This window comes from Pseudoalteromonas sp. SR44-8, from assembly GCF_014163635.1.
Classification (GTDB): domain Bacteria; phylum Pseudomonadota; class Gammaproteobacteria; order Enterobacterales; family Alteromonadaceae; genus Pseudoalteromonas; species Pseudoalteromonas rhizosphaerae.
In genome coordinates this window covers 57,672-107,041 of sequence record NZ_JACJDS010000016.1, presented here as the reverse complement: position 1 = coordinate 107,041, position 49,370 = coordinate 57,672, and the positions used below count along the sequence as shown (strand labels likewise).

Annotated in this window: 43 protein-coding genes (1 of these 43 only partly in view); 18 read left to right on the top strand and 25 right to left on the bottom strand. The window is 39.1% G+C overall.

The features are described from left to right. Positions 1 to 898 precede the first annotated feature (898 nt). The 5 genes from H5183_RS10070 to H5183_RS10050 all read left to right on the top strand — a co-directional run bounded on the left by H5183_RS10070 (position 899) and on the right by H5183_RS10050 (position 5,435). Positions 899 to 1,780: a LysR family transcriptional regulator gene (locus tag H5183_RS10070; RefSeq protein ID WP_182731610.1), complete on the top strand. Its 882-nt coding sequence runs from the start codon at positions 899 to 901 to the stop codon at positions 1,778 to 1,780. Positions 1,781 to 1,981: 201 nt separating this feature from the next. Further along, the gene (locus tag H5183_RS10065; protein WP_182731609.1) at positions 1,982 to 3,439 is read left to right on the top strand and encodes an aerolysin family beta-barrel pore-forming toxin; all 1,458 of its coding nucleotides are present in this window, start codon (positions 1,982 to 1,984) and stop codon (positions 3,437 to 3,439) included. A 319-nt stretch (positions 3,440 to 3,758) separates the two neighbouring features. After that, positions 3,759 to 4,496 (top strand): hypothetical protein, encoded by a 738-nt coding sequence (locus tag H5183_RS10060; RefSeq protein ID WP_182731608.1) that lies wholly within the window; start codon positions 3,759 to 3,761, stop codon positions 4,494 to 4,496. Positions 4,497 to 4,680: 184 nt separating this feature from the next. After that, positions 4,681 to 5,193 (top strand): hypothetical protein, encoded by a 513-nt coding sequence (locus H5183_RS10055; RefSeq protein ID WP_145235753.1) that lies wholly within the window; start codon positions 4,681 to 4,683, stop codon positions 5,191 to 5,193. A 53-nt stretch (positions 5,194 to 5,246) separates the two neighbouring features. Beyond that, positions 5,247 to 5,435 (top strand): DUF1289 domain-containing protein, encoded by a 189-nt coding sequence (locus H5183_RS10050; RefSeq protein ID WP_182731607.1) that lies wholly within the window; start codon positions 5,247 to 5,249, stop codon positions 5,433 to 5,435. A gap of 4 nt (positions 5,436 to 5,439) precedes the next feature. On the opposite strand, the gene H5183_RS10045 is transcribed toward H5183_RS10050, so the two are convergent. Together H5183_RS10045 and H5183_RS10040 are read right to left on the bottom strand one after the other, a co-directional pair. Then, positions 5,440 to 6,099, bottom strand: coding sequence for an NADPH-dependent FMN reductase (locus H5183_RS10045; protein ID WP_182731606.1), 660 nt, complete (start codon positions 6,097 to 6,099; stop codon positions 5,440 to 5,442). Positions 6,100 to 6,250: 151 nt separating this feature from the next. Then, positions 6,251 to 7,522 carry an O-acetylhomoserine aminocarboxypropyltransferase/cysteine synthase family protein gene (locus H5183_RS10040; RefSeq protein ID WP_182731605.1) on the bottom strand — a complete coding sequence of 424 codons (1,272 nt, stop codon included), beginning with the start codon at positions 7,520 to 7,522 and terminating at the stop codon, positions 6,251 to 6,253. Between the two features lie 506 nt (positions 7,523 to 8,028). Between H5183_RS10040 and H5183_RS10035 the strand changes: the two genes are divergently transcribed. Then, the gene (locus H5183_RS10035; protein ID WP_182731604.1) at positions 8,029 to 10,446 is read left to right on the top strand and encodes a PAS domain S-box protein; all 2,418 of its coding nucleotides are present in this window, start codon (positions 8,029 to 8,031) and stop codon (positions 10,444 to 10,446) included. Positions 10,447 to 10,596: 150 nt separating this feature from the next. Here the strand turns inward: H5183_RS10035 and H5183_RS10030 are convergent, their stop codons facing one another. Continuing rightward, on the bottom strand, positions 10,597 to 12,756 hold the full coding sequence (locus tag H5183_RS10030; protein WP_182731603.1) for a S46 family peptidase: 2,160 nt from the start codon (positions 12,754 to 12,756) through the stop codon (positions 10,597 to 10,599). 217 nt (positions 12,757 to 12,973) lie between these two features. On the opposite strand from H5183_RS10030, the gene H5183_RS10025 reads away from it, so the two are divergent. Then, complete coding sequence (locus tag H5183_RS10025) at positions 12,974 to 13,774, top strand: glycosyltransferase family 25 protein (protein WP_182731602.1); 801 nt, start codon at positions 12,974 to 12,976, stop codon at positions 13,772 to 13,774. 21 nt (positions 13,775 to 13,795) lie between these two features. Here the strand turns inward: H5183_RS10025 and H5183_RS10020 are convergent, their stop codons facing one another. Then, a complete protein-coding gene (locus H5183_RS10020) occupies positions 13,796 to 15,580 on the bottom strand; it encodes a M61 family metallopeptidase (protein ID WP_182731601.1) in 1,785 nt (594 codons plus the stop codon). 217 nt (positions 15,581 to 15,797) lie between these two features. Here H5183_RS10020 and H5183_RS10015 point away from each other — a divergent pair, with 217 nt between their 5' ends. The 6 genes from H5183_RS10015 to H5183_RS09990 all read left to right on the top strand — a co-directional run bounded on the left by H5183_RS10015 (position 15,798) and on the right by H5183_RS09990 (position 22,851). Next, a complete protein-coding gene (locus H5183_RS10015; protein WP_337119163.1) occupies positions 15,798 to 17,333 on the top strand; it encodes a diguanylate cyclase in 1,536 nt (511 codons plus the stop codon). 41 nt (positions 17,334 to 17,374) lie between these two features. After that, positions 17,375 to 18,718: a nucleotide 5'-monophosphate nucleosidase PpnN gene (gene ppnN, locus H5183_RS10010; RefSeq protein ID WP_182731600.1), complete on the top strand. Its 1,344-nt coding sequence runs from the start codon at positions 17,375 to 17,377 to the stop codon at positions 18,716 to 18,718. A 14-nt stretch (positions 18,719 to 18,732) separates the two neighbouring features. Next, entirely contained in the window at positions 18,733 to 19,506 is a 774-nt protein-coding gene (gene xni, locus H5183_RS10005; RefSeq protein ID WP_182731599.1) for a flap endonuclease Xni, read from the top strand. A gap of 69 nt (positions 19,507 to 19,575) precedes the next feature. Then, positions 19,576 to 19,959 carry a DUF3192 domain-containing protein gene (locus H5183_RS10000; protein WP_145235813.1) on the top strand — a complete coding sequence of 128 codons (384 nt, stop codon included), beginning with the start codon at positions 19,576 to 19,578 and terminating at the stop codon, positions 19,957 to 19,959. Between the two features lie 10 nt (positions 19,960 to 19,969). After that, the gene (locus tag H5183_RS09995; RefSeq protein WP_145235816.1) at positions 19,970 to 21,658 is read left to right on the top strand and encodes a hypothetical protein; all 1,689 of its coding nucleotides are present in this window, start codon (positions 19,970 to 19,972) and stop codon (positions 21,656 to 21,658) included. Between the two features lie 185 nt (positions 21,659 to 21,843). Next, positions 21,844 to 22,851 (top strand): isocitrate dehydrogenase, encoded by a 1,008-nt coding sequence (locus H5183_RS09990; RefSeq protein WP_182718661.1) that lies wholly within the window; start codon positions 21,844 to 21,846, stop codon positions 22,849 to 22,851. Positions 22,852 to 22,915: 64 nt separating this feature from the next. On the opposite strand, the gene H5183_RS09985 is transcribed toward H5183_RS09990, so the two are convergent. Further along, positions 22,916 to 25,924 (bottom strand): immune inhibitor A domain-containing protein, encoded by a 3,009-nt coding sequence (locus tag H5183_RS09985; RefSeq protein ID WP_310736580.1) that lies wholly within the window; start codon positions 25,922 to 25,924, stop codon positions 22,916 to 22,918. A 565-nt stretch (positions 25,925 to 26,489) separates the two neighbouring features. On the opposite strand from H5183_RS09985, the gene H5183_RS09980 reads away from it, so the two are divergent. Then, the gene (locus H5183_RS09980) at positions 26,490 to 28,214 is read left to right on the top strand and encodes an acetolactate synthase 3 large subunit (protein WP_145235824.1); all 1,725 of its coding nucleotides are present in this window, start codon (positions 26,490 to 26,492) and stop codon (positions 28,212 to 28,214) included. After that, positions 28,214 to 28,711 carry an acetolactate synthase small subunit gene (ilvN, locus tag H5183_RS09975; protein WP_149980181.1) on the top strand — a complete coding sequence of 166 codons (498 nt, stop codon included), beginning with the start codon at positions 28,214 to 28,216 and terminating at the stop codon, positions 28,709 to 28,711. Before H5183_RS09980 ends, ilvN begins: the two co-directional genes overlap by 1 nt. Positions 28,712 to 28,780: 69 nt before the next feature. Here the strand turns inward: ilvN and H5183_RS09970 are convergent, their stop codons facing one another. The 15 genes from H5183_RS09970 to H5183_RS09900 form a co-directional block, all read right to left on the bottom strand. Further along, on the bottom strand, positions 28,781 to 29,056 hold the full coding sequence (locus H5183_RS09970) for an HU family DNA-binding protein (RefSeq protein WP_145235830.1): 276 nt from the start codon (positions 29,054 to 29,056) through the stop codon (positions 28,781 to 28,783). 208 nt (positions 29,057 to 29,264) lie between these two features. Then, positions 29,265 to 29,798 carry a DUF3833 domain-containing protein gene (locus H5183_RS09965; protein WP_145235836.1) on the bottom strand — a complete coding sequence of 178 codons (534 nt, stop codon included), beginning with the start codon at positions 29,796 to 29,798 and terminating at the stop codon, positions 29,265 to 29,267. A gap of 1 nt (position 29,799) precedes the next feature. Further along, positions 29,800 to 30,291 (bottom strand): chalcone isomerase family protein, encoded by a 492-nt coding sequence (locus tag H5183_RS09960; protein WP_145235840.1) that lies wholly within the window; start codon positions 30,289 to 30,291, stop codon positions 29,800 to 29,802. Positions 30,292 to 30,335: 44 nt separating this feature from the next. Continuing rightward, positions 30,336 to 30,848 (bottom strand): DUF2878 domain-containing protein, encoded by a 513-nt coding sequence (locus tag H5183_RS09955; protein WP_182731597.1) that lies wholly within the window; start codon positions 30,846 to 30,848, stop codon positions 30,336 to 30,338. After that, on the bottom strand, positions 30,826 to 32,088 hold the full coding sequence (locus tag H5183_RS09950; protein WP_182731596.1) for a cyclopropane-fatty-acyl-phospholipid synthase family protein: 1,263 nt from the start codon (positions 32,086 to 32,088) through the stop codon (positions 30,826 to 30,828). Before H5183_RS09950 ends, H5183_RS09955 begins: the two co-directional genes overlap by 23 nt. 26 nt (positions 32,089 to 32,114) lie before the next feature. Then, positions 32,115 to 32,849 (bottom strand): DUF1365 domain-containing protein, encoded by a 735-nt coding sequence (locus H5183_RS09945; RefSeq protein ID WP_149980176.1) that lies wholly within the window; start codon positions 32,847 to 32,849, stop codon positions 32,115 to 32,117. After that, entirely contained in the window at positions 32,842 to 34,098 is a 1,257-nt protein-coding gene (locus H5183_RS09940; protein WP_182718655.1) for an NAD(P)/FAD-dependent oxidoreductase, read from the bottom strand. The genes H5183_RS09945 and H5183_RS09940 overlap by 8 nt, the downstream gene beginning before the upstream one ends. After that, on the bottom strand, positions 34,095 to 34,805 hold the full coding sequence (locus H5183_RS09935) for an SDR family NAD(P)-dependent oxidoreductase (protein WP_182731595.1): 711 nt from the start codon (positions 34,803 to 34,805) through the stop codon (positions 34,095 to 34,097). The genes H5183_RS09940 and H5183_RS09935 overlap by 4 nt, the downstream gene beginning before the upstream one ends. After that, entirely contained in the window at positions 34,805 to 35,233 is a 429-nt protein-coding gene (locus H5183_RS09930; RefSeq protein ID WP_145235859.1) for a nuclear transport factor 2 family protein, read from the bottom strand. Before H5183_RS09930 ends, H5183_RS09935 begins: the two co-directional genes overlap by 1 nt. A 1-nt stretch (position 35,234) precedes the next feature. Further along, positions 35,235 to 36,629, bottom strand: coding sequence for a deoxyribodipyrimidine photo-lyase (gene phrB / locus H5183_RS09925; protein WP_182731594.1), 1,395 nt, complete (start codon positions 36,627 to 36,629; stop codon positions 35,235 to 35,237). Beyond that, positions 36,629 to 37,582: a DUF523 and DUF1722 domain-containing protein gene (locus H5183_RS09920; protein WP_182731593.1), complete on the bottom strand. Its 954-nt coding sequence runs from the start codon at positions 37,580 to 37,582 to the stop codon at positions 36,629 to 36,631. Before H5183_RS09920 ends, phrB begins: the two co-directional genes overlap by 1 nt. A gap of 8 nt (positions 37,583 to 37,590) precedes the next feature. Then, on the bottom strand, positions 37,591 to 38,253 hold the full coding sequence (locus H5183_RS09915; protein ID WP_182731592.1) for a ChrR family anti-sigma-E factor: 663 nt from the start codon (positions 38,251 to 38,253) through the stop codon (positions 37,591 to 37,593). After that, positions 38,246 to 38,869, bottom strand: coding sequence for a sigma-70 family RNA polymerase sigma factor (locus H5183_RS09910; protein ID WP_145236307.1), 624 nt, complete (start codon positions 38,867 to 38,869; stop codon positions 38,246 to 38,248). Before H5183_RS09910 ends, H5183_RS09915 begins: the two co-directional genes overlap by 8 nt. 66 nt (positions 38,870 to 38,935) lie before the next feature. Further along, entirely contained in the window at positions 38,936 to 39,514 is a 579-nt protein-coding gene (locus H5183_RS09905; RefSeq protein WP_145235874.1) for an LON peptidase substrate-binding domain-containing protein, read from the bottom strand. 213 nt (positions 39,515 to 39,727) lie between these two features. After that, complete coding sequence (locus tag H5183_RS09900) at positions 39,728 to 40,024, bottom strand: hypothetical protein (protein WP_145235879.1); 297 nt, start codon at positions 40,022 to 40,024, stop codon at positions 39,728 to 39,730. A gap of 255 nt (positions 40,025 to 40,279) precedes the next feature. Here H5183_RS09900 and trhA point away from each other — a divergent pair, with 255 nt between their 5' ends. Next, a complete protein-coding gene (gene trhA / locus H5183_RS09895) occupies positions 40,280 to 40,918 on the top strand; it encodes a PAQR family membrane homeostasis protein TrhA (RefSeq protein WP_145235882.1) in 639 nt (212 codons plus the stop codon). Positions 40,919 to 40,927: 9 nt separating this feature from the next. Here the strand turns inward: trhA and H5183_RS09890 are convergent, their stop codons facing one another. Together H5183_RS09890 and H5183_RS09885 are read right to left on the bottom strand one after the other, a co-directional pair. Then, a complete protein-coding gene (locus H5183_RS09890) occupies positions 40,928 to 41,233 on the bottom strand; it encodes an MGMT family protein (protein WP_145235885.1) in 306 nt (101 codons plus the stop codon). Then, positions 41,234 to 42,127 carry a LysR family transcriptional regulator gene (locus H5183_RS09885; protein ID WP_145235888.1) on the bottom strand — a complete coding sequence of 298 codons (894 nt, stop codon included), beginning with the start codon at positions 42,125 to 42,127 and terminating at the stop codon, positions 41,234 to 41,236. A 122-nt stretch (positions 42,128 to 42,249) separates the two neighbouring features. On the opposite strand from H5183_RS09885, the gene H5183_RS09880 reads away from it, so the two are divergent. Beyond that, a complete protein-coding gene (locus H5183_RS09880) occupies positions 42,250 to 43,332 on the top strand; it encodes an efflux RND transporter periplasmic adaptor subunit (RefSeq protein ID WP_145235892.1) in 1,083 nt (360 codons plus the stop codon). A gap of 1 nt (position 43,333) precedes the next feature. Then, the gene (locus tag H5183_RS09875) at positions 43,334 to 46,396 is read left to right on the top strand and encodes an efflux RND transporter permease subunit (RefSeq protein ID WP_145235895.1); all 3,063 of its coding nucleotides are present in this window, start codon (positions 43,334 to 43,336) and stop codon (positions 46,394 to 46,396) included. Positions 46,397 to 46,456: 60 nt separating this feature from the next. On the opposite strand, the gene rluF is transcribed toward H5183_RS09875, so the two are convergent. The 3 genes from rluF to H5183_RS09860 all read right to left on the bottom strand — a co-directional run. Next, entirely contained in the window at positions 46,457 to 47,380 is a 924-nt protein-coding gene (gene rluF / locus H5183_RS09870; RefSeq protein ID WP_182731591.1) for a 23S rRNA pseudouridine(2604) synthase RluF, read from the bottom strand. 304 nt (positions 47,381 to 47,684) lie between these two features. Next, positions 47,685 to 48,770, bottom strand: coding sequence for a DUF418 domain-containing protein (locus H5183_RS09865; RefSeq protein WP_257326559.1), 1,086 nt, complete (start codon positions 48,768 to 48,770; stop codon positions 47,685 to 47,687). Positions 48,771 to 48,786: 16 nt separating this feature from the next. Continuing rightward, on the bottom strand, positions 48,787 to 49,370 hold the 3' portion of the coding sequence (locus tag H5183_RS09860) for an EAL and HDOD domain-containing protein (protein WP_182731590.1). The gene runs 628 nt beyond the window's last position; only the last 584 of its 1,212 coding nucleotides appear in the window; its start codon lies off the right edge, out of view; it ends in the stop codon at positions 48,787 to 48,789.

Here is a 49,370-nt window from a genome sequence, read left to right as displayed (position 1 = left end):
TGAGGAAAAATGCAGCTAGGGCGCACCCCAAACGCGATCGAAAAACAGGAGTATTTCAGTATGGGGTAGAGCCAAATTTTTAAGGCTGTACTTAATATTTTTCTTAAGTACCTACCTATGACATTCAAGTAAGTAACAAATGGTTAATTGCCCCTAGATAGAACCCTTCGGGCAGCGCATGTTTGGCATTTATACTGCGTTATTTCCTATTTATGGGGAACAACCACACTACATAGGCTCTGCCTTGCCTGAATATCAAACATACTGCTGCAAAATAAAACACGAAAGGTCAACACGTCCTAATGTTATGGTCATCGCATAGTTTGGTATTTTTGTCTCGCAAAGTACTAAAAACACACCCATTTTAAGCTTTAAAACAAGACATTATAAAATTAACACGCTGTATTACTTTACCTCAGTGTTTGTTGAAAATTCAAATAATCACTTGACTCTGCGACCGCAGGTAGCTTTATTCTCCAATGCTTAGGTTACTTAGCTCAATTTAATTAAAACACTTCTTTAACGAATCTATAGCTTTATATAACTATATAAGGGGATAACTGTTGCTTTAGCATTTATTTTTCGACTTTTTCTTAGCCATACTTATATGACTTTCTTGTTGTAGCAATGTCAAAATCGGTTCATTTATTGCGCTAAAGCAATTAGTAAGTAATTTGATACAATACAAATTATAAGATGGATGCCATTTTATTTTTGTTAGCTAAAACAGCGTTAATGTTAATGGCATTCCAACATGTTTAATTTCGGCTTAAATATAGTTGTTGCTATAAAAAGTACTATTGCGTATGTTAAATAAATGATCTAATTTGTAAAAATTAACACTGGTAATATAACAATCAGTTTATCACTGCTATTCAATTTTTACAGGAGATTTATCTTGCTTGATATCGTCGCACTTTTTATTAAGACTAATCAATATAAAACATTTCATGAAGCATCTGTGAAGTTAAATATTCCTTTACCAACCTTACAAAGAAGAATAAAGAAATTAGAAGAAGATTTATCTTTAGCATTATTTTATCGTGAAAAAGGCTGTTTGCGATTAACAGAACCAGGAAAGAACTTTTATAGTCAATGCCTTATTCATGTTGAAGGTTTACAAAGCATTCTAAGTAACTTTAAAAGTACTAGTGAACATAAAGTAAGTACAATAAAGCTTGTAGCGCCACAAAATTTTATAAAAAGTGTGTATTTTTCAGGTGTGATAAATCAATTCATTGCATTATATCCAAATATTAAAATTCATATGATGCTATCTGACGAACGTTTGGACTTAAAAAAAACTGAATTTGACCTCGCAATCAGAATAGGACACTTAGAAAGTTCGCAAAATATAGGTAAAGTAATCAATCAAATGAGTTTTGTTTTAGCCTGCTCTGCAAGTTTAATCGAAAATTATGGCGGCCCTACTAACCTAAACGATTTAGCTAAATTACCCCACATATCCTGCTCACCTTTCGAAAACTGGTCTTTTAGATCGAATAATAACGAAAAGATTATTTTTAAACCTCAACCCAACTTTATCTCTAACGACATAGAAATGTGTGCCTTAGCAGCTATTGAAGGAAGAGGTGTTTATTATGGCCCTAAATATTGTTTGTTACCTCATATTAAAGACAGTAGCTTAGTTGAGGTATTAGCACACTTAAAGCCAATAAAACGCGATATTAACTTAATTTGGCCTGATAAATTAATCCCAAAAAGCACACGTTATTTAATTGATTTCTTAGAGCACTCACTGAACGGATTAAAGATATAACACTATTATTTTTTGTTATTTGAACGCTAAAAAATTAATTTATGGCTGCTAAAGCAACTAATATTTTTGAAAAATCAACTTTCATTTATGCCCCTATTAATAAGTTTGTAGATATTTAAAATCAAAATTGGTCCAACGCTATATACGTTTAAATTAATAAATGGACCTAGACTATATCTAACTTTTAAAGGACATAACTATATGAAAAAAACATTACCACTCTTACTATTTGGGTTAAGCAGTGCTGCAAGTGCCAACACCACAGTAATTTACCCAGACCAACTAGAATATGAAAATTTAGGGATGGGTGTTTGCTCCACAAACAATCGCTTAATAACTCACTCTGAAGCACAGATTTACAGAAGCGACATTGTTAATAAAATGGGCAAATGGCAAATAACAGGATTGGCTGATGGTTGGGTAATTATGGGCTCTGGATATGCAGGGGAGATAAAACGAGGTTCTGCCTCTAATTCGTGGTGTTACCCTAAAAATCCAGTCAATGAAATTCCATCACTAAGCGCCCTTAAAATTGCACCTGGTAGCCAAAGCCAAATAGAATGGGATTTAGTTAACCAAAAAGAATCGTTTATTAAACCTCTTTCATACCTTGCACATTATATGGGCTTTGCATGGGTAGGCGGTAATCGATCTAATTACGTTGGTGAAGATATGGAGGTAACTAAATCAGGTTCAGGCTGGACAATTCAAGGTTACAACGGCGGGAGTTGTTCTGGATATCGGTGCGGCGAAAAAACGGCAATCACTGTATCTAACTTCGAATATGTCATGGATACCGAATCATATAGAATAACTGGCGACATTGTATCGGCTGATAAAGAGCTTGTTAAAACGCTCACAGTACCTGCTATTAACGACACCTCCGTAGATCAAATGTCAGTAGTTACCATAGAATATGATGCATCAACTAATTGGTCAAAAACAAATGACTATAGTATTTCTGAATCGGTTACCTTAGCAAACACATGGAAGTCTCCTTCTGTTACAGGAGGTTCAGACACCTCGCTTTCGGTCACTATTTCTGCAGGTCAAGCATGGGGAACAAGTAATGGCGGCTCAGAAAGCCAGCGTGTTGCTGTTCAAGCTAGAACAAATATTCCTGCCAATACTAGCGTAAACGCTAAAGTTGATTTATTTAAATCCTCGATATCTTACCCTTATGAGTTTGATGCTGATATTACCTACAACGTATCAATAAATGGCTTTATGCGCTGGGGCGGCAATGCTTTGTTAAGTCACCCTGAAAACAGACCGACCGAAAATGCAAATTTTGTTATTGGCCGCTGGGCTGGACAAGAAAAAAGCATCCCTTACCAATGGGAGCATAGATACATACCAGGTGAAAATAAAAAATGGGATTGGCCATGGATGATAGAACAAACCAGCTTATCAACAATGCAATATCATTTAAGTCATATTTTGAGGCCTAAAAAAACCACGTTAACGGGTCACTTTTATGCACAAAGCCAATTTGCTGGTAATGTATATTTTGGCGATGAAACTCCGCTGCCAAGTAACCTACGCGTTAAGCCCAGTACTTCTCATGTAGATTACTCCAGTGCTGACAAGCTCAAACAAGAACTAGAAGACGCTGGTTTTAAAAATGTCGTTGTTAACATTGAAATGATTGATTTATAAATAAACTAAAATGCTGGGCTCTTAGTAAAGTAAGATCCCAGCTATGTATTACTTAATTCAAAAAGTAAACCAAGCCCTAAGCACTGAGCATTTAAGTGATAGTAAGAGGTTAATACCTAGTCAAACCAGGCATTTTTTTGCTCTCGTCATGAAAAGTGAATCACCATAAAATCATACAATAACAGTGGGTTGGGTTTACAAAAACATTTATTATTGTCTTATTATTTTTAGCGACTAAAAATAATTCCCCCTCTTTAAACCTTTTTAGTCGCTCTATGCGACTAAACTTAAAACAGCAAAAAAATGAAAGGGAATAATAATGATTAACGCATTCACACGAGTGACTCTGATTGGCGCTGCACTGCTATCAGCTCAAGCTTTGGCTTGGAATAACGAGATGACGCTACAAGACACAAAAAAGCTTACCCTTGATGCTCAATCACTATCAGCATTAAATGTTGAAGCCGGTTCGGGTTTTTTACATATCGTAGGCAGTAATACCGACACTGTGACGGTAAAGGCTGAAATTTATCAATATGAAGCGCATGACAACTACTGCCTTACTTTAGATAATAGTGGCAACACAGCAAAATTAACTGCGAATAATTGTGATAACCACAGTGAAGATCATACGCGCATAGATCTAACGGTGTCGCTACCAGCAACATTCTTACTTGATATTACCGATGGATCAGGCGAGATCTCGATTGAAAATGCAGCTGCTACTAGCATTCATGATGGTTCTGGCGCAATTATAATCAATAATATTTCGGGTCAATTAACCATTGAAGATGGCTCAGGCGCAATCACTGCGAGCAATATTACTGACAGTGTAAACATCCATGACGGCTCTGGCAGTATTGAACTGGCAAACACTCAAGGTGATGTAATCATTCATGATGGGTCGGGTAATATCGATGTGCAAAACATTGTCGGCAAAGTAACAGTAACCGATGGATCTGGTGGTATTTATGTTAACAAAGCAGGCGATTTTACTTTACTTGCTGATGGTTCAGGTAGCGTTACAATAAAAAATGTGCCTATTCAAAATCTATAAGTGGCTGCGTTTGCTTAAAGAAATACTTAGTTTTGGGGCAAAAAAATTTAAAAAATTGCGCTAAAACGTTTGATATAAGTCATGCAATAATTTTATTTTCACGTCTTTAATGGCATTTTTTCAAGCCCTTAGGTATCCTTTAAGCAACTACGAAGGATTAGCTATCATAAAAGGATAGTCCACTATGAAAAAGTATTTATCGGTATTATTAACAGGCCTTATTTTATCGGGTTGTAGCAGCTTAACAACAGAGCAAAAAGCAAGTATTGATAACCTCACGCCTTGTGAAAAAATCAATGGTTTATTAGCCGCCTACGACTCACGTTTTGAAGTGTTAAAGCGCACCCGCGTGAATACAAAGTACGCAGAAACTTGGACAGCTAAATACAATCTCGTTGGTGAAGCATGCCAAATCAGTGCTTTGGATGCCGATACAGTGACTTATCGTTGCCAAGATAATTACCAAGAACAAACGCAAGCGGTGGCCATTCATCAAAAGGCTGTTGATTTCACCCGAGCTTGTTTAGCGCAAAATAACTGGCACGAACAACAAAAAGAATCTGCTGATTCATTACGCACTACCTTTGTACTTGATGAAAAAAACCCAGCTATTTCAATTCATACCGGAAAAACATTATCTCGCTCGACGCCTTGGTCTACCTCATTTGAAGTAGGTAAATCGGTAGCAAATAAATAGCATTAAAACCATAAAACAGGTCAGCAAATGTTGGCCTGCTTGGCTAAGGATTTATGAATTCAACACCCCAAAAAAGTTCATCGCTATTAAAAACCGACTGCATTGGGAAATGCCACCGCCTCAAAGGCTATTGCAGCGGCTGCGGCCGAACTAGCGACGAAATATTTGATTGGATCATTTTATCAGACCAAGAGAAACAAGTTATTTTAGATACTCCTAGAGAGGATGCTAATACCCCATAGCTTATTAAGGTGCATTGCGTTGCGACGGGTCGCGTTTAAAGTCTTTAATTAATTGCTTAGGGTCAACCTGCTCGCGTTGCTTACTTGCTGCCTCAGCCCACCACAGTAACTGATTAAACGACCGCGAAAAATATTCGCGCCATGATGCTTGCTCTGCCTCATTGTTTGTTTCACCACTTTCAATAAATACATCCTGTGCTTTTGGCACATGGATCATAGCCGACACCGGCAAACACCCAAGTTCACTTAAAAAACTGCGCATCCCAACAGCGGCACGAACGCCACCCCACTGCCCCGCAGAATACGTAACAATAACGCTGGGTTTGTAAGCAAATAAAGAGCTACCAAAATGGTTTAATAGATTAGCCAATGCTGGACTCATTGAATGATTGTACTCAGGGCTGACCATAATAAAACCATCACAGGCTTTAATTTTTTCCGCTAGGTCATCGAGTTTTTTAGGCACCTCGGCTTGTGAATAAGCAAAGTGCGGTTTGAATATAGGGTCCAGCTCATAGTCTAGCGGATCTATCAGTTCAATATCGTGATCATTGTACTGCTCAAGCAAACAGCGTTGGCATGCCTTGGCAACTCTTTCACCGAGACGTGCCGGCTTAGGTGGCGAACTTTTTCGAACTGAACCTAAAAAAATTAATAGTTTCATGTACTGGCACTCCATTTTATTTAAATCAATATACGAATATAAACGTAAATTTGTGCGGTAGGTTATAAATAAAACCTACCTTACAAGCAAAACATAAAATGCATGTTTAAACATTAATGTGGATCACGCTTTACCCCTGTAGCTAACATTACTAAGCTTTATCGAGCGCTTGGCTTACATCAGCAATGATATCGTCGATGTTTTCAATACCCACTGATAAACGAATTAAATCGCGGCTAACCCCTGCGTTCGCCAATTCTTCATCATTTAATTGTCGATGCGTGGTTGATGCTGGGTGGCAAGCCAATGACTTTGCATCACCGATATTTACTAAACGTAAAATCATATTCAGCGCATCAATAAAGCGAGTGCCAGCTTCAAGACCACCCGCTATCCCAAAGCTTAAAATACCAGACGCTTTGCCACTAGTGGTTGTTTTACTCATTGCGTTATAGGGACTTGACGCTAACCCCGCGTAATTAACCCAAAGCACCTTAGGGTGATTATCTAGGTATTCAGCAAGCTGTTGCGCGTTTTCACAGTGGCGCTGCATTCTTAGCCCTAAAGTTTCAAGACCAATTAAAATGTCAGAGGCGTTTTTAGGCGCAAGTGCCGCACCGGTATTTCTAAGTGGAACAACGCGGCAGCGACCAATAAACGCCGCTTCAGCAAAAGCATCGGTATAAACCACATTATGATACGACGGATCAGGCTCATTCATCATCGCAAAACGAGTGGCATTGGCTTTCCAGTCAAACTTACCCGAATCAACAATCATGCCGCCTATAGCAGTACCATGACCGTTAATATATTTAGTAAGCGAATGCACCACAATATCGGCACCCAACTCAAATGGCCGGCATAAATAGGGCGTTGCCACTGTGTTATCTACAATCAGCGGCACGCCTTTGCTATGGGCTATTTTAGCTAATCGAGCGATATCAACAATATTCCCTGCAGGGTTACCAATCGACTCACAAAAAACCGCGCGGGTATTCTCATCAATCGCGTTTTCAAAACCGGCAAAGTCATCCGCTTTAATCATCCGCGCTTCAATACCTTGGCGAGGTAGACTATGGGCAAATAAGTTATAAGTACCACCATACACTTGGCTGGTACTGACAATATTAGTGCCCACTTCACACAAACATTGAATTGCGTAAGTGATGGCCGCCATACCAGAGGCCACAGCAAGCGCACCAATGCCCCCTTCCATGGCCGCAATACGCTGTTCAAGCACCGCATTGGTCGGATTCATAATGCGGGTATAAATATTCCCAGGTACTTTTAAATCGAATAAATCAGCACCATGTTGAGTACTATCAAACGTATACGATGAGGTATTATAAATCGGCACCGCCGCCGATTTAGTTGTAGGTTCAGATTCATAACCGTGATGCAGCGCTAAAGACTCAAGTTTCATAATTATTTCCTTCAATAGGGTTACCCTTAAGCTAGCATTTATCGCTCACAAAGTGCACATGAAATATATTAAAGGATGTTGAAGTAATTAGATTTAAGTTAAATTCTGCTAAGAGCGAATTATGTTAGTTCGTTCCATCTTAAACGAACACCTGTTTTTCTTAAGAAAGTGGACATAGCTGTTTATTATGGTTTAGTCTGCTAAGGCTGTGAAGCGTGCGTAGACTGATTGAACGTATCTTAACTCCAGAGCGTCCTCTGGACTCATTAACTATAAAAAATAAAAAGAACAATAATCTGTTGTATTTTTCACTTATCATTACAGCCAACTATAATTATCTTCTCGTAGTTTGTAGCTATTTGAAAAAATATTGATTCTCGTCAAACGGTACTATAAGGAAATAGCCACTCAATACTCTCTATTTAAAACTTCTGTTTTTACAAAAAATGGACTATAGCTATTGTTATATATAGGAAAAGAAAAAACACAATTAACAGTGAGTTCTTATGAGTAATCCCACAAACGATCTCGAAGCGGAGATTGACCAGCTTAAAGTTCAGCTTGCAAACGCTAGAGCTGAAAATATAAAGTATAAGAAGTTGTTTGAAGTATCTGGGGACGCACTATCAATAATCGACCTGAAATCTGGTAAATTCACAGAATGTAACCAAGCTGCAATCAATATGCACGGCGTGGAAAGTAAAGACAACTTTATTAATTTAAAGCCTTCTGATATCTCACCTGAGTATCAACCATGTGGCAGACGTTCAGAGGAAATAGCCGCAGAACACATTGAAAATACTCTGACTAAAGGGCCACAGCTGTTTCAGTGGGTTCACTCTCGATTAGACGGCTCATCTTTTCCATGCCTTGTATCTCTGACTGTATTAAATGTGGATGGTGATGCTTTTATTTTAGCCATAGGTAGAGACATTAGTGAATTAGTTGAGACGCAAAACAAATTGCATAGTGCTTCAACAGACATAGAACGAATTAGCTACGCTTTCAATGAGGAAAAAGAAAAATTTGAACAGTTTTTTAGCTTAGCGCCGGTAGGCATTGCAATTAATAGGTTAGATAATGGTTTATTTGAGTATGTTAACAAGGAACTGAGTCGTTTTAGTGGTTATGACAAAGACGAACTAAATCAAATGGACTATTGGAAGTTGACACCAAAAAAGTACGAAGAACAAGAAAAAGAACAACTAAAATCCCTCTCAGAAACAGGCCGTTACGGACCTTACTATAAAGAATATATTCATAAAAAGGGTTATGAATACCCCGTACAATTGTCGGGCGTTATAATTAAGAGTGCAAATGGCGATGAGCTGATTTGCTCTGTCATCCAAGATACTTCCCATCAGAAACAGATAGAAACCGAATTACAAATAGCAAAAAACCAAGCTGAAACCAGTTCTCTGAGAATGAAATTGGCAAATGACTCAGCTCAAATTGGTGTGTGGGAGTGGGATGTCATTTCGGGAGAATTAATCTGGGATGAATGGATGTACAAGCTGTATGGCATTACAGAGAATTGTTTTTCTGGTGCTTATGAAGCTTGGACTCATAGTCTTCACCCTGATGATATGGAAGAGTCTAACAAACAATTAGAGGATGCCGTATCAGGTTTAGGTGCTTTTAATCCAGAGTTTAGAGTAGTACATCCAAACGGGCAGGTAAGAACAATCAAAGCTAGCGCAGAAGTTATTAGAGATAATGATGGCAACGCTCTAAAAGTCATCGGTGTAAATTACGACATTACAGATAAAATAAATGCGATAAATGAGCTAGAAGTAGCTAAGCAAAAAGCTGAGCAGGCAACCCAAACGAAAAGTGAATTTTTGTCAAATATGAGCCATGAGATACGTACGCCCATGAATGCAATTTTAGGCGGACTGCAGATGGTCAATACTGAGTATCTCGATGCCAAGTCCAAAGTAATGCTTAAAAATGCAGTATCGTCTTCTAAATCGCTGTTAACCATTATCAACGATATTTTGGATTACTCAAAGATAGAGAGCAATAAACTAAGCCTAGAGCAAGAGCCTTTCTCGATTAGCGATATAATTAAATCTGTGAAATTTGAAGTGGACAGCATAGTCAGTAATAAGGGTATTAAACTTGTCAGTAATATTGATGAAAATTTTAATGATCACTGGTTAGGAGACATTGTCCGTGTTAAGCAAATATTACTCAATCTTGTGTCGAATGCTGTTAAGTTTACTGAAAAGGGTAGCGTAAACATTCACTTGAGCGAAACTCTTTACCAAGAAAAGCAGGCTATTAGTCTTGAAGTGGCTGATACAGGAGTTGGAATGAGTGAGGAAGCTCAAGCTCGTATATTTGATCGTTTTTCACAGGCAGACAACTCAACAACACGTAAATTTGGTGGAACTGGGCTGGGTATGTCGATTACCCTCAGTCTTATTCTTATGATGAGAGGCACTATCGATGTAAAAAGCAATGTGGGTAGAGGCACCACTATAAGAGTCATATTACCATTAACTATAACCAATAAGAGTGTCAGCTCTTTCGTACAAAAATCTATGACTCCGCCGCCGTTGAGGGGAAAGAAAATACTAATTGCTGAGGATAACGAAATCAATCAAATTGTCATTCAGTCAATGCTCGAAGGCACTAATGCATCATTAACTATTGTAGATAACGGTAAACAGGCAGTAGAAGCAGCTAAAGAAAAGGACTTTGATTTGATACTTATGGATATACAAATGCCTGAAATGGATGGTGTTGAAGCAATGAAAAATATCATTAATTTCAATAAGCATATACCGATAATTGCACTAACCGCAAATGTAATGATTGATGACGTTGCTGATTATTTAAGCCAAGGATTTGATGCACATATAGCAAAACCAATTGATATTGCTACCCTATACGGTGTTCTGAGCTCATTTATAAAGTAAGTACTTGCTTTGTTTGTGCTTTATTGCCAGTTCGGCTTCGGCAAATCAACTTCCGCTCATAGCAAAAAGTAGACATAAGTCATTACAAATTATACTTATTAAAAAAGGCGCTTACCGTTATGGTAAGCGCCCTACTATTTTACTCATTACTTATTTTACGATTTTCATTTCGTCTAATAGGTTTTGTGCGTTATCTACTTTATCCATCACCCACAGCATGTAACGTGAATCAACATGGATTGAGCGATTAAGTGCTGGATTATAATCCCAATCGCCGATAATACTTTCGTACACGCCGTCAAATAATAAGCCTACCAGTTCGGCTTTGCCGTTTAGCGTAGGTGAACCTGAATTACCACCGGTAGTATCAACATTTGATAAAAAGTTAACCGGTACGGTATTCATGCCACCGGTGTAGTCACCAAATATTTTAGTCTTGATTTGCTGTTGCAGTTTTTCAGGCGCGTTAAATGGATCAACATTGGTGTTTTTTGCTAGTAGCCCTTCAAGTGTTGTAAACGGTGTTGCGAGCAAACCGTCTTGCGGTGAATAGCCTCCAACAGTGCCATACGTTACACGTAATGTGCTATTCGCATCTGCATACACAGGTTTATTTTGTGCTTCATTAAACGCTATGATGGCACTCATTAGCTGTGGACGCGCCGCTTGTAGTTTACCTGCAAGTGCTTTGTCTTTGTCTTCTTCAGCTTTCATTACGGCAAAGATAGCCTTCGCATATTGAATGAATGGGTCTTGGTTTTGTTCAAGCTCAGCAAATGATTGCTGAGATAATGCAATGCGCACCTCTTCATCATTAAGTGTTGAATTAGCATACATTTTCGATAGCAATGCACTGTGTTTAGCTGCATCAAAGCCGTTTTCTAGTTTAAAGGCTTTATCAACTTCTGCAAAATGCTCTTGTTTTGGCAAGGCAGCGTACAGCTCTAAAAAGTGCAGTAAAATTGCTTTATCAACGTTTGCATCAAAACGGCGACTCATGCGCTTTAAACCGGCTTCAAGTCTTGGTAAATCGCGTTCTTGATAGCCAGATTCACGTTCGTTATCAGGTTTTTGTTGCTCATACGCTAAGCGATATAAGCTACGTGCGGTACTGATCATTTGTGAGCGGTGTACATAGCCAAGCATACGATCACGCTCATTGTGCTGTTGCGATTGAGCTACTAACGCCGACAGTTCATTTAACACTTTACCGTATTGTTTTTTACGCTTACGGTCGCTGTTTATCCACGCGGTGAGATCTTGTTCAAATTGCTTTTTACGCTCATACATCGTGCCTTTATTAAAGCTTTCGATCATTGAACCGTAGTTTTTAATATAGTTGTTGTAGCCCGCTATAGTACTTTCGTAGGCGATGCGGGCTTTGCTGCCATCTTCTGAGTTTTCTTCAATCAAAGCGACATATTTTGAATTATGCTCGCGTGATTTTGGATAGCTGGTATTAAATACATAATCAACTTCAGCAGCAATGCGGTAACGGTTAGTGCGCCCAGGATAGCCTGCTACCATAACAAAGTCGCCATCTTGGACGCCTTTAGCACTGACACTTAGATATGAATCAGGCACATAAGGTACATTGTCTTCGCTAAATTCAGCCGGTTTGCCGTCTTTACCTACATATGCTCGATAAAATGAAAAGTCGCCGGTATGGCGCGGCCACATCCAGTTATCGATATCGCCACCGTACTTACCTACGCCCATGGCAGGCGCGTATGCTAAGCGTACATCTTTAATTTCTAGTGATTTGATTAAGTAAAACTCTAGACCACCGTGGAATGAATACACATTACAGCGATAATTATCGTCAGCTTCACATGCTGACACTAACGCTTTTTCGTTTTTCTCTAGCGCGTCGTAGCGCGCTTTTGCGCTGAGTTTTTCAGTGCCTTTTATTACTTTTTTAGTCACGTCGGTAACTGTTTCAGTTACATACACTCTAGAGCCGGGTGCCGCTGGTAAGTCTTCAGCCGGTGTTGTTGCTAAAAAACCGTTTTCTAAAATATTGTTCTCTGGTGTTGAGTTGTACTGCACTGAGCCATAAGCACAGTGATGATTGGTAACCACCAGCCCTTTTGGCGATACAAATGACGCGGTACAGCCACCAAGGCTTATCACAGCATTCATTGGGAACTCGGTTAATTTAGAAATCGATTTTGCGTCAATTTCTAGTCCTTTGGCTTTTAGAATTGATTCTAGATCAGGAAGTTGGTGTGGTTGCCACATGCCTTCATCAGCAAATGTTGTGCCCGATACTGCAATAGCAAGTGATGCTATGAGTGGTTTTAAACGCATTTTTTTATCCTTTTTATTGTTTCTATAACAGGTTACGCGTGCAGCCTTAGCAAGGTCAATATTTCTGCGACAAAATAGCTGCACTATTGTGTAACAAAATACTGAAAACAAATACTTCTTCGAGCTCTATTGGCAATAAAAACAACACAACAATGCAATCATTTGGTCATTTTCAATAGCTAGGATTTAAATATTATTAATAATGCACGGCCTAATTATGACTGCTATTTTTTTGATCAACCTCGCTCGTTCAACGGAGCGATTAGCAAACAGCCAGCGACAATTAGCTGCACATGGGCTAAGTTTTGAGCGTATAGATGCAATTGATGGCGCCATGCTTTCACAAGCGCAAAAAGAAATTAATTACAGTCCTAGCCTCAACAAACAAAAATACCATTACCCGCTCAGTGCTGGGCAGATTGGCTGTTACTTGAGCCATCGCAAAGCATGGCAAACCATTGTCGATAGAAAACTTGATTACGCAATTGTGCTCGAAGATGACTTTATCTTAGATACGAGTATTAATAGTGCAATTAAAAATATTGAACAATTACCGCTCACTTGGCAACTGATAAAACTCTCAGCTTATCAAAACCGTACTCGCAAAATCGCGTATCAGATACCGTTGCAGTTTGAGCAAAAATTAGTGATCCATAAAAAGCTGATGACAGGATGTTGTGCTTCTGCAATCAGTTATCAAGGTGCGAAACAATTATTAGCAGCTACTAAGACATTTGCCCGCCCTGTTGATTGTGACCTACAACATATATGGGAAACTCAAGTAACAGGCTATTCATTACTGCCGTATCCAGTCTCTCAAGATTGTGAGCAAGTAAGTGATATAAAGTCGCGTAGCAATGCCAGCGTAAAAAAATCATTTTTAGCCCGTAAAGGTCAGCAACTCAGTAGCGCGGTAAATAATCACTTTGCAACGGCGGCATTTATCAAAAAGACTAAGCGTGCTTTACCCGATGATCCTAAGTACAAAAAAGGAGCCGCAGCTCCTTTTTACTCATAACCTAGAATCATTAAATAGTATTTATTTTTTAGCGAGGTTTGGGTGCTCTACACCCATCCATGCTTTAAATAATGCCATTTGCTGTGCAGTTGCCTGTTTGTCAGCAACCAGCTTTTTATCTTTATCAAAGCTTTGTGCTAGCGTTATCGTGGTGCTTTGCAGTGCATCACGGCGGATAAAATCAATGGTTACTTTATCCCCGGCTTTAAATGTTTCTAAGCTTGATTTTAAATCTTTACCAACATGCTTTTTGTTAATTGCCACAATTTTGTCATCGCTGGTCAAACCCGCTTGCCATGCAGCGCCATCGCGACGCACATGAGTTAAAGTTAATAACTCACCAGTATTTTTTGCCATCGCATCAACACTGGCAACGGCTTTTGCATCTTTTGGACGCTCTAACATTAAGCCTACTTTTTTAAACAGTGCGTCAAAATCAATATCTGCTGGTGCATCAACATTATTTGCCCACCACTGGCTGTAATCGCGGCCCGTTAAATGTTTTAAAATAGTTTTCACGTCAGTTGCAGTAAAGCCATGCGGCATTTTATATTGATTGTAAAGTGCACGATGAACATCACGGTAGCTTTGCTTACCTTGGCTGTTCTCAAGTAAATCAATATCAAGGGCCATCGAAATCAATGAGCCTTCGGAGTAAATATTAGTACTGTAGTTACGTGCATGGTCACCACCTTGATTTATCCATTTATCAAAACTGGTTTCGCTGGCACTTTGTACTTCGCGCCCTGGCGATAATAAATGACGGTTGACGGTTTTCGTTAACACGTTTAAAAATTCATCAGTCGTGGCAATCCCTGACCGCACCATTAAATGATCTTCAAAATAACTGGTTGAGCCTTCAGCTATCCATAATAGTTTATCGTAATTAATATGCGTGTAATCGTAAGGAACTAAACCTTCAGGTCTATATGCTTTTACATTCCAAGTATGGATAAATTCATGTGCCGCGGTGCTAATAAAAGCCAGGTAATCCTCACGTGAACCAAAACGATCTCGCGGACGTTGGATAATCGTTGAGTTTAAATGCTCGGTGGCGCCACCTGCTCCTGAGGTTGCATGTATCATAAATACATAACGTTGATACGGGTAAGCATCCCAAATAATATTACCAGTAGCGACTAATTTTTTCAGATCGATAAGCATTTGCTCAACATCATAGTTGCCCTCTCCCCAAATCACTAATTCATAATCGCGGCCATCAACTGCAAAGGTGTGGTGTTGATTAATACCCGTTTCGATCGGCGAATCAACTAATACATCGTAATCTGCGGCTTTAAAACTATGCTTTGAGCCCGCACTATCCATACCTGATATTGAGCGCCATGCTTTCGGCACATCTAGCTTGACCGTTACTGGCTCTTGGCGAAATGATTCACTAAACATAAAAAAGCCTGATGCATCTATAAATGCGTGACTATCATCGATATGACGTGCGCGTTTACCTAACTCATTGGCATACACTTGATAATCAATTTTAACTTCCGTTGGTTTATCTAAATGTACTCGCCATGTACTAGCATCAATTTTTTCCCATCTTAATGCTTTGCCATTCTCACCTGTTGCTTCGAAAAAACGCACACCGTTTGCAAGGTTCAAAATTTCGTAACGGCCTGTTCGCCAAGCTGGCAACTTTACATCTAAATGTGCTTGTGCCGTTTGTGGGAATTCTACGCTAACGTTGCCTAAATGATGTTCAGGTTGAGTAACAGCGAGCGAATAATTAACATCGGCCCATGCCGAGTGAGATAATGCGGCTAATACCGATAATGCTAAAAACTTTTTCATTGCGGCTCTTAATTCATATATCAACTAATTTTATTGTGCCTGAGCGTAACAATGATGATAGAGAATGTGAATTAAAAGCGATAAATACACGTGCAGATAGGTTCAATGAATAAAAATCATCAACAAATGCTAAGTTTTTGACTTACTGACTACATTTGTGCGATTTTTGTTGTAAACTTACAGCAATGAAAGATTTAATCAATGGCGGTAACTATTAGTGTCACAACAGCTCGAAGTTTTAAACAAAAAACTTAAACAAGCCATTGATACTCGCATGGTCGTTGAACATGCACGTAAGCATCAGGTAGACACATTGACACACTTTGCAGCTAAGTTATCGTTAAGCTGTAAAGGGATGGATATTGAACTTGATAATCGCTTAGCTAAGTTTCGTAGTGCACTGGCTAAAGGGGTGGATTTTGAGTTATTCGCGCCACTCATAGACGAGATTCTCACACTACTAAAAAACCAAGAAGCACAACAGGCTACACATCAGCGTGAACTTCATAACAGTGTGCTCGATGCTGGCAAGTTACTACAAAAAACCAAAGGGTTACCGGATGATGCACGCCGAACGTTGCGTCATTTACTAGACCATGAACTGAATAATGTGCAATCGACACGGGATTTTATTCCGCTACTTAATCGTTTAGTGACTATTTATCATCAAGCATTACAAGTAAAACTAACTGTTGCAGATGGTCAACAAAGTGCTGTACAACCCAGTTTAGCAAAAGAGTTATTAAATTTAGCTAATGATCTAGTGTTTGAAGATGAATCCGCAGATCAAGTAAAAACTATCAAAAATAATATCTCTGAAACAGATTCAGTTGATGATTTATTGACCTCAGCAATAGATATTATTCGCATCATTGCCAGTAATATCAGTAAAGAGCGACAATCAGCACAAAGTTTTTTAGTGTCATTGAACCAAACGCTCGAAGAATTACATCACTCGATTGTCTCTACAAGTAAACATTCAGAAGCAATGGGAGCTGAATTTACAGCATTAAATAAGCGCATTGAAGGTAAAATTAATAATCTGACGGCACAAACCCAAAATGCCACTTCAATCTCATCATTAAAAGCCTTAGTTGATAACGAATTAAAATCGTTAAGCGAAGACTTAATTGAAAAAGAGCGCCTTGAACAGCAAGACCGTGAAATGCTATTAAGCAGTTTCCAAGAAATAAATCAACGTATTGGCAGCCTCGAAACAAAATTATCTAAATACAAAAAACGCCTGCATGAGCAACGTTTTAAAAGTTTGCTTGATGGACTTACAAAACTGCCAAATCGAGCTGCATTTGACGAACGTTTTCATCACGAGTTTCATTTGTTTGCAGTACAAGAATCAGATGTCACCTTAGTGGTGATTGATGTTGATCACTTTAAGTCTATCAACGACAAATACGGTCACAGCGCTGGAGATAAAACGTTACAAGTGATTGCTAAAGCATTGCAAATGTCAATCCGAAAATCTGATTTCATTGCTCGCTACGGCGGTGAAGAATTCGTTTTATTAATGCCAGGTATGCCCTTAGAGCATGCTAAAAGACCCCTTGAAAAACTAAGAAGAGCGGTGAAAGGAATTCCGTTCAAGTTCAGAGATAAACAAGTAGAGATAACGGTTTCTATCGGTGCCACTCAGTTTAAAAAAGGTGATACCCCATTGGGCGCTTTTGACCGCGCCGATGATGCCCTCTACAAAGCAAAAAATACCGGTCGTGATCGCTTGTGTATCAATGAATAACTACGACCGACCCAGTGCTTTTTATAGCAAGGAGAACGCCTATGTTAATACAGTTAAACCCGACAGGTGTGTTAGATTTACTGTCGCAGCTCGAAGTTGATTTATTAGAACAATCGTCTAACAGTGAACGCTATAAGTTATTTAGAAACTGTGCGCTAGCTGTTCTTAATGTTGGCAGTCATACTGACTCAAGCTCAGAGATTTACAATAAATATCAAGATTTTGATATTCGCTTACTAAGCCGTGAGCGAGGCATAAAAATTGAGCTACTGAACCCTCCGACTACCGCTTTTGTTGATGGTGAAATAATCACCGGAATTCATGAACATATTTTCTCAGTTATACGTGATATTTTATTTATTTGTCAAAAATACGAAAAAGATTTAACCGAACAAAAAGCCATTACACATATGGTTTTTGATATGTTGCGTAATGCCGCAGCGCTTCGCGTAAATAGCGATCCAAGTATGATTGTCTGCTGGGGTGGTCATTCAATTAATGAAAACGAATATAAATACACTAAACAAGTAGGCTACGAGCTTGGTTTACGAGGCTTAAATATTTGTACTGGCTGTGGCCCCGGTGCCATGAAAGGCCCGATGAAAGGCGCAACCATTGGACATGCAAAACAGCGCAACACCAACAACCGTTATTTAGGTTTAACAGAGCCTAGTATTATTGCCGCAGAGCCACCAAATCCGATCGTCAATGAACTAGTTATTTTACCAGACATTGAAAAACGCCTTGAAGCCTTTGTACGCACCGCCCACGCTATAATTATTTTTCCTGGCGGCGCTGGCACTGCCGAAGAGTTATTGTATTTACTTGGCATTTTACTTCACCCTGATAATGCCAAACAGTCGTTACCGGTTATTTTAACTGGGCCGAAAGAAAGTGAAAATTACTTTAGCGAATTATGCCAGTTCATTGAAATGACGTTAGGTAAAGAGGCGCTTGATAAATTTGAAGTTATTATTGATAACCCAGAATTAGTTGGGATCAAACTCAAATCTGCAATGGCAAATGTGCGTGATTACCGCAAGAGTCAGGGCGATGCATATTACTTCAACTGGACGTTAAAAATTGAAAATGAATTTCAGCAACCTTTCGCGCCAACTCATGCCAATATGGCTGGGCTTGATTTACATTTAGACCAAGAAAAGCAATTACTAGCCGCTAATTTACGCCGTGCATTTTCTGGTATTGTTGCTGGTAATGTCAAAGACGAAGGCATTCAAGCCATTAAACAACATGGCCGGTTTATCATCAGCGGTGAGCCGACTTTAATGAACGCCATGGATAAACTGCTGCAAGCATTTGTTGAGCAAGGAAGAATGAAACTCCCAGGCAGTCAATATGTTCCATGTTATGAAGTCAAAGCATAAGGGTTAATGTATTCGTGTCAGGTCAGTTACTTTTAATCGATGCGCTTAATTTAATTAGGCGCATTTATGCAGTTGATAGTAATCAAAATAAAGGCAGTGATGAGCAAATGATAAATACCTGCTGCGCGCGGGTAGCTCACGCTTGTGAAAAACTTATAAAGATCACCCAAGCAACACATGCTATTGCTGTATTTGATGGTGATAAAAGCTGGCGTTATCATTATTACGCTCAATATAAAAGCAGCCGTGCCCCCATGCCTGAAACTCTGAAAAATTCATTAGATAAATTTAAACAGGCAATTGAGCAAACGGGTATTGTGGTGTTTGCCCCAGTAAATGATGAAGCTGATGATATTATCGCCACGTTAGCCCATAAAATGGCGCAAAATCAGTTGTATTGTACAATTGTTTCCACTGATAAAGGGTTTCTACCTAGCTTAAATAATTATATTAATGTGTATGATTATTTTAAAAAAGAATATTTAGATCATCACTCTATCGTACAACGTTTTGGTGTTGAGCAAGCTCGATTAATTGATTTTTGGGCAATGGCTGGTGATAAAACTAATGATATCCCTGGTATTAAGGGAATTGGTACTAAAACAGCACAAGAGATTATTAGTAAGCACGCAGATATAACATTCGCAATAGAGGATGAAACGTTCTCTGCAGCAGTACGTAAAAAGTTAGCAACAGGAATGGCTGACTATATTACCTCGAAACATTTGGTTGGTTTACGTACAGATATTAACTTAGGCTTTAGTTTAAAGCAGTTAAGACTCAATTAATCGCATTCACGTAGCACTGAATTTGAACTATGCGTATACTGAATTTAAGTCTCAGCGTAAGAGTGCACAATGTTTAAGAAGTTTTTTCGCTATCTCATATTAGGTTTAGGTGTATATGCCTTAATCGCTACTTTGGTCATTACTTTTTATAAAGATGATCCGCAAGCGATGATATGGCAGGACCGAGAAGCGTTCAATAAACGTTATATCGCTAAATTAAGTATCGAAACACCGACTAACTTAAACACTGTATTAGAGTATTTAGGCAGTCCAGATCTAACATTCGCTAAACGTGATAACGAAGAGGTATGGCAAATTATTTTTTACCGTACTCAACATATCAAATCAGATGGGATCACGACTATGGATGAGTGTACTGGTTTACTGTTTAAAAATGGCGAATTGATTTTGTGGGGACCAAGTGCATTTGATGCATTTGAGCAACGCGGGTAATTGATTATTTATGGATGAACTCTGCGCACAAGATCTTGCCAGCCTATTTGAAAAGACTGACAAATTATTAAGGTTTTATCATAATAGAAGTCAGTGGCCACAAATTTATCCGCTGTTAACACAACTGGCTGAGCAATATTATAAACTCTATGATTCACATCCAAATGCAATGCAAGCCCAACTTACTCTATATGCAGAAACACAAGGTTATACAACCAACTTAGTAGTCAATCAATGTGTCATTGTCGCCGCATTTTGTCGCAGTTTAAGTTACGACAGTAAAATCAGCCAATTGCTTATTTGTGTGTGTTTAACTAACTATTTATGTGTGCAAACACAAACCAATAAGTTGGCCCTGCGCCAACCTCTTACCCAACAAGAAAAAAAGCAATGGCAGTCGCGTCATCAGCTAGCAGTTAAGTTACTGCAATCAGCTAACATTGCCACTGATCATATTGCGGGTATTTTAGCGCGCTTAAATAAGTATAAGCAGGCCTTGCTAAGCACGCCAAAAATCATGATCTATGATGGACCAACGACGTTAGTTGCGTTAGCAAATATTATTGCGATGAACATTACTTATCGTACCCAAAATGATCATATCGACATCTATAAAGCAGTGGCTGATATTTATATCCGTACTCCCAACCTGTTTGCCCAACAAGCATTAAAAGCATTAATCGGTCATTTTGGCCCTTACCTGCCAGGCTCTTTAGTTAATTATAGCGATCAGCAGCTCACGTATATTGGTAAAAACCACCAGCAACGGGATTTATTAATTGCGTTGCATGAGCAGCAAAAAACCAAATGGTATAGTGTTAAGGCAAAGCTAGAATCGCATTCAAAACAACGCCCAAGTAAAGACAAGCGATTATTGTTTAGCGTATGGTTCAATGAACACATAGCTCCCGCTATTGAAATTGTAAACGTTGAAAAACAACAATTACTAATGTTGATAAGCCAAGTTAAAATACAAAAGGAATACTCATACAGTGCCCTTGCTAAATTACTCAACAATCATCCAGCGACAATAGAGTTACTTCGTGAAGCAGTGAAGCCTTATAATAAAGAGCAGCTAGCAGGCAAAGATTTACGCCATTGTTTATCAATGGTCGGCTTATATAATGCGCCAGCAATCATTCAACGGGTGCTCTTTGAGCAATTAGTAAGCCACCAAGCGCATCCATTAATGCAACATATACAATTACGTTTACAGGCAATAATAAGTTTATTAAACCAACTGGTAAGTCGTGATCAACACAACCAGTTCGAGCACCTAGCTCTGCCTATTTATGGTTACGTTAATTATTTGATTGAATACTGTAGCACCACAATTAGCCGTAAGACAGTGTATGAACACTCACCTAAAAGTGATGTAAGTATGCCCTTTGCGTGGCTATTTGGTGTCACGGTTCATGACAGTGGGCATTTATCGGCTTATTTACTTGAATTGCTTGGTGACAACCCATGGACACAAGCGCTTTTAGATGCTGAGCAGCAAAAAAAACAACACTTATCTGCAGAAGCACAATTATGGGTTGCAATAAAACTCGTCGTTATTAAGGTGTATCAACCCAACGCAATACAAAGTAGTTGGCAAACACACACTTTTGACCAAGTATTAAAACGCTTAGATTGGCAGTCCAGCGAGGATTTTTATGCGCAGCTTCCAAGCCTAGGTTTAAGCAATAGCGTATGAATATTTATTAGACATAGTGACTAATTTAGTGCGTTTTCGTGGGTTTTACTGGCAAAAAGTTGAATAAATTGCTATAAAAGCCGCTTGTATTTTCAAACTCATTCACGTAAATAATCTAACAAGTTATCGCAGTTTAATAATGCGTCACATTTACGTGCATTTCTAACTCGTAATAGGAAAAGTTCATGGCCAAACAAACCATCACAGTGATCAAAGGCGACGGCATCGGTCCGAGTATTATTGATTCAGCCCTTGAGATCTTAACAGCCGCAGGGTGCGATTTTGATTATGAATTCGTTGATGCAGGTCTTGCTGCCTTAGAAAAAACCGGTGAATTATTACCACAAGATACCATTGATACTATTGCGCGTAATAAAATCACTCTTAAAGGCCCACTAACAACTCCTGTTGGTGAAGGTTTTACTTCAATCAATGTAACATTACGAAAGCAGTTTGGTTTATACGCCAATGTGCGCCCAGTAAAATCATTTGTTGGCACCAAAGCTCGTTATGAAGACATTGATATCATCACGGTACGTGAAAATACGCAAGGTATGTATTCAGGTTTAGGCCAAGTGACATCAGAAGATGGCAACGAAGCACAAGCAATGTCTATGATCACCCGTGAAGGTGCTGAAAAAATTGTTACTTTTGCCTACGAACTAGCCGTGCGTGAAGGCCGTAAAAAAGTGACAGCGGTTCACAAAGCTAACATCTTAAAATCAACTTCAGGTTTATTCTTAAAAGTAGCTCGTGAAGTTGCGGAACGTTATCCTGAAATTGAATCAACTGAAATGATTGTTGATGCAACCTGTATGAAACTGGTAATGAGCCCTGAAGAGTTTGACGTTATCGTTACGACAAACCTGTTTGGTGATATTTTATCTGATCTATGTGCTGGTCTAGTAGGCGGCTTAGGTATGGCACCTGGCGCTAACATCGGTGAAGATGCAGCAATCTTTGAAGCAGTTCATGGCAGCGCACCTGATATTGCTGGTAAAAACTTAGCAAATCCAACCTCTGTTATTTTGGCATCTATTCAAATGTTAGAGCATTTAGAAATGGGCGAAACTGCAGAGCGTATTCGCAGTGCTGTAGCTGACGTAATTAAATCGGGTGATCGTACCACTCGCGATTTAGGTGGCAGTCACGGTACTACTGACTTCACACAAGCTGTTATCGACCGTTTATAAACCAAATCTAGATTATTAGCATTATAATAAAAGCCAGTATTTACTGGCTTTTTTGTAACTTAGTTTATGCTTGCATCTTTGTTCGAAAACTGAGCGGTAGCAGTAACAATAACCAAAATAGACTTCCACCGCTGGAGCCTGAACTGGCAACTTGTTTTTGCACTGTTACAGTAAGCTTGCTAGCAGGTAAGGTGTTTTTTATGCCATTTTCAGAGGTATCAGTCACGGTCAGTGTCACCACATAACTTCCCGCTTGGCTATAAGTGTGTGTAGGATTAGCCTGTTGGCTTACAGCATTGCCATCTCCAAAATCCCAGCTGTAAGTGTAATTATTAAACCCGCCTTTGGTATCACTGTTAAAATTAACCAGCAAATCTTTTGCACTGTAACTGGCCTGTGTTGTAAGTAATACATCTGCCGACACTTGGGTTGCAAAAGACTGCATAGCGCCATTTGCATCAGTTACAATAACGCTCAAGGTATAATCGCCACTGTATTCATAGCGGTGGTTAATGCTCTGCCCTTTCGCAGTTGAGCCATCACCTAATTGCCATGCATAGTCATAAGGTGCTTGACCACCTGATACAGTGACTTTTGCAGTTACATTGCCTTTCTCTATATTGGTATCCACACTGGAAATTGATAGCGGCGCAGTAAGCACAAAAGTCATCGATTCTTGAAACTGCTGCCCTTGTTCATTAGTACGAGTAAAACCCACAGTGTAACTACCATAATCGGCAAATGTATGACTTGGATTCAATTCATCACTGCTTTGGCCATCCCCAAACTGCCAGTTAAAACTATCGGTTGGGGTCAACGCCATTCCTTTAATTTCAAAACTCGCTTCGAGATCATTAGTAATTACATTGATCCCAGACTGTGGTGTATAGCCTAAATTCAATTCAATTGAGCTATTATTAATCGCTTGCTCAACAATAGAAAAACTAAAACCAAACTGTGAAACTTTTACACCAGAGGCCGGTTGCGTGGCAAAACTGTAATCATTATTATCATTAAACTCAGTGATTGCTGCTAACTGCGTATCGCCTAAACCTTGGCGCTGATCATAAAGACTAAAAGCAGCATCTCTTAACTGAATCGTAGTACTGGCAGGTACGCTGCTGTTACCTTTTGCAATGGCATTTTGATCGGCATCAACAACCAGTATAAACCCTTCGCCAATATGCTCAGGAGTATTATTATCTGTATACTGTTCATTAGCAGACCAAAGTAATAAACCCGGTGAATACTGCTCAACTTGTAAACCACTATCAATTCCTAAATAACTACGTAACTGTAAATAGTAATTGTGTGGTTTTGTATAGATGTGATCCCCCACTCGGCTAAAGCCATCAAGTTGTGCTTGTGTTGACTGCTCTGCATTATCTTGCCAAACGAAAGTATCACCTTGGCTAATGGTCATATCATCAACAACTAGACCAAAATAATGAGTATAAGTGTCCGTTTTATAGTTAAAACTAAGCGTAATTGTTTGACCAGCATAAGCTGATAAATCAAAACGATGCCGTAAATAATTATTCGGCTGCTGAGCGTCATTTACTGAACTTGAAGACCCTGTTATATATGGACCAATGTCTCCATAAAATGGATTAACCGCTTGGGTATATTGCGACGCAATAGGTTGGGCGTTTACTAATACTTGAGCATAATCATAATGCGCTTCAATGCTGTAATAAGCACTTAAATCAAGATAAGTAGGCTGCGTACTTGCAGGTATATTAACTGTAAATGTCATACTTTGTGAAACATTATCGCCACTGCCAGAGTAATATTGCAAGTGCCCTTCTACCGCTTGATAAAACGGCTGTAAATTAGTTGGCAGGGTGATTTTCAACTGGTTTAATTCAGTTGATACCCCACTACTATGGCGAAGTATTTGCTGTTGATTGGTATCGATTTCGTCTAACGATATCGTCGTTTGATTAAGCCAGTTTCCTTGATAACGGTTTTGTAAATATTCGAGTGCATAAGGACTGAACATCACCGGCTGTGAACCGCTAGGTGAGCCTGCCCAACTACCACCAGACATAACTGACCATAATGCCACAGGCTCACCAAGCGCACTGCCGGTTAAATCATATTCATCAGGCAAACCTAAGTCGTGACCAAACTCATGTACCACCACACCAATACCAGCGTCGATAGGATTGATAGTATAACCAAATAAACGAATACTACTGCCATCAACCGCACTTGGCTGATTGTTTTGATCGTACACATAAAAACGATGTGACCAAATTGCATCAGTACCCAATATACCACCACCGGCTTCCTCACCTATACTCGAGTGGAAAATCATAACATGGTCAATAATGCCATCAGGTTCATTGGTGATCCCATCACCATCACGATCATCCAAATCTGTTAAATCATAATCGGCTAAATTAATATTAAATTTGGCTACGGCTTTTTCTACCGCTTCATGCACTAAACTTGGTGCATCAATATCATTATTTCCCCCTTGGCGAGCCCCATAACTTTTCGCATCATTATCGGCTGTTACCCAGCCATAAACTTGACCCGTAAATGCTAAGCTTTCCCCTGAGGCTTGCTGATAATATTGATATGCTGTTTGCAAAGTTTGCTGCTGAGGTCCTGAGTAACCATCAGTAGCGAATAACATTTGTTGGTAATGCTGCTGACTATAGCTTGAGTAGTACATATCGCTGTCAGCTGCGGCTAAGCCATTATCATCATGAGGTAAGTCAGGAAAATCAACCAATATAGCCAACACTTTTACGGTATTTTTTTTCGAATTAGGTAACTGCGAAGACACAATCGCTAAGCGCTGAGCCATTTTTCGTTGTTGAGTTAAAACTTGAGGGTTTAGTTGCCGACGTGAATGCACTGATCCACCACGGCCAATATAATCAGATAATAATTTATCATTCGCTATTTTATCGTCAAGCTGCCCGCGTTTATCTAACCAATATAAAATTCGCTCTTTATTAACGACACCAATATCAGTTGGGCTACTATTTTGTGGTATTGCCACACTATGTTGACTTAACAATACCAAAGTCAGTGCACATAACAATTGTGAGTATTTCACAGGATCACCTATCAACAACTTCATAAAGATAATAATAGCTAATAATTTATATACTTACATTACAGTTATAGGTACACCTTGAATACCCCAACAAATCAAAAAGCATAATTTCTTTATTTTCCACGGTTAATAATGCGATCTAAAGCAATTTTTAAGTAGAAAAACAATTAATTTGGAATTTTAATGCAACATTGCCGTTTTGGCTGTTGACATTAGCTGGCAAAACCTTTAAAAATAAGGCTATTGAATTAGTAGACTTAGTGTGTATTTGGCTATTACGGCGCAATAACTCATTAAAATTTACATAACAAATACCGAGAAGAAAAATAACATTATGAAATATCAATTTCACCTAGTCACTGTACTCGTACTGGTCTTAGTTTTAAGCCCAGCGGGGATGTATTAGAAGGTGAAATAGCTTTTTAAAAACCCCCGCCCTAAGCGGGGGTTTTTTTATGCATTTAAATTATACGGTAATTGCACAGAATAAATGGGGAGTGCGTGCAATAGCACATTATTACTCATGATAATAATCAATCGGTAACTGGCACACAGAGGAATGAGGATGAGTACACAACAATATAATGGCTCCGAACTAGTTGTTCAGGCATTAAAGGCATTGAAGGTAAAATATATATTTGGCTACCCCGGTGGCTCAGTATTAGATCTTTATGACGCATTATTTCAGCAAGATGATGTTGAGCATATTTTAGTTCGTCATGAGCAAGCAGCAACCCATATGGCTGATGGTTATGCACGTGCCACAGGTGAAGTGGGCGTAGTATTAGCAACATCAGGTCCAGGTGCGACAAACTGTATAACGGGGATCGCTACAGCCTATATGGATTCTATCCCTATGGTAGTGCTATCCGGTCAAGTGCCGACTAACTTAATTGGTGATGATGCATTTCAAGAAACCGATATTGTTGGTTGCTCTCGGCCAATCGTAAAACACAGTTTTAACTGTCGTAGCGCAAAAGATATTCCTAAAATTTTGGCTAAAGCATTTTATATTGCAAGTACTGGACGCCCAGGTCCTGTGGTCGTAGAACTGCCAAAAGATATGTTAAACCCTGCACTTAAATTTGATTTTGAGTTTCCAGCAACCACAGAGCTGAGAACCTATAGTCCAAATACCAAAGGCCACCCAAAGCAAATTCGCAAAGCCGTTGCCGCTATTTTAGAAGCTAAAAAACTGGTCATTTACTCAGGCGGCGGGATTATTATTTCTAACACTTCAGAGCAACTGACTCATTTGGTTGAATCACTCAATGCACCAATAACTAATACCTTAATGGGATTGGGGGGTATTTCCGGTGTTCACCCTAATTTCGTTGGTATGCTAGGTATGCACGGGAGCCTTGAAGCAAATAAGGCGATGGCAAATGCCGATGTGATCTTAGCTCTGGGCGCCAGATTTGATGACAGGGTAACCAATAACGTGAAGAAATTCTGTCCCAATGCGACGATTGTTCATGTTGATGTTGATCCAACCTCTATTTCAAAGACGATCAAAGCTCACATTCCAGTCGTCGGTTGTTTATCAACCGTACTTGAGCAATTACAAACAGCCATAGATAAAAGTCCAATCAAAATTGATCGTAGTGCTCAAGAAGATTGGTGGCGTCAGATCATTAGCTGGCGTGAACAAAAATGTTTAAGCTACAGCACTGCGGGCGATAAAATAAAACCTCAGGCCGTCATTGAAGCAATTTATAAAGCCACCAATGGTGATGCCTATATAAGCTCTGATGTAGGTCAGCATCAGATGTTTGCGGCGCAGTACTACCCGTTTAAAAACCCGCGCCAATGGATCAACTCAGGGGGTCTTGGCACTATGGGCTTTGGTCTGCCAGCGGCAATGGGAGTGAAACTTGCCTTCCCGGATAAAGAATCAGTGTGTGTCACCGGTGATGGTTCGATTCAAATGAACATTCAAGAACTTTCGACATGTTTACAATATAACTTGGCTGTAAAAGTGGTGTCACTGAATAATCGCTCTCTGGGTATGGTGCGTCAATGGCAAGATATGGTCTATGGCGGTCGTCACTCATCGTCGTATATGGAATCGTTACCTGATTTCGTCAAACTTGCTGAAAGTTATGGCCATGTCGGTATTCGCGTTAATACTCTTGATGAACTACAGCCCGCAATCGATAAAGCCATGTCGATCACTGACCGTTTAGTGTTTTTAGATATTCTTGTTGATGAAAATGAACATGTATACCCAATGCAAATTAAGCTTGGAGCAGTTGATGAAATGTGGTTACGTAAAGGAGTGAAAGCATAATGCGTCGTATATTATCTATTTTACTTGAGAATGAACCAGGGTCATTATCGCGTATTGTTGGCCTATTCTCACAACGAGCTTATAACATTGATAGTTTAACAGTTGGCACAACAGACGATCATTCTTTATCACGTATTACTATCACTACCATGGGTGATGACCGTGTGGTTGAGCAAATCACTAAACAGGTAAATAAATTAGTTGATGTATTAAAAATTATTGATCTAACTGAAATGGCGCATATTGAACGTGAGCTGCTATTAGTAAAAGTATTCGCTCAAGATGAAGCTAAGCGAGCTGCAGTAACACGGGTGGTAGATGTATTCCAAGGTGCTATTTTAGACATGGGTCGCAACAGCTACACATTGCAGCTTGTTAGTAGCACAGATAAAATTGAATCGTTTTTAGATACCTTACGCCATGAGACTGACATAATTGAAGTTGTACGCTCTGGTGCGGTAGGTATTGGCCGCGGTGATAAAGCACTAAAAGCTTAAACCTTAGATTAATGAGCAGATACAAAAAAAGGGCTAATCAGCCCTTTTTTATTTAACCAATCTAATTGATTAAGGATTAACTTGATCTTTAAGACCTTTACCTGCTTTAAAGCTTGGGATAGTTGCCGCTGAAATTTGGATTTCGGCACCAGTTTGTGGATTACGGCCAGTACGTGCAGCACGCTCTTTTACAGAGAAAGTTCCAAAACCAACTAGTGCAACTGAATTACCTTCTTTTAAAGAAGAAGTAACAGCACCAGTGAATGCGTCAAGTGCGCGTGTAGCTGCTGCTTTAGAGATTTCTGCATCAGTAGCGATTTTTTCAACTAATTGAGCTTTATTCATTTGTTAAATTCCTATTCGTTATTATTTTGCCTTCGCAAAACCTATCTTTATGCATTTTTTAAGTATTGGCAACAGCAAAATGCTTTTTTCACGTAAATTCTTAAAAAATGAGTAAATTTTAAATAATTGCCGAAATAAATATTGATTTAAAGATTAACCAACAATGAACTTAAGCACTATTTAGTAAATCAATATGGTAATTTGTTGATCAATCAACTTTTTCGATAACTAAGGTTACTTCCCCAACCTCAATGCCAAACTTATCAATTGCTGTACGGTTAATCAAGCGTGATTGTGTTACCAGATACATCCAATCATCTAAATTAACTTCAATGGTGTCATCTCCATAAGGTAGTTTTAGGGTATATTGCCAATGAAAAACACTGCCATTACTTTTCCCTTTCGCGATACCTATGACATCACCTGCAGTGCCAGTTAAAGTATTGTCTGCATTGAGTGTTATGTTCCACACTCGACGTTGAGTTTCACCGTCATCGTAAACAAAATCTTCCTCTATAACACCGTTATTGCCATCCCAGCTCGCATTCATGTCAACAACCATCTTACGGGTTAATTCACCTTTATAATCTTGGACAACGCCGTAGGCTTTCAATTTGCCACTAAAAAATTGTTTAAAATTAAATTCTGGCTGACTTCCTTGGTAATACTCAACATCTGGCGCAGCACAACTGCTTAATAAAAATGTGCAACTAAGTAAAAATAATGTAGTAATTCGCTTCATGTTATTGCCCTATTAGTTGTTTTCGCATTTGTGGCTCAGAGGTATCGGCGTCAAGCCAAATAGCTAAGAAGTTATCCGCAAAACCATTTTGCTCTATAGCCCCTAACTTTTTACCATTAAAATAAAATGTGCCAATACCATTTTCATCCGTAATGAACGATAGCGATTCACCTTTTTTGATATCTGGCCAAAGCGCAGCTAACTGTGCATCGTATTTACTAATAATCTCTTTTTTACCCAAATGCTGCCATTGTTCGTTTGTCGCTTTGATTATGTCCTTTGCAGCAAAATCGCGTAAATAGGTCAATGTCAGTTTAGTGGGGTGATTACCAAACTGATAGGTCCCAGATGGGGTTGCTAACTGCGCCTGATAGACATCCCAAAATAGATACTCAAAACGAGCCTCACCGACCACTTTAAAATCAGCTGCAAAGCTTCGGCTGCATATCAATACAATTAAAATGATTAGCCCTTTAGTTAATCTTGCTATCATTACCGGACTCCAAATTTCTAAGTTAAATAGTTACACCTGTATGCTCATTTGTGTTCAGAAACTAACAGGTACTTTTTGCTGTATGTGTTTATCATCCTGATAAAATTAAACATAAACGACCAAGCTAAACCATATATAAGCCAAAATTGCCAGACTACAGGATGAACCTCTAACGCCCCAAAGCGTGCACCAGCAATATAACTTGCGGGGGCAAAAACCGCACAGAGCAACAGCGCTAAATACCAAGGCGTGCGATGCAAAAATTGCATTGACGTATTGATGGTTAAGAGTAAGGCACACCAAAGTAATACAAACCACAATGGAAAGGGCGATATACTAAAAGATAAAAAGCCAACCTCAACCATCAAATATTCAAAGCTTAACGAGATCATTAAGCCATAGCACAGTAACAGCATATCTTGTTGCTTTTGTTGCGACAGACATAACATCACTATAATGATTAATAAAATCGGTATAATAGCGCGCTGCTCAAGGAATAATGCTAAAAACCACACTCCTTGAAACAGCAAAAAATTAATAACTGAGCGCAATGTCATCACTTGAATGGTTAAAACGCGGTTTACGGGCAACTAAATGCACTGTACTGGTTACTCGCGCCCTAAATGCGCCTTCACAGTAAGCTAAGTAAAATAACCATAATCGATAAAAGCGCTGGTCGAACTTAACTTTGTCGATTTCTGGCCAGCTTGCGATAAACCGTGTGCGCCAATCAGCTAAGGTTCTTGCATAATGAACGCCGATATCGTTAATACTGTGTACCACCATGTCTGATTGACTTTTTATTTGCTTATTCATTTCATCAATACACGGTAAACAACCACCAGGGAAGATATACTGCTGAATAAAATCAGAATTTTTCAGGTAATGTTGATAGCGTTGATCAGCAATTGTAATTGCTTGGATCAGCATTGCACCACTGTCTTTGAGTAAGTCATTACATTTTTTGAAAAAGCTGGGTAGGTATTCATGACCAACCGCTTCTATCATTTCTATTGACACTAGCTTATCATAACTGCCTTCGAGTAAACGATAATCTTGTTTCAATAAGGTTATCTTATCTTCAAGCCCCAACTGGGTAATTTTTTCTGCCACAAACGCATGTTGCTCATCAGAAATAGTTGTAGTAGTAACGTGGCAGTCATAATGTGTTGCAGCATGAATGGCAAACGCTCCCCACCCTGTGCCAATTTCAATAACAGTTTCACCGGGTTGTAAATCTACTTGTTGGCAGATTAAATCAAGCTTATGGCTTTGTGCTTGCTCAAGAGAAGCATCTTTTGATGGGTATACAGCGCTTGAGTAAAGCATTTCAGTGCTTAAAAATGATGAATACAACTCATTGCCTAAATCGTAATGAGCAACAATGTTTTTCTTTGAACCTTGCTCAGAATTTTTGTTTTTACGGTGGTTTATTCGATTGTAAAGATTACTAATAAATGCAAACTTACGTTCAAATTGGTCCAGTTGAGCCTGATTAATGGCAAAAATTTCAATCAACTGAGTTAAGTTAGTACATTCCCACTGGCCTAAAATATAAGCTTCGCCAGCTCCGACACTGCCAGAGAGCGCAAATGCTTTATACATTGCCGGATTATTGACAACTACTTTAGCCTGTAAGTGACTTTGAGGATCACCAAAGTGTTGAACGTCGTTACCATCAACTAGGGTAATTGCGCCAACTTCAATGCTATCAAACGCACCAATAACTAACTTTTTATACAGCTTACTTAACAAGCTACTTGATGCGTTATCAGCTAAACTGGATACTTTTTCCATCTCATGACCTTCATTATTTTAGCTTATCAATTCTTGCCTGAGTGACCTAAAAAAGGCACTCGCTTACAAAATAGTTTAAACGCCTGTACGTAAATTCCTTTCATCACAGTGATGGTCATGGCAGGAAAACGTTTCAGTAACGCAGTAACCGCAGCACGACTGAGTGACTGGCGTTGTAAACGCAAACTGGCAGTAAATAATAGCGTATTATCTTTTTTATTTTCTATATGGATCATAGTATTGTGCTTTGTTAAACGCACTTTCCAGTGGTAATCCATATCTAAACTCATAAATGGTGATACGGAGAAAGCCTTTTTAAAGTTCACTTTCTTGTGTAAATCAACCAAGTAATAGTGTCGCTCGTTCCAGGGGGTATTACTCACTTCAGCAACCATATAGGGAAAATCGCCATCAGCCGTTTCATAGAAGAAAAAGTTAACTGGGCTAAAATACACCCCAAAACAGCGCAGCTGTCCGAGCATATAAACATTACTAAACGGAGCAGTAATCCCCAGCTCGACAATTTTATCAATTGCTCGTTGTTTGATTGGTTGTTGAGTATCTAAATCACGATTAAGATAATCGGATTGTTTAAATTTAAGTGCTTTAAAGCCTGTTGTTCCAAGCCAAGGGTGAACACCATCAAGTTGCTGAGGAGCATTAAGATCAACCCACATCATGTACAACTGATAATTAAAGCTATGCGCTTTAATTGCTAATCGGTGATGACGAACATCACCGATTAAAAGTGCACTATTCAAATTCAACCCCAAGTTTGCGAGCAACATCTACAGCGCTTTTCACGCCGTCTTCGTGAAATCCGTTATACCAATAAGCGCCACAAAAATAACTGTTATTGGCTCCATCAATAAGCTGTTTCTGTTGCTGAGCAGCAATAGACGTTTTATTGAATACTGGATGATGATACGTAAATTCTCGGAGTATTTTAGTTTTATCAATTCCCTCGCGGTGATTAAGCGTGACACAAAATTGCGTTTTACTTGTTATGCCTTGCAAAATATTCATTTGATAAGTTACAACAGCAGCTTTATCAAGATTATCGGTAAGTAGATAATTCCAACTGGCCCATGCGGCTTTACGTTTTGGCAACAAAGCAGTGTCAGTATGCAAAATCACTGAATTTTCAGTGTAGGGAATGGCTGATAAAATTGCTTTTTCATCTGTGCTTGGGTTTTCAAGTAAAGCGAGAGCTTGATCAGAATGACAAGCAAAAATAACTTTATCAAATTGCTCAACGGTACCATTTTTCAATCGGATCAACACTTGCTCTGGGGTGCGAAAAATAGACTGTATATCCGTGTTCAATTTTATTTTATCTTTAAAACCACTGATCAATGGATTGATATATTCCCTTGAACCACCGGGAATAACATACCACTGCGGACGATTAGTAATATCTAATAAGCCATGATTGAAAAAGAATTTTACAAAAAACTCAACGCCAACATTACTCATTTCTTTAATACTTGTTGACCAGATAGCCGCGCCCATTGGCAAAATATAATGGTAACGAAAAAAATCATTAAAACCATGTTGGTCGAGCAACTGACCTAGCATCTGCTCACTTTGGTAGTCGTTGTCATGATATAGTTTTTTACACAACGTGTTAAAACGCACAATATCACTAAGTAACTTCCAAAAACGCGGACGAAATATATTGCGCTTTTGAGCAAACAAACTGGCAAAGGTGTGGCCATTATATTCAAAACCAGTTTGCTGATTATGCACACTAAAACTCATTTCTGTCGGTTGTCGTTCAACGCCGATGCGCTTTAACAGCTTTTCAAAATAAGGGTAAGTGCGATCATTAAAAACAATAAAGCCAGTATCAATAGCACGCTTAACACCATCAACCTGTATATCTATCGTTGCGGTGTGCCCACCAATGTAGTTGTTTTTTTCAAATACCGTAATATCATACTTTTTGTGCAACAAATGCGCGCAGCTTAATCCTGCAATTCCAGAACCTATAATTGCTATTTTTTTCAACGACTTAATCCTTTTGCAAGCATGAGCCAAATTGGCAGCGGCAACATGCGTAAACATTTTAAAATAAGGGTGAAACGATAAGGAAAATGCACCTCTTTGCGGCGCTTAGCGACCCCTTTGATAATATAATTTGCCGCTTTTTCTGCAGTAACTGCCATTGGCATTGGAAAATCGTTTTTTTGAGTCAACGGTGTTTTAACAAAGCCTGGGTGCACTAAGGTTACGTCAATATCAGCTAAATCAATGGCTAAACTTTTTGCTAAGTAACTGACCCCAGCTTTTGATGCGCCATATGCTTCAGAGCGCGGTAACGGTAAATAAGTTACGCTTGAACTGACAATCACCAACTGACCACCGGACTTTATCCTCGGTAGTAAAGCCTCAAGACAGTAACCCATCGAAAGCAAATTAGTAGTAACAACGCGGGTAAACAATGCACTGTCAAAATTACGCGCATCATCGATATACTCACAATTGCCAGCATTAAGAATAACGCGATCAAATTGCGTATAAGCAACAGTGCTACTTCGTATTGCTTGTAAATCAGTAGCGTCAAACTGACAACTTTCAATATTCGTTAGTTGCGCAAGTTCGTTTAGTTTTTCTTGGTTACGCCCACAAGCGATCACTGTGTCCCCGGCTTGCGCATACAGTTTCGCAAGTTGTTCACCAATACCTGATGTTGCACCTGTTATAAGCGTGATCATTATTCCGCTGCCTTATTATCTATGTATTTAATAATTGAACCGAGAATAGGGATATGTCGATAAAGTAATGCACCAGCATCAAAGTAGTCTTTATGAAGGCTGATTTTGTCACCAGTAAATGTTAACTTGCTATGGCCTGCTACAGCTATTTGCTGGCCATTACTAAGCTTTGGATGGCGATAATACATAGTCCAGTAAACAAAAGCATTATCGCCTACACTAACAGCATCACTGATATCAAACGTGCATTCAATAACATTGCTATAAAGTTTAGCAAAATATTGATGTAAGTCAGCTAAACCATCGACTTCATGCAATGGATCAGAAAAGTGAATGTCTGCAGCATAAATATCACTCAGTAAATGTAGATTTTCTTTACTTAGCTTTTGGTATATCGCGATAAATTTATCTGTTCTGTGGTTGCTCATATCATACCTTAAATGCATCAAGCGCTCGTAAGCGAGCGGTTTTATGATCAACGATTGCTGGCCAATAAACTGCTTTTGCTTTGCCGCTTTTCGCTAAATATTCATGTGGAAAATGAATTTGCTTATTCGGCACATTTTCCAACTCCGGTATATATTTACGAATAAAATGACCATCAGGATCAAATCGCTCACTTTGAGTAATCGGGTTGAATATTCTAAAGTATGGCTGGGCATCGCAGCCGGTACTTGCAGCCCATTGCCAACCGCCATTGTTAGACGCTAAATCGCCATCGATCAAATGCTGCATAAAGAAACGTTCACCTTTACGCCAATCAATTAACAAGTGTTTGGTAAGAAAACTGGCAACCACCATTCGTAAGCGATTATGCATCCAGCCAGTTTGAATAAGCTGCCTCATAGCGGCATCAACAAGCGGGTAGCCTGTTTTACCTTCACACCAAGCAGTAAAATCAGCCTCATCAGTTCGCCACTTTACTGGGTCATATTTCTCATTAAAGTTGTTATATTTATTAAGTTTTGGATAAGCCACAATTAAATGACGATAAAACTCACGCCACACTAACTCGTTGACCCAAGTAAATAAATTGCTTTTAGAGCTACTTAAAGCATCGACATATTGTTGCTGTACAAGAGCAATTAATTGCTGAACGCTGACAATTCCTAAAGCTAAATACGGACTTAAGCCTGATGTGCCTTTAATACTTGGAATATCTCGCTGATCTTTATAGCTGAGTAATTTATCGCTGATAAAGCGGGCACAGATTTGACTTAATGACGCATCATCAACTGGCCACTTATGTGAGGAATCGTCACCGGTAAGTAACGCTGAACCTTGCCAAGGTATTGGGCTAAACATTATCGGGGGGGCTTGAAAATAAAAATGAGTATCTTGATATTGCTTTAGCCAGGCATTTTTAAAAGGGGTGAACACCTTAAACATCTCACCACTTTGATTCAGTACCGTTCCAGGCGGTGCAACCACGTCACCATCAAACAAGGTAACTGATACTTTAAGTTTATCAGCATGATGTAAAAATGCGTTATCGCGCTCTACTTCATTAATTTCATATTCTTTATTGGCAAATAACTGCGTTACTGAATGTCGCTGGCAGAACTCGCTTAACTGCTGCACACATCCTGCGTAATTACCCGCTTCAATGATATGCAAGGTGATGCCATTATCAGCTAGTAACTGACCTAAGAAGTTTAACCTTCGTTTTAGCAAATCAATTTGTATTGAAGCAACACCATGGCGTTGCCATTGTTGCTCAGTGATAAAAAATATAGCGTCTTTACAACCATTGTCGATTGCTTGATAAAGGGCATGATTATTAAAAAGGCGCAAATCGCGCCTAAACCAAAATACAGTGTTCATTAAATTCCGTAGCGTAATTTTAGTTCGTGAGGATAAGGGTTGAAGTAAACTTGCTTTGCTAAGTATTCGTTTGGATGTACTTTCAAATGATGTTTTAAGAGTGTCAGCGGTACATACAGCGGCACTAAACCTGAGCGATATTCATCAATTGCATCTCGTAGCTCTTCTTTTTCAATTTTGGATAAATGTTTTTTAAAGTAGCCTTGTAAGTGCATTAAAGTATTGCTGTTATTTTTGCGTGATGCAGGTCTTTTCAGCGCTCCCATTAAACCTGCAATATAATCGTCAGCAAGCTGCTCAAAATCATCGCCAACATAGGTGCCCAGTAAATTACCAAGATCTTTATATGCCTGATAATTGTGAGCCATTAACAAATACTTATATTGCGCATGAAACTGCGTTAACCTATGCAGGGTTGCTGGTTGTTGACGCAACAATTGCCAGTTTTTATAAGTAAACACTCGCATCACAAAGTTTTCACGCAAGTGCATATCATTTAAACGACCATTTTCTTCACACGGTAACAATGGGTTGTGAGCCATAATTTGCGCAGCAAAAAAACCCACGCCTTCAGATGTATTACCTGTGCCTGCTTCATTATATATTTTGATCCGTTCCATGCCGCAGCTTGGACTTTTAGCACAAAAAACAAAGCCGCTTAATTGTGCAGCCTGCTCTGTGGCAACTTTTTTACCATATTCTGTCAATTGTGGGCCAACATCACCACTGCCGTCAGGACGGCACACTTTAATAGTTGTGCCTACTTTAACTTGTCTAATTGTCGGTCTTGGGATCGGTAGACCTACCGCCACTTCGGGACAAAAGCGTTTATATTCAACATGTTTTGCGAATTCATCCATGCAAAAATTTGATTTTTTATGGCCACTATCAAACCGAACTTTCTCACCTGCAAGGCATGCACTTATGCCTATTTGAATAGTCGATTGCTGCATATACACTCCTAGTAAATCAAATTGCCAATTGGATTGAGTAACTTACTCAGTCCCTTCTTAAAGTGTAGAGCACTACTGACTACTGTGTAACATAAACAACCTTTTTCTGTGATCGGGGTATGTTGATGACGACCGTCGAGCCACATAAAGTCGCCAGGCACATATTGACCCTCTTCATCACTAAACTCGCCATCAAGTAATAAAGTCAATTCGAAACCAGTGTGAGTATGTTCAGGGATTTCTCCACCAGCATCAATGTGCAATAAGCTAGAACGTAACGCACCATCATCTAGATCGATACGAGAACGTGATAATTTCCCCATTTGCATAAATTTGCTATGTGAAATACGGGCAAGAGCACGGGGCAATTGATAATTTTGCTGATTAACAAGGATACTTTGAGGCGCGACCTTGTATACCTCATCAGCAGTTACATCTGCTGTAATTGCATCAATTAATGATAATTCATCAATAGCTAAATCTGTAGTTTGAGGATGCTCATCATCAGTGCCAAACACATCTACGGCATTGTTTGCTTCAATGCGTTGCACTTTTTCTTTACAGCAACTACACATATCAAGATGAATAGCGACGGCGACGTTTATACTTGCCGGTAATGACGCATTACAATACTGCGCTAATAGCGCATCGCTTGGGTGATGTTTAATCATTGCGGTCTCCCATTTCATTGCGTAATTTTTGTAACGCTAAACGTAAACGTGACTTCACGGTACCAATTGGAATGTTCAATTGTTCTGCAAGTTGCTCTTGTGACATATCTTGAAAATAAACGCCTTTAACCACATCGCGTTGAGCTTGGGGTAATTTATCTAGGTAATTTTTTATTTGTTGATTTTCAAGATGATCACTAAATTCATAGTCAGCATTATCATGTTGCTCAACTAACGGCCAAATATCTTCGCTAATATTATCTTCTTTATTACTTTTCATTTTTCTGAGCATATCAAATGATGCGTTTCGCATTACGGTATATACCCACGTTGTAGCAGCGCCTTTATCATTATTATAGAGATGTGCTTTTCGCCACACGGAAGTAAGCGTGTCTTGTACTAATTCCATCGCTTGTGCTTCTGAGTTAAATTGCTTGATACCAAAGCGTTTTATTTTTGGTGAAAAGTACGCAAATAAATAAGCGAATGCTTGTTTATCGCGATTAGCTGCAACCGCAGATAATGCATCAGCAAGTTCTTTGCTTGGCGTTTGTGGCATGGCAGTGTAATTACCTGTGTTAGGTTCACAACGTGTTGAAAGTTGTTGACTCACCATCATAATATTCCCATTAGTGTTCTTGCTTGTTCAATACGCAGGGCAACTAAATTAAGATCATATTAATTAGGAAAATTCGTTATTAATCACAGTATGAAGGAAAGAGTGAATATTCGCAAAGTCTGATTTAAAGGCAAGCTGTTGTTTTTTATCAATTGAAATAGGTAATAATTCAAGCCATCTAGCAATAACCCAGTTCAAATCATCAAAGTGTGTCTGGCGATATAAATCGGTTAATTCTGTATTAACATCAAACAACTGCTCTAAAGCAGTTACTAAATATGTATCATCGCGATCTAAATTATGGGGTTGTTCAAACCAAAAAGGCATTGTAGGTGCTGATAGCTGACCGAAACGTAGCTGCTGCTTATCTTCAGTTACATCAGTTAACTCAACTACAGATTTAGCTACCACATCAATCAGTAATTGCCCTTGTTGATCTTGTGAAAAGTCAATAATATCCACTAAGCATCCATACTTAGGAACGTTGAGATGACTATCAACATCATACTGGCAAAGAACAAATCCATGATCATTTTTAAGTGATTCTTTTACCATATCAAGATAACGAGGTTCGAAAATTCTTAACCGCGTATACCCACTTGGTAAAATAAATACAGGTAATGGAAAGATTGCACGTTTCATAAGGCTCACTACATCAGTTTAACTATGCATTACGTTACGTGCACTGCAGCAAACAAGATCAATGTTACTGATTATTACTTATCGGTATCCCCTTAGCCTATGTTTAGCCACTGCCCTACATTACGTAACAATTCAACTGATGCATACGCACTTAACAAGCTTACAACGGGTGCTAACATTAAAGCTAATAATCCTAATTCGCTGCTCATTACTTTAACCCTCAACTTTTACTGCATTGCTAGTTGCAACGAGTTGTGATGTATTTTCAGCTACACCTACTTCAGCTGATTGCTCGCTTTGCTGAGAAAACAGTTCGGTTAACATTTTTTGCGAATCACTAAACAATGACTGTTTTAATTTGCTTTGTAATTCATTACTCGTACTTTCAATGTATTGTGCAATGCTGCTTGATAGCGTTTGAGTAATATCTAATTGACCGTCATTTGCACTTGCTTGTGTAGAACCAACAACCAAAAGTGCTGCAACAGATAGTTTAATAATGCTTTTCATGATGGTATTCCCTATTGTGTTATTAAGTTAGTCGCTATTACTTAATCAAAGGTTGTGCCAACCACGAAATAAATTTTAACTAATTGTTTTTTATGCACTTTAAATCACACAAGTGCATAACCTATTGATGATGTGAATTTTAAAACCATTCAAATTGGTTAAAAAAACCAAAATATAGTCAATAAATAAGCATTGAAAGTTTCAGCGTACACTTGTACACTCAAATCCAAATTAATGTTTTATGATGAGTATGTCATGTCGGTTGAACCCGCTTATTCTAAAAAAGAAGAGCAACTTAATAGCCTGTCTCACGGCGCAGGCGTTATATTTTCATTGTTTGTATTGTGGGAGCTGATCAGCAAGACACACACGATTGAAGCAACGGTCAGTGCAATTGTTTATGGCGGTAGTTTATTGTTGCTGTTTTTATCATCTACGCTTTATCACAGTAGTAGCAGCATAGGTGCGCGGGCTTTTTATAAAAAATGTGACCACTGTGCTATTTATATTTTGATTGCAGGCACTTACACCCCTTTTTTAGTACTCTCATTAACCGGAATTTGGTCGATTTTAACGCTGGTATTTATATGGTCTTTAGCACTTGGCGGAGTGTGCTATAAATTAATGGTGAAAAAACAAAACAAAAAGGTGTCTTTATCAACATATTTATTAATGGGTTGGTTTGCAGTTGCAATTGTCTACCCGCTTTATTTAAATGTGCCAGTAAACGCACTATGGTGGTTACTCAGTGGAGGGATTTTGTATAGTCTCGGCACACTCTTTTATAGTGCTAAAAGTCGTCAATATAGCCACGCACTTTGGCATGTATTTGTGATTGCAGGCTGTGTTTGTCACTATATTGCAATCAGCCGCTATATTATTACGGTCGGTTAAATTTTTTAATTAGTCCCACTGAAATTGACGCATATTAACACGACCATTTTTAAAAATTACGCCTTCACTTTGCAGTAATTGATATTGCTTTTGGTACTGCGCTGTCCCTTCAGGAAAAGAAATTTTACCTTGGCTGTTGATCACTCTATGCCAAGGTATGCTTGAATCTTTTGGCATTAACTTTAATAACCGCCCTACTAGCCGAGCATTATTTAGCAATCCTGCCATTGCCGCTACTTGTCCATAACTGGCTACTTTTCCTGGCGGTATATTCGCCATCACAGTATAAATTTTGTCTTCTTTACTGGCTTGCATTTACGACCCTAAAAACGTTTTACTTAACTGCTTAAAATCTTGCCACACGGCTCTTGCCACGGGTCCATGATGAGTGGCATTTTGTCGGAATACTCTGATCTGTGCGCTAAACGTATTTTCTCTGTCTAGTATTTTAATTTGTTGTAATACACCACTTTCAAGTTCATTTTGACAATGCGCTAAACTCATCATTGCCCAGCCAGCTCCCGATAATAAAAACGATTTTAAAGTTGATATATCATCAATTTTCATCATGGTAGAGCCTTTTGAATACGATAAACGATCAGAGTCAAAACTCATATCACTTTCAAACATCGCTAAACAAGGAAAGTTCTGTAATTGTTGATAAGTTACTTTATCTGGCACTAATCCTGTCACACTAACAATACCAATATCGAGCTTGCCAATCGGTAAACTTTCTAAATCGCCTGTAGCATGAAACAAATCAAACCACGGACCAATCCCTAAGTCTGCTTGTCCTTTATTTACTTGCTCAAGAGAAACAAAACGTTTTCCGCTGGTTACACTAAACTCGGTGCTGGTATGTTTAACAAAAGCATTGCAAATAATATCGTTATACAGTGCTTGGTGACATAACTGCTCATAACAAATTTTGTAATTTGCTTCATTACCAAGTGCAAGTTCACTGGCCAGTTGTGCTAAATGTGCCTGAGCATCTAATAATAATGCTGCTTCGCGATGATAAATACGACCCTTTTCAGTTAATTGCAATCGATAATGGCTACGATCTAACAATTCAAAACCAAGCTCAGCTTCAAGTTTCTTAATAGCTAACGTTAAAGCTGGTTGCGATTTATACAGTGCTAAAGCAGCTTGCGACAAGCTTTGAGTGCGAACAATGGCATCAAGCATTTTTAACTGCACTAAGTTCATAATGGTCCAACTTAAAATCATAAATTTTATTTATGATCTTTTTAAAATTTAATAATTTTTATTTTATATGTTCGCGGCGTATGCTGCATCTAATTTATGTTTTCATAGCCACGGAGAAGACCATGAAACTGTCGCCAGTTTTAATTATATCAACATTAATACTGAGTTTAGTCGCCTGTAAAGAATCAAATACCGACACTCACGTCGAACAAGCTATTCGTCCAGTAAAACTATTTGAAATTGATACTAACTCAGATCAGACAATACGCAGTTTTCCGGCAGAAGTAGTGGCAAATCAAGGCTCTTATTTGGCGTTTAGAGTTAACGGTGAGTTATTAGAGTTCCCGGCATTGGCAGGTCAACATGTTGAAAAAGATCAACTCCTTGCCAAGTTAGACCCTGAAGATTTTCAACTGCAATATGATGAGCGAAAAGCACGTTTTGAATTGGCGCACTCGCAACTTGAACGCGTACAAAAACTATTTAATAAATCAATTACCAGTCAATCCGAACTTGATCAGGCACTTGCCAATAAACAGGTAGCTGAGTCGGCATTAAAAATTGCAAAAACCAACTTAGATAATAGCGAATTACGTGCCCCTTTTAGCGGCACCGTTTCCAAAGTGTTTGTTAAAAACTTTGAGAATATCCAAGCAAAACAAAACATTCTTCGCTTAGAAACCCGTGATTTAATGGATGTGATCATTCAAGTACCCGAAAAACTAATCGCCCGTATTGATAAAGACATTGACTATCAGCCAAGCGTGGTTTTTGACGGTTTTCCAAATAAATCATATACCTTAATGATTAAAGAATTCGACACCCAAGCAGATCCAGCCACATTAACTTACAAGGTGGTATTTTCATTACCAGTGCCTAAAGATTTTAACCTGTTGGCAGGCATGACCGGCAGTGTAGATATTGATCTAAGTAAAGTTACTCACTCGCAATCACACTATATTTTACTCCCTGTTGAAGCTGTGTTCTCTGAACCAACACAGCCTACTAATAACAGCTATGTCTGGCTATACGATCCACAGACTGGCAAGGTGAAAAAGCAAGCTGTTGAAGTTGGCCAATTACATCGACGTGGTATTGAAGTGCTTGCTGGTTTAGAGCAAGGTCAAACTGTGGTCGCGGCTGGTGTTCACTACCTTAAAGAAGGCATGCAAGTACGTCCGTGGCAAAAAGAGCGAGGCTTATAAAATGAGCATTGCTGAACTTGCCATAAAACAAAAGGTCGTCAGTTGGATGTGCGCGCTATTACTATTAATCGGTGGCGTAGTATCTTATTTAGGACTTGGTCAGCTTGAGGACCCTGAATTTACAATAAAAAAAGCCATGGTGATCACCTTATATCCTGGCGCTTCACCACAACAGGTAGAAGATGAAGTTACTTTTCCGATTGAAAATGCAATTCAACAATTGCCGTATGTGGATTACGTAACCAGCATTTCATCTCCAGGGAAATCACAAATTACCGTTGAAATGAAAAGCAACTATCGCAAACAAGACTTACGACAAATTTGGGATGAGCTACGGCGCAAGATTAACGATAACGCTTCATCACTGCCAAGTGGTGTATACCCAAGTACCATTTTAGATGATTTTGGCGACGTATACGGCGTAATGTATGCCGTCACTGGCGATGGTTACTCTTATGACGAACTAAAAAACTATGTTGATTACTTAAAGCGCGAACTGGTACTCGTTGACGGCGTAGGTAAAGTGACCGTCAGTGGTGAACAACAAGCACAGGTGATGGTTGAAATATCGACGCGTAAGCTGGCGCAGCTTGGTATTGCACCAACTAGAATTTATCAATTATTGCAATCACAAAATACCGTATCGAATGCAGGTAAAATACGCGTAGGCGATGAATCAATTAGACTGCACCCAACAGGCGAATTCAAAGACGTAAAAGAGCTCGAAAATCTACTGATCTCAAAACCAGGTGAAAATGAACTGATTTACCTCGGTGACGTTGCAACGGTGTTTCGTGAATACGCCGAAGTACCTAATAATGTAATCCGTTTTAACCAGCAGCAAGCCTTGCTCGTTGGCGTATCGTTTAGCAGTGGTGTAAACGTTGTGGATATAGGCGATAACATTAAAGCGCATTTAGCATCGCTTGAATATCAGCGCCCCCATGGCATGGAAATAAATACCGTTTATAACCAACCTGTTGAAGTCGAAAAATCAGTCAATGGCTTTATCATCAGCTTACTCGAAGCTGTCGCTATCGTTATTGTTGTCCTGCTTGTCTTTATGGGCTTTAAAAGTGGCGTACTGATCGGGGCAATTTTATTGCTGACCGTATTAGGAACATTCATTTTCATGAAACTGTTTGCGATTGATTTACAACGTATCTCTTTAGGTGCACTGATCATTGCATTAGGAATGTTGGTTGATAACGCCATCGTAGTCACTGAAGGTATTTTAATAAACCTAAAGCGAGGGCAAACAAAGATAAAAGCAGCGGCTAATATAGTGGAGCAAACAAAGTGGCCTTTACTTGGCGCAACCGTGATTGCTATTACTGCATTTGCGCCAATTGGCTTAAGCTCTGACGCTAGTGGGGAATTTGCCGGCAGCTTATTTTGGGTATTATTTATCTCATTATTATTAAGCTGGATCACTGCCATTACCTTAACTCCTTTCTTTGCTGACTTAATGTTTAAAGAAACAGAGCTCAAGCAGCAAAGCCATGATGAAGACCCATATCAAGGTGTGATCTTTAATCTATATAAAAGTTTATTAAGCACCTCGATGCGTTTTCGTAAAACCACTTTATTGTTGATGGTCGTTTTATTAGCTAGCTCTGTTTTTGGCTTTAAGTTTATTAAACAAGCGTTTTTTCCAGCTTCTAACACGCCAATGTTTTACGTAGATTATTGGCATACACAAGGGGCTGATATTCATGCCACTTTAGATGGCGTCGCCAAACTCGAAGCATTCTTACAAAAAGATGAGCTGGTCGAAGAAGTAACATCAACGATAGGCCAAGGCGCACCACGGTTTATGTTGACCTACGCACCTGAAAAATCATACCCAGCTTATGGTCAATTAATTATCCGTGTAAAAGACCGCGAAGCAGTGGCGACGATGATTGCAAAAGTTCGCGACTATGAATACAACCATGTATTTGATGCCAAGCTTAAAATAAAACGTATGGAAATAGGCCCTTCTACTGATGCTAAAATAGAAGCGCGTTTTTCGGGGGCTGATCCAGTAGTGCTTCGCCAATTAGCTAAACAAGCAAAAGAAGTGCTAGCAAAAGATGCCGGTGCTTATAATATTCGTGATGATTGGCGTGAACGCTCAAAACTCATTCGCCCGCAACTTAACGAACAAAAAGCACGGCGTCTGGGTATCGCTAAAACAGACTTGGACCAACTATTATTAACCAGTTTTTCCGGTAAAAAAGTCGGCATTTACAAAGATGGTACTCAACAGATCCCCATTATTGCCCGCTCACCTGCACAAGAGCGTCTTAATGTTGAAAGCCTCCGTGACCTACAAATATACAGCCCAGTATTAGGCGTATTCGTGCCAGTTACTCAAGTGGTGGATGAGTTTGTTGTACAGTGGGAAGACAGCCTAATAATGCGCCGCGATCGCAAACGTACTATTACAGTAATGGCCGATCATGACGTAATAGGCGATGAAACACCCGCTAAACTATTTTCAAGAGTCAGGCCAGGTATTGAAGCAATTAAACTCCCTAATGGCTATGAATTACAATGGGGCGGTGAGTTTGAATCATCAACAAAGGCAAAAAAAGCTATTTTTGGCTCGTTACCTTTGGGCTATTTAGCGATGTTTGCAGTCACTGTGTTGCTATTTAACTCAGTAAAAAAACCACTGGTTATTTGGGCCACAGTACCTTTAGCAATCATCGGTGTCAGCGCCGGCTTGCTAGTGATGAACGCCGCATTTAGTTTTATGGCACTACTTGGGTTATTAAGCTTAAGCGGTATGTTGATTAAAAATGGCATTGTGTTGGTAGATCAGATCAACCTTGAGCTCAGTGAAGGCAAAGAGCCTTATCAAGCAGTATTTGATTCCGGTGTAAGCCGTGTGCGCCCCGTTGCGATGGCAGCAATCACCACCATTTTAGGAATGATCCCATTATTATTTGATGTGTTCTTCCAATCAATGGCGGTGACGATTATGTTTGGTTTAGGCTTTGCAACCGTGTTGACATTAATCGTAGTGCCGGTGCTTTATACCGTGCTATTTAAAATTGAGGTGCCAAAAGCAAAATAACTGAGGTTTAAATAAAACCAGGAGCACAATTTATGTTGTTCCTGGTTTTACAATTTGATCTTATTTTTTAAGGCTTAATGTGCCGGTGCGCGTGGTGCTATTTCTTCTTGCAGGTTTGGCGTTAGTTTGGTCATTTTTAGAATCAAAACGGCCTTGTTTGACATGCTTAGCAAAATCACGCTTTTTATCGTTTTCTTTGTAAGGCGTGCGTGCTTGTTTCGGCTTGCTGATATTCGCAGATTGTTTGTTCTCATCCACTGATAACTCTTCGGTTTTGCCCGAGTCGGCAATCGAATTATTAATCTCAGCCATTTCTTGCTCAGTTAAATGGCGCCACTGGCCAACATTTAAGCCTTTTAACGTGACATTCATAATACGTACGCGTTTTAAGGTGACCACTTCATAGCCCAAGTACTCGCACATACGACGAATTTGACGATTCAAACCTTGCGTTAATACAATAGTAAATTGTTGCGGTCCTGTTTGTGTAACTTTGCATTTTTTCGTGACTGTATCTAAAATTGGTAAACCACCTGCCATCTTATTCACAAACTGACGATTTAATGGCTTGTCGACTGTAACAACATATTCTTTTTCATGATTATTGCCAGCACGAAGAATTTTATTGACGATATCCCCTTCATTTGTCAGAAATATCAACCCTTCTGATGGCCGATCTAAGCGACCAATTGGAAAAATACGATCTGGGTAGTTAACCGCTTTGACGATATTACTTTGAATTTTACGCTCAGTTGTACAGGTTATACCAACGGGTTTGTTGTAAGCGATGTACGCCCGTTTCGGCACTTTCTTCAGCGGCTTACCATCAATCAGTACCGTGTCAGACAATGCTACTTTGACACCCATTTCCGGTCGTATACCATTGACAGTAACACGACCATCTTCAATATATTTATCCGCTTCGCGTCGTGAACAAAAACCGGTGTCACTAATAAATTTATTTAATCGTTTTAAGTCTGTCATGAGCCAAATTCACATTAATTTTAAAGGCCGATATTGTATACCCAAACCACCTTAAGATGCGAGCGCAGTTGAATTTAAAAGCGATTTAGACAAGGCACAGATTGCAAACAATAGAAGCCACTTGTTAAAATTAATCACGCAGTATAAAGCGCTGTTAAACCAACTATTAGCCTTTTCACAGCAAGCACCTAGTCGGTTTGTTTATACTTAAACGATTGCTCTGTTTTACGGTATGTAGGTTTGCGCTAATTTTAACCTACAGTGACAGAGAAAAAATTACCACACTATTTACAGTAGCTTCAACTCAAGCAGCATTTGTATACTTTCGCCAAATAAATTCCATTGGACCTTGCTTAAAATAACGCGAATAAATCACACTAAAGCTAAGTTGAAAAATGACTAAACCACTCACTAATACGTAATATTCTAAATGATTAAAGCTGAGCACCCAGTGCGGATAAAAAACTTTAAACAACACTAACAAGCAAATAGTTTGCATTAGATATAAAGTTAATGCGAGCCTTCCTGCACGCTGCAATGCAATAAAGTGAAAGTCATGTTTTGTCGTCAGCCTTACCACAAAATGAATAATTAATAGGGCTGTGAATAATGCTGCAAACCAGCTTACGGGTTCTTTTAATGCACTAATAAATAAGCTAGATTGATATTCAAAACTGATCCTAATCGCACTTAACAGTAGCGCAATTGCCAATACTCTGATTTTGCTTAATTTAGTTAAACCAGTCTCAAACAGTTTATTTTTATAGCCATAAATACCGAATAGCATTAATCCTGCAGCCATCCACAAAGTGATCAGCGGAAGTGCAATGAGCATCACGATAAACATCACACTATTATTGACAAAAATAGTTAATGCCGATCCTCGTGAAGCATTATAACTTGCTAAAAAATCGGCCGAATCTCGATAGATAGTCAGTGTGGGGTCAACTAAGGCTATCAAAAACGTTATCGCTGCGGCTAGTGATAGAAATTGCCAACCGCGTTTTAATAACATCTCGTCACTCGCATCAAGGTATTGTATGACCAACCACCCTGCGCATGCATAGATAAACAAAATATCACCAGCCCACAACAAAAAGCCATGTAGTAAACCAAACACGGCTAATACTTTTAAGCGTTTTTGCAATTGCTCAACCTGCTGGTAACGCTGCCACTGAATATATAATCCAGCACCAAAGAGTAAGCAAAATAAGCTGCGAAAGCGGCCGTCAATAACACTAAGGCTCACCCATTGAATAACATGATCCGAAAAAGGCGGGGACTGTAATGGTACGTAACCAAATTCAAATAAACCGAAGGAATAGGCATTCATGTACATTAAGCCGAGCACAGCAACACCACGAATAACATCCATATTTTGATTACGCATTATTGAGCTCGACTTGTTAGTTGTGCTTATGTATGTTTGACCAGTCTAGCGCATCTCTATAAAACTTAGGTAGTAAATCACTATTTATGTTAATAAATACAACTGCTTGCTCCATAGCCCACCAGCTACCTGATTCATACGCTTTTACTGTTGCAAGGATATAATACAGGGTGTTTTTTTCTTCCATTAGAGCGTCTTTGATTGGTTCTGGAAATGGTAAACGAAGGAGTAATTGCTCCATTGGGCGATCTAATATTGCATCCAACAACGAAAAAAGACCGGTTAAAAAGGCACTATTCGCTTGCGAAGGCGCTATCTTTTTCGCTATCAGCTCACAAAATCGGGCCCGAATGATACACATTTTGATCAATTCGTTAGGTTTCGTTTGTGCAACGTGAGCGGTGATAATCAAGCTAACAAACTTCTTTATATGATCATGACCTAAATAAACTAAAGCCTGTTTGAGTGACTCTATTTCTTTTTGGACAGGAAACACACCGCTGTTGATCAATCTTAATAACTTAAATGCTAACGCTGTATCTAATTGAAACAATCGCGCAATCGCATTGATATCAGGATGCTCTTTCATAACTTGTGCAT

What these genes read in the sequence shown, in the direction of transcription:
- H5183_RS09910 (WP_145236307.1), bottom strand. Translation starts at nt 38,869, where the DNA reads ATGGTGAGTCAACAACTTTCAACACGTTGTGAACCTAACACAGGTAAT.
- H5183_RS10020 (WP_182731601.1), bottom strand. Translation starts at nt 15,580, where the DNA reads ATGAAAAAGTTTTTAGCATTATCGGTATTAGCCGCATTATCTCACTCG.
- trhA (WP_145235882.1), top strand. Translation starts at nt 40,280, where the DNA reads ATGTCGGTTGAACCCGCTTATTCTAAAAAAGAAGAGCAACTTAATAGC.
- H5183_RS10035 (WP_182731604.1), top strand. Translation starts at nt 8,029, where the DNA reads ATGAGTAATCCCACAAACGATCTCGAAGCGGAGATTGACCAGCTTAAA.
- H5183_RS09980 (WP_145235824.1), top strand. Translation starts at nt 26,490, where the DNA reads ATGAGTACACAACAATATAATGGCTCCGAACTAGTTGTTCAGGCATTA.
- ppnN (WP_182731600.1), top strand. Translation starts at nt 17,375, where the DNA reads ATGTTAATACAGTTAAACCCGACAGGTGTGTTAGATTTACTGTCGCAG.
- H5183_RS09920 (WP_182731593.1), bottom strand. Translation starts at nt 37,582, where the DNA reads ATGCAGCAATCGACTATTCAAATAGGCATAAGTGCATGCCTTGCAGGT.
- H5183_RS09900 (WP_145235879.1), bottom strand. Translation starts at nt 40,024, where the DNA reads ATGAAAAGCATTATTAAACTATCTGTTGCAGCACTTTTGGTTGTTGGT.
- rluF (WP_182731591.1), bottom strand. Translation starts at nt 47,380, where the DNA reads ATGACAGACTTAAAACGATTAAATAAATTTATTAGTGACACCGGTTTT.
- H5183_RS09865 (WP_257326559.1), bottom strand. Translation starts at nt 48,770, where the DNA reads ATGCGTAATCAAAATATGGATGTTATTCGTGGTGTTGCTGTGCTCGGC.
- H5183_RS09875 (WP_145235895.1), top strand. Translation starts at nt 43,334, where the DNA reads ATGAGCATTGCTGAACTTGCCATAAAACAAAAGGTCGTCAGTTGGATG.
- H5183_RS09970 (WP_145235830.1), bottom strand. Translation starts at nt 29,056, where the DNA reads ATGAATAAAGCTCAATTAGTTGAAAAAATCGCTACTGATGCAGAAATC.
- H5183_RS10045 (WP_182731606.1), bottom strand. Translation starts at nt 6,099, where the DNA reads ATGAAACTATTAATTTTTTTAGGTTCAGTTCGAAAAAGTTCGCCACCT.
- H5183_RS09885 (WP_145235888.1), bottom strand. Translation starts at nt 42,127, where the DNA reads ATGAACTTAGTGCAGTTAAAAATGCTTGATGCCATTGTTCGCACTCAA.
- H5183_RS10060 (WP_182731608.1), top strand. Translation starts at nt 3,759, where the DNA reads ATGATTAACGCATTCACACGAGTGACTCTGATTGGCGCTGCACTGCTA.
- H5183_RS09930 (WP_145235859.1), bottom strand. Translation starts at nt 35,233, where the DNA reads ATGAGCAACCACAGAACAGATAAATTTATCGCGATATACCAAAAGCTA.
- H5183_RS10050 (WP_182731607.1), top strand. Translation starts at nt 5,247, where the DNA reads ATGAATTCAACACCCCAAAAAAGTTCATCGCTATTAAAAACCGACTGC.
- H5183_RS09990 (WP_182718661.1), top strand. Translation starts at nt 21,844, where the DNA reads ATGGCCAAACAAACCATCACAGTGATCAAAGGCGACGGCATCGGTCCG.
- phrB (WP_182731594.1), bottom strand. Translation starts at nt 36,629, where the DNA reads ATGAACACTGTATTTTGGTTTAGGCGCGATTTGCGCCTTTTTAATAAT.
- H5183_RS09995 (WP_145235816.1), top strand. Translation starts at nt 19,970, where the DNA reads ATGGATGAACTCTGCGCACAAGATCTTGCCAGCCTATTTGAAAAGACT.
- H5183_RS10065 (WP_182731609.1), top strand. Translation starts at nt 1,982, where the DNA reads ATGAAAAAAACATTACCACTCTTACTATTTGGGTTAAGCAGTGCTGCA.
- H5183_RS09935 (WP_182731595.1), bottom strand. Translation starts at nt 34,805, where the DNA reads ATGATCACGCTTATAACAGGTGCAACATCAGGTATTGGTGAACAACTT.
- H5183_RS09880 (WP_145235892.1), top strand. Translation starts at nt 42,250, where the DNA reads ATGAAACTGTCGCCAGTTTTAATTATATCAACATTAATACTGAGTTTA.
- H5183_RS09905 (WP_145235874.1), bottom strand. Translation starts at nt 39,514, where the DNA reads ATGAAACGTGCAATCTTTCCATTACCTGTATTTATTTTACCAAGTGGG.
- H5183_RS10040 (WP_182731605.1), bottom strand. Translation starts at nt 7,522, where the DNA reads ATGAAACTTGAGTCTTTAGCGCTGCATCACGGTTATGAATCTGAACCT.
- H5183_RS09960 (WP_145235840.1), bottom strand. Translation starts at nt 30,291, where the DNA reads ATGATAGCAAGATTAACTAAAGGGCTAATCATTTTAATTGTATTGATA.
- ilvN (WP_149980181.1), top strand. Translation starts at nt 28,214, where the DNA reads ATGCGTCGTATATTATCTATTTTACTTGAGAATGAACCAGGGTCATTA.
- H5183_RS10025 (WP_182731602.1), top strand. Translation starts at nt 12,974, where the DNA reads ATGACTGCTATTTTTTTGATCAACCTCGCTCGTTCAACGGAGCGATTA.
- H5183_RS09955 (WP_182731597.1), bottom strand. Translation starts at nt 30,848, where the DNA reads ATGACATTGCGCTCAGTTATTAATTTTTTGCTGTTTCAAGGAGTGTGG.
- H5183_RS09950 (WP_182731596.1), bottom strand. Translation starts at nt 32,088, where the DNA reads ATGGAAAAAGTATCCAGTTTAGCTGATAACGCATCAAGTAGCTTGTTA.
- H5183_RS10030 (WP_182731603.1), bottom strand. Translation starts at nt 12,756, where the DNA reads ATGCGTTTAAAACCACTCATAGCATCACTTGCTATTGCAGTATCGGGC.
- H5183_RS10000 (WP_145235813.1), top strand. Translation starts at nt 19,576, where the DNA reads ATGTTTAAGAAGTTTTTTCGCTATCTCATATTAGGTTTAGGTGTATAT.
- H5183_RS09890 (WP_145235885.1), bottom strand. Translation starts at nt 41,233, where the DNA reads ATGCAAGCCAGTAAAGAAGACAAAATTTATACTGTGATGGCGAATATA.
- H5183_RS09915 (WP_182731592.1), bottom strand. Translation starts at nt 38,253, where the DNA reads ATGATTAAACATCACCCAAGCGATGCGCTATTAGCGCAGTATTGTAAT.
- H5183_RS09965 (WP_145235836.1), bottom strand. Translation starts at nt 29,798, where the DNA reads ATGAAGCGAATTACTACATTATTTTTACTTAGTTGCACATTTTTATTA.
- H5183_RS10055 (WP_145235753.1), top strand. Translation starts at nt 4,681, where the DNA reads ATGAAAAAGTATTTATCGGTATTATTAACAGGCCTTATTTTATCGGGT.